The organism is Streptomyces sp. NPDC050549, from assembly GCF_040655035.1.
Lineage (GTDB): Bacteria > Actinomycetota > Actinomycetes > Streptomycetales > Streptomycetaceae > Streptomyces.
This window is the reverse complement of the sequence record NZ_JBFAJD010000004.1, coordinates 225,927-280,760: the sequence shown is the minus strand read 5'-3', so window position 1 is coordinate 280,760 and position 54,834 is coordinate 225,927. Positions and strand designations below refer to the sequence as shown.

At 69.6% G+C, this 54,834-nt stretch carries 57 protein-coding genes (2 of these 57 running past the window's edge); 37 read left to right on the top strand and 20 right to left on the bottom strand.

The genetic code is table 11. From position 1 onward, the window contains the following. The 6 genes from AB0I51_RS09255 to ccsB all read left to right on the top strand — a co-directional run. Nucleotides 1-568, top strand: partial view of a histidine phosphatase family protein gene (locus AB0I51_RS09255; RefSeq protein ID WP_362972955.1) — the 3' portion only. The gene continues 122 nt to the left of window position 1, outside the view; the window shows 568 of its 690 coding nt (coding positions 123-690); the start codon falls outside the window, past its left edge; the stop codon is at nt 566-568. A gap of 157 nt (nt 569-725) precedes the next feature. Further along, nucleotides 726-2,030, top strand: coding sequence for a hypothetical protein (locus AB0I51_RS09250; protein WP_362972953.1), 1,305 nt, complete (start codon nt 726-728; stop codon nt 2,028-2,030). A 77-nt stretch (nt 2,031-2,107) separates the two neighbouring features. Further along, nucleotides 2,108-2,710: a TlpA disulfide reductase family protein gene (locus AB0I51_RS09245; protein WP_362972951.1), complete on the top strand. Its 603-nt coding sequence runs from the start codon at nt 2,108-2,110 to the stop codon at nt 2,708-2,710. Between the two features lie 6 nt (nt 2,711-2,716). Further along, nucleotides 2,717-3,478 (top strand): cytochrome c biogenesis protein CcdA, encoded by a 762-nt coding sequence (locus AB0I51_RS09240; RefSeq protein WP_362972949.1) that lies wholly within the window; start codon nt 2,717-2,719, stop codon nt 3,476-3,478. Nucleotides 3,479-3,481: 3 nt separating this feature from the next. After that, nucleotides 3,482-5,218, top strand: coding sequence for a cytochrome c biogenesis protein ResB (locus AB0I51_RS09235; RefSeq protein WP_362972947.1), 1,737 nt, complete (start codon nt 3,482-3,484; stop codon nt 5,216-5,218). Next, the gene (ccsB, locus tag AB0I51_RS09230) at nt 5,215-6,300 is read left to right on the top strand and encodes a c-type cytochrome biogenesis protein CcsB (RefSeq protein WP_362972945.1); all 1,086 of its coding nucleotides are present in this window, start codon (nt 5,215-5,217) and stop codon (nt 6,298-6,300) included. The genes AB0I51_RS09235 and ccsB overlap by 4 nt, the downstream gene beginning before the upstream one ends. 108 nt (nt 6,301-6,408) lie before the next feature. Here ccsB and AB0I51_RS09225 read toward each other — a convergent pair whose 3' ends face one another. The 5 genes from AB0I51_RS09225 to AB0I51_RS09205 form a co-directional block, all read right to left on the bottom strand. Beyond that, the gene (locus AB0I51_RS09225; protein WP_362972943.1) at nt 6,409-7,689 is read right to left on the bottom strand and encodes an RNA-guided endonuclease TnpB family protein; all 1,281 of its coding nucleotides are present in this window, start codon (nt 7,687-7,689) and stop codon (nt 6,409-6,411) included. Nucleotides 7,690-7,853: 164 nt separating this feature from the next. After that, nucleotides 7,854-9,395, bottom strand: a complete 1,542-nt coding sequence (locus tag AB0I51_RS09220) for a hypothetical protein (protein ID WP_362972941.1) — start codon at nt 9,393-9,395, stop codon at nt 7,854-7,856. Next, nucleotides 9,392-11,536, bottom strand: a complete 2,145-nt coding sequence (locus AB0I51_RS09215; protein WP_362972939.1) for a hypothetical protein — start codon at nt 11,534-11,536, stop codon at nt 9,392-9,394. Before AB0I51_RS09215 ends, AB0I51_RS09220 begins: the two co-directional genes overlap by 4 nt. A gap of 128 nt (nt 11,537-11,664) precedes the next feature. After that, nucleotides 11,665-12,630, bottom strand: coding sequence for a 2-oxoglutarate and iron-dependent oxygenase domain-containing protein (locus AB0I51_RS09210; RefSeq protein WP_362972937.1), 966 nt, complete (start codon nt 12,628-12,630; stop codon nt 11,665-11,667). Next, entirely contained in the window at nt 12,623-13,081 is a 459-nt protein-coding gene (locus AB0I51_RS09205) for a nucleoside deaminase (protein WP_362972935.1), read from the bottom strand. The genes AB0I51_RS09210 and AB0I51_RS09205 overlap by 8 nt, the downstream gene beginning before the upstream one ends. 100 nt (nt 13,082-13,181) lie before the next feature. Between AB0I51_RS09205 and AB0I51_RS09200 the strand changes: the two genes are divergently transcribed. Further along, the gene (locus AB0I51_RS09200; protein ID WP_362972933.1) at nt 13,182-14,447 is read left to right on the top strand and encodes a PucR family transcriptional regulator; all 1,266 of its coding nucleotides are present in this window, start codon (nt 13,182-13,184) and stop codon (nt 14,445-14,447) included. On the opposite strand, the gene AB0I51_RS09195 is transcribed toward AB0I51_RS09200, so the two are convergent. From AB0I51_RS09195 to AB0I51_RS09185, 3 genes are all read right to left on the bottom strand, one after another. Continuing rightward, nucleotides 14,444-15,373 carry a transglutaminase-like domain-containing protein gene (locus AB0I51_RS09195; RefSeq protein ID WP_362972931.1) on the bottom strand — a complete coding sequence of 310 codons (930 nt, stop codon included), beginning with the start codon at nt 15,371-15,373 and terminating at the stop codon, nt 14,444-14,446. The genes AB0I51_RS09200 and AB0I51_RS09195 overlap by 4 nt on opposite strands. A gap of 53 nt (nt 15,374-15,426) precedes the next feature. Next, a complete protein-coding gene (locus tag AB0I51_RS09190) occupies nt 15,427-16,041 on the bottom strand; it encodes a TetR/AcrR family transcriptional regulator (RefSeq protein ID WP_362972929.1) in 615 nt (204 codons plus the stop codon). Between the two features lie 266 nt (nt 16,042-16,307). Further along, nucleotides 16,308-17,282 (bottom strand): zinc-binding dehydrogenase, encoded by a 975-nt coding sequence (locus AB0I51_RS09185; protein WP_362972927.1) that lies wholly within the window; start codon nt 17,280-17,282, stop codon nt 16,308-16,310. 92 nt (nt 17,283-17,374) lie between these two features. On the opposite strand from AB0I51_RS09185, the gene AB0I51_RS09180 reads away from it, so the two are divergent. The 4 genes from AB0I51_RS09180 (at nt 17,375) to AB0I51_RS09165 (ending at nt 19,572) form a co-directional block, all read left to right on the top strand. After that, the gene (locus AB0I51_RS09180) at nt 17,375-17,716 is read left to right on the top strand and encodes a transcriptional regulator (RefSeq protein ID WP_362972925.1); all 342 of its coding nucleotides are present in this window, start codon (nt 17,375-17,377) and stop codon (nt 17,714-17,716) included. Nucleotides 17,717-17,770: 54 nt separating this feature from the next. Further along, nucleotides 17,771-18,616 (top strand): SDR family NAD(P)-dependent oxidoreductase, encoded by an 846-nt coding sequence (locus tag AB0I51_RS09175; protein WP_362972923.1) that lies wholly within the window; start codon nt 17,771-17,773, stop codon nt 18,614-18,616. Nucleotides 18,617-18,812: 196 nt separating this feature from the next. After that, nucleotides 18,813-18,956, top strand: coding sequence for a hypothetical protein (locus AB0I51_RS09170; RefSeq protein WP_362972921.1), 144 nt, complete (start codon nt 18,813-18,815; stop codon nt 18,954-18,956). A gap of 73 nt (nt 18,957-19,029) precedes the next feature. After that, nucleotides 19,030-19,572: a hypothetical protein gene (locus AB0I51_RS09165; RefSeq protein ID WP_362972919.1), complete on the top strand. Its 543-nt coding sequence runs from the start codon at nt 19,030-19,032 to the stop codon at nt 19,570-19,572. Here AB0I51_RS09165 and AB0I51_RS09160 read toward each other — a convergent pair. Continuing rightward, entirely contained in the window at nt 19,548-20,975 is a 1,428-nt protein-coding gene (locus AB0I51_RS09160; protein ID WP_362972917.1) for a cytosine permease, read from the bottom strand. The genes AB0I51_RS09165 and AB0I51_RS09160 overlap by 25 nt on opposite strands. 123 nt (nt 20,976-21,098) lie before the next feature. Continuing rightward, nucleotides 21,099-21,398 (bottom strand): PLD nuclease N-terminal domain-containing protein, encoded by a 300-nt coding sequence (locus AB0I51_RS09155; protein WP_362972915.1) that lies wholly within the window; start codon nt 21,396-21,398, stop codon nt 21,099-21,101. Nucleotides 21,399-21,727: 329 nt separating this feature from the next. On the opposite strand from AB0I51_RS09155, the gene AB0I51_RS09150 reads away from it, so the two are divergent. From AB0I51_RS09150 to AB0I51_RS09140, 3 genes are read left to right on the top strand one after another with little or no spacing between them, the layout of a single operon-like run. Further along, nucleotides 21,728-23,179, top strand: a complete 1,452-nt coding sequence (locus AB0I51_RS09150; RefSeq protein WP_362972913.1) for a menaquinone biosynthesis decarboxylase — start codon at nt 21,728-21,730, stop codon at nt 23,177-23,179. Next, nucleotides 23,176-24,078, top strand: coding sequence for a menaquinone biosynthesis prenyltransferase MqnP (gene mqnP / locus AB0I51_RS09145; protein WP_362972911.1), 903 nt, complete (start codon nt 23,176-23,178; stop codon nt 24,076-24,078). Before AB0I51_RS09150 ends, mqnP begins: the two co-directional genes overlap by 4 nt. 46 nt (nt 24,079-24,124) lie before the next feature. Continuing rightward, nucleotides 24,125-24,697, top strand: coding sequence for a Uma2 family endonuclease (locus AB0I51_RS09140; RefSeq protein ID WP_362972909.1), 573 nt, complete (start codon nt 24,125-24,127; stop codon nt 24,695-24,697). Here the strand turns inward: AB0I51_RS09140 and AB0I51_RS09135 are convergent. After that, a complete protein-coding gene (locus AB0I51_RS09135; protein WP_362972907.1) occupies nt 24,688-25,293 on the bottom strand; it encodes a rhomboid family intramembrane serine protease in 606 nt (201 codons plus the stop codon). The two genes, AB0I51_RS09140 and AB0I51_RS09135, sit on opposite strands and share 10 nt — an antisense overlap. A gap of 91 nt (nt 25,294-25,384) precedes the next feature. On the opposite strand from AB0I51_RS09135, the gene AB0I51_RS09130 reads away from it, so the two are divergent. The 6 genes from AB0I51_RS09130 to AB0I51_RS09105 all read left to right on the top strand — a co-directional run bounded on the left by AB0I51_RS09130 (nt 25,385) and on the right by AB0I51_RS09105 (nt 29,395). Continuing rightward, entirely contained in the window at nt 25,385-26,071 is a 687-nt protein-coding gene (locus AB0I51_RS09130) for a UbiX family flavin prenyltransferase (RefSeq protein ID WP_362972906.1), read from the top strand. Between the two features lie 49 nt (nt 26,072-26,120). Continuing rightward, on the top strand, nt 26,121-26,576 hold the full coding sequence (locus AB0I51_RS09125) for an Lrp/AsnC family transcriptional regulator (RefSeq protein WP_262063773.1): 456 nt from the start codon (nt 26,121-26,123) through the stop codon (nt 26,574-26,576). Nucleotides 26,577-26,617: 41 nt separating this feature from the next. Next, the gene (gene mqnE, locus AB0I51_RS09120) at nt 26,618-27,781 is read left to right on the top strand and encodes an aminofutalosine synthase MqnE (RefSeq protein ID WP_019074323.1); all 1,164 of its coding nucleotides are present in this window, start codon (nt 26,618-26,620) and stop codon (nt 27,779-27,781) included. 8 nt (nt 27,782-27,789) lie between these two features. Beyond that, nucleotides 27,790-28,314: a GNAT family N-acetyltransferase gene (locus AB0I51_RS09115; protein ID WP_362972904.1), complete on the top strand. Its 525-nt coding sequence runs from the start codon at nt 27,790-27,792 to the stop codon at nt 28,312-28,314. Between the two features lie 85 nt (nt 28,315-28,399). Further along, nucleotides 28,400-28,699: a DUF4229 domain-containing protein gene (locus tag AB0I51_RS09110; protein ID WP_019074321.1), complete on the top strand. Its 300-nt coding sequence runs from the start codon at nt 28,400-28,402 to the stop codon at nt 28,697-28,699. A gap of 30 nt (nt 28,700-28,729) precedes the next feature. Next, the gene (locus tag AB0I51_RS09105; protein ID WP_362972901.1) at nt 28,730-29,395 is read left to right on the top strand and encodes a TetR/AcrR family transcriptional regulator; all 666 of its coding nucleotides are present in this window, start codon (nt 28,730-28,732) and stop codon (nt 29,393-29,395) included. A 28-nt stretch (nt 29,396-29,423) separates the two neighbouring features. Here the strand turns inward: AB0I51_RS09105 and AB0I51_RS09100 are convergent, their stop codons facing one another. Both AB0I51_RS09100 and AB0I51_RS09095 read right to left on the bottom strand, forming a co-directional pair. Further along, nucleotides 29,424-30,716: a DUF6716 putative glycosyltransferase gene (locus tag AB0I51_RS09100; protein ID WP_362972899.1), complete on the bottom strand. Its 1,293-nt coding sequence runs from the start codon at nt 30,714-30,716 to the stop codon at nt 29,424-29,426. 207 nt (nt 30,717-30,923) lie between these two features. Beyond that, entirely contained in the window at nt 30,924-31,772 is an 849-nt protein-coding gene (locus tag AB0I51_RS09095; RefSeq protein ID WP_362972897.1) for a MaoC/PaaZ C-terminal domain-containing protein, read from the bottom strand. Between the two features lie 352 nt (nt 31,773-32,124). On the opposite strand from AB0I51_RS09095, the gene AB0I51_RS09090 reads away from it, so the two are divergent. The 6 genes from AB0I51_RS09090 to AB0I51_RS09065 all read left to right on the top strand — a co-directional run bounded on the left by AB0I51_RS09090 (nt 32,125) and on the right by AB0I51_RS09065 (nt 38,750). Further along, nucleotides 32,125-34,038 (top strand): AMP-dependent synthetase/ligase, encoded by a 1,914-nt coding sequence (locus tag AB0I51_RS09090; protein ID WP_362972895.1) that lies wholly within the window; start codon nt 32,125-32,127, stop codon nt 34,036-34,038. 105 nt (nt 34,039-34,143) lie between these two features. Beyond that, the gene (kstD, locus tag AB0I51_RS09085; RefSeq protein ID WP_362972893.1) at nt 34,144-35,916 is read left to right on the top strand and encodes a 3-oxosteroid 1-dehydrogenase; all 1,773 of its coding nucleotides are present in this window, start codon (nt 34,144-34,146) and stop codon (nt 35,914-35,916) included. 162 nt (nt 35,917-36,078) lie between these two features. Then, the gene (locus AB0I51_RS09080; protein ID WP_362972891.1) at nt 36,079-36,618 is read left to right on the top strand and encodes an SAV_915 family protein; all 540 of its coding nucleotides are present in this window, start codon (nt 36,079-36,081) and stop codon (nt 36,616-36,618) included. Continuing rightward, complete coding sequence (locus AB0I51_RS09075) at nt 36,618-36,920, top strand: DUF6317 family protein (protein ID WP_362972889.1); 303 nt, start codon at nt 36,618-36,620, stop codon at nt 36,918-36,920. The genes AB0I51_RS09080 and AB0I51_RS09075 overlap by 1 nt, the downstream gene beginning before the upstream one ends. Further along, nucleotides 36,920-38,215: a hypothetical protein gene (locus tag AB0I51_RS09070; protein WP_362972887.1), complete on the top strand. Its 1,296-nt coding sequence runs from the start codon at nt 36,920-36,922 to the stop codon at nt 38,213-38,215. The genes AB0I51_RS09075 and AB0I51_RS09070 overlap by 1 nt, the downstream gene beginning before the upstream one ends. Next, complete coding sequence (locus tag AB0I51_RS09065) at nt 38,193-38,750, top strand: hypothetical protein (RefSeq protein WP_362972885.1); 558 nt, start codon at nt 38,193-38,195, stop codon at nt 38,748-38,750. The genes AB0I51_RS09070 and AB0I51_RS09065 overlap by 23 nt, the downstream gene beginning before the upstream one ends. On the opposite strand, the gene AB0I51_RS09060 is transcribed toward AB0I51_RS09065, so the two are convergent. From AB0I51_RS09060 to AB0I51_RS09050, 3 genes are all read right to left on the bottom strand, one after another. Next, nucleotides 38,703-39,395: a methyltransferase domain-containing protein gene (locus AB0I51_RS09060; RefSeq protein WP_362972883.1), complete on the bottom strand. Its 693-nt coding sequence runs from the start codon at nt 39,393-39,395 to the stop codon at nt 38,703-38,705. The two genes, AB0I51_RS09065 and AB0I51_RS09060, sit on opposite strands and share 48 nt — an antisense overlap. Before the next feature lie 67 nt (nt 39,396-39,462). Next, nucleotides 39,463-39,777 (bottom strand): AzlD domain-containing protein, encoded by a 315-nt coding sequence (locus AB0I51_RS09055; RefSeq protein WP_362972881.1) that lies wholly within the window; start codon nt 39,775-39,777, stop codon nt 39,463-39,465. After that, nucleotides 39,774-40,469: an AzlC family ABC transporter permease gene (locus AB0I51_RS09050; protein ID WP_362972879.1), complete on the bottom strand. Its 696-nt coding sequence runs from the start codon at nt 40,467-40,469 to the stop codon at nt 39,774-39,776. Before AB0I51_RS09050 ends, AB0I51_RS09055 begins: the two co-directional genes overlap by 4 nt. Before the next feature lie 65 nt (nt 40,470-40,534). Here AB0I51_RS09050 and AB0I51_RS09045 point away from each other — a divergent pair, with 65 nt between their 5' ends. Next, nucleotides 40,535-41,110, top strand: a complete 576-nt coding sequence (locus AB0I51_RS09045; RefSeq protein ID WP_362972877.1) for an XRE family transcriptional regulator — start codon at nt 40,535-40,537, stop codon at nt 41,108-41,110. Nucleotides 41,111-41,232: 122 nt separating this feature from the next. Here AB0I51_RS09045 and AB0I51_RS09040 read toward each other — a convergent pair whose 3' ends face one another. After that, nucleotides 41,233-41,436: a cold-shock protein gene (locus tag AB0I51_RS09040; protein WP_003992177.1), complete on the bottom strand. Its 204-nt coding sequence runs from the start codon at nt 41,434-41,436 to the stop codon at nt 41,233-41,235. 286 nt (nt 41,437-41,722) lie between these two features. On the opposite strand from AB0I51_RS09040, the gene AB0I51_RS09035 reads away from it, so the two are divergent. The 5 genes from AB0I51_RS09035 (at nt 41,723) to AB0I51_RS09015 (ending at nt 46,714) form a co-directional block, all read left to right on the top strand. Next, nucleotides 41,723-42,571, top strand: a complete 849-nt coding sequence (locus AB0I51_RS09035; RefSeq protein ID WP_362972875.1) for a menaquinone biosynthesis protein — start codon at nt 41,723-41,725, stop codon at nt 42,569-42,571. Between the two features lie 60 nt (nt 42,572-42,631). Next, complete coding sequence (locus AB0I51_RS09030) at nt 42,632-44,419, top strand: serine/threonine-protein kinase (RefSeq protein ID WP_362972872.1); 1,788 nt, start codon at nt 42,632-42,634, stop codon at nt 44,417-44,419. A 7-nt stretch (nt 44,420-44,426) separates the two neighbouring features. Then, nucleotides 44,427-45,008: a hypothetical protein gene (locus tag AB0I51_RS09025; RefSeq protein WP_362972870.1), complete on the top strand. Its 582-nt coding sequence runs from the start codon at nt 44,427-44,429 to the stop codon at nt 45,006-45,008. 94 nt (nt 45,009-45,102) lie between these two features. Further along, nucleotides 45,103-46,302: a cyclic dehypoxanthinyl futalosine synthase gene (mqnC, locus tag AB0I51_RS09020; protein ID WP_362972868.1), complete on the top strand. Its 1,200-nt coding sequence runs from the start codon at nt 45,103-45,105 to the stop codon at nt 46,300-46,302. A 7-nt stretch (nt 46,303-46,309) separates the two neighbouring features. Continuing rightward, a complete protein-coding gene (locus AB0I51_RS09015; protein ID WP_362972866.1) occupies nt 46,310-46,714 on the top strand; it encodes a hypothetical protein in 405 nt (134 codons plus the stop codon). 64 nt (nt 46,715-46,778) lie between these two features. On the opposite strand, the gene AB0I51_RS09010 is transcribed toward AB0I51_RS09015, so the two are convergent. Beyond that, on the bottom strand, nt 46,779-47,816 hold the full coding sequence (locus tag AB0I51_RS09010) for a chitinase (RefSeq protein WP_362972864.1): 1,038 nt from the start codon (nt 47,814-47,816) through the stop codon (nt 46,779-46,781). 401 nt (nt 47,817-48,217) lie between these two features. Between AB0I51_RS09010 and AB0I51_RS09005 the strand changes: the two genes are divergently transcribed. The 4 genes from AB0I51_RS09005 (at nt 48,218) to AB0I51_RS08990 (ending at nt 53,044) form a co-directional block, all read left to right on the top strand. Next, on the top strand, nt 48,218-48,526 hold the full coding sequence (locus AB0I51_RS09005; RefSeq protein WP_362972862.1) for a hypothetical protein: 309 nt from the start codon (nt 48,218-48,220) through the stop codon (nt 48,524-48,526). An 18-nt stretch (nt 48,527-48,544) separates the two neighbouring features. Then, on the top strand, nt 48,545-50,944 hold the full coding sequence (locus AB0I51_RS09000) for a bifunctional polysaccharide deacetylase/glycosyltransferase family 2 protein (protein ID WP_362972860.1): 2,400 nt from the start codon (nt 48,545-48,547) through the stop codon (nt 50,942-50,944). Further along, on the top strand, nt 50,941-52,257 hold the full coding sequence (locus tag AB0I51_RS08995; protein WP_362972858.1) for an acyltransferase: 1,317 nt from the start codon (nt 50,941-50,943) through the stop codon (nt 52,255-52,257). The genes AB0I51_RS09000 and AB0I51_RS08995 overlap by 4 nt, the downstream gene beginning before the upstream one ends. 73 nt (nt 52,258-52,330) lie before the next feature. After that, the gene (locus AB0I51_RS08990; protein WP_362972856.1) at nt 52,331-53,044 is read left to right on the top strand and encodes a demethylmenaquinone methyltransferase; all 714 of its coding nucleotides are present in this window, start codon (nt 52,331-52,333) and stop codon (nt 53,042-53,044) included. Here AB0I51_RS08990 and AB0I51_RS08985 read toward each other — a convergent pair. Next, nucleotides 53,013-53,351, bottom strand: coding sequence for a PASTA domain-containing protein (locus AB0I51_RS08985; protein ID WP_362972854.1), 339 nt, complete (start codon nt 53,349-53,351; stop codon nt 53,013-53,015). The genes AB0I51_RS08990 and AB0I51_RS08985 overlap by 32 nt on opposite strands. A gap of 120 nt (nt 53,352-53,471) precedes the next feature. Then, nucleotides 53,472-53,978: a GNAT family N-acetyltransferase gene (locus tag AB0I51_RS08980; protein WP_362972852.1), complete on the bottom strand. Its 507-nt coding sequence runs from the start codon at nt 53,976-53,978 to the stop codon at nt 53,472-53,474. A 97-nt stretch (nt 53,979-54,075) separates the two neighbouring features. Between AB0I51_RS08980 and AB0I51_RS08975 the strand changes: the two genes are divergently transcribed. Then, nucleotides 54,076-54,834 carry the 5' portion of a geranylgeranyl reductase family protein gene (locus tag AB0I51_RS08975; protein ID WP_019074293.1) on the top strand. It continues 525 nt past the right edge of the window, so the window shows 759 of its 1,284 coding nt (coding positions 1-759); the start codon lies at nt 54,076-54,078; its stop codon lies off the right edge, out of view.

The window sequence follows — 54,834 nt, the reverse complement described above, 5'->3', positions numbered from 1 at the left end:
GCAGATGGCCGACCGGGTCGCCGAGCACCTCTCCTCCCGCGATGTCACGCATGTCGTCGCCTCCCCGCTGGAGCGGGCGCAGGAGACCGCCACGCCGATCGCCAAGGCGCACGGGCTCGACCTCGCGACCGACGGGCGGCTCATCGAGGCCGACAACGTCTTCCAGGGCAAGACCTTCGGGGTCGGCGACGGCGCGTTGAAGAATCCGGGGAACTGGAAGTACCTCGTCAACCCGTTCAAGCCGTCGTGGGGCGAGCCCTACGTCGACCAGGTCGTGCGGATGGTGGCTGCGCTGGACGCCGCCAAGGACGTGGCGCGCGGGCACGAGGCGGTGCTGGTCAGCCATCAGCTGCCGATCTGGATCGTGCGGTCCTACGTCGAGCGTCGGCGGCTGTGGCACGACCCGCGGAAGCGGCAGTGCACGCTCGCGTCCCTGACGAGCTTCACCTACCGCGGCGACAAGATCGTGTCCGTCGGCTACACCGAGCCGGCCCGTGATCTCGTCCCGGCGCATCTCCTCGCGGGCGCGAAGCCGGTGAAGGGGAAGGACAAGGCGTTCGGCGCCTGAAATGCCCGAATAGCGCAATCCGGGCGCTCGTCAGGACCAGTTGTCGGGACGGGCCTGTGACATTTGTTTCGGAACCCACACGGTTCCTGGCGAACTTTCTCGTCCGTCGCGTCCTCTCACAGGTAGACCACAGAGGAACGCGACGGATGGGGAAGCAATGCGGAGTCTCACTCGACGGGGAATGCTCGGAGTCGGTGCCGGCGCCGCTGCAGCCGTAGGACTCGCGGGGTGCGGCACGCTCGGCTCGAACGGATCCGGCTCGAACGGATCCGGCTCCTCCGGCGGTTCCGGGAAGGGCCACTCCGGCGGCCCCACCAAGTCCATGGAGCCCCGCGCCAAGCCCATCGGTGACGGCTCCACGTCCTTCACCGGCACCCAGCCCAAGCAGCCCACCAAGCCCGTGCCGCTGGAGGCCGGGCAGACCCCGCCGCAGTTCGTGATCTTCTCCTGGGACGGCGCGGGCGAGGTCGGCAACGGACTGTTCCCCCGCTTCCTCGACCTCGCCAAGCAGCACGGCGCGAGCATGACCTTCTTCCTCTCCGGCCTCTACCTGCTGCCCGAGTCGAAGAAGCGCCAGTACAACCCGCCGAACAACCCGCGCGGCGCCTCCGACATCGGCTACCTCACCGACGAACACGTCAAGGCGACCCTCACCAACGTCCGGCGCGCGTGGCTTGAGGGCCACGAGATAGGCACCCACTTCAACGGCCACTTCTGCTCCGGCTACGGCACCGTCGCCAACTGGACGCCCCAGCAGTGGCGCAGCGAGATCGACCAGGCCAAGTCCTTCGTGAAGGAGTGGCGCACCAACACCGGCTGGCACGACCTGCCGTCGCTGCCCTTCGACTACGACAAGGAGCTCGTCGGCGGCCGTACGCCCTGTCTCCTGGGCCAGAACCAGCTGCTGCCCACCGCCCGTTCGCTCGGCTGGCGCTACGACGCCTCCTCGCCCGGCGGCCGACAGGTCTGGCCCGACAAGAAGAACGGCGTGTGGGACTACCCCCTCCAGGCCGTCCCCTTCCCCGGGCACAGCTTCGAGGTCCTCTCGATGGACTACAACATGCTGGCCAACCAGTCGGTCAACTCCACCAAGGCGCCCGCCTACAACTACCCGGGCTGGCGTACCCAGGCCGCGCAGGCCTACATCTCCGGCTTCCAGCGGGCGTACGAGAGCAACCGCGCGCCCTTCTTCATCGGCAACCACTTCGAGCACTGGAACGGCGGCATCTACATGGACGCCGTCGAGCAGGCCTTCAAGCACATAGCCCGGGAGAAGGAGAAGGGCGCCGACGTCCGCATGGTCTCCTTCAAGCAGTTCACCGACTGGATCGACGTGCAGAAGCCCGAGGTGCTCGCCAAGCTGCGCGGCCTCGACGTCGGCCAGGCCCCGGCCGGCGGCTGGAAGTCGTACCTGGCGGCGAGCCCCAGCACTTCCTCAAGCCCCACCGGAGACGCTGCCTGAAATGCGGGTTTCCGCCCGCCGGGCGCCCTTGAGGGGGGCGCGCAAGATCCCCAGAACGGGCATGCGAAACTTTTCACATGAGTGCCGCCAGTCGCGCCCGTAGCCGCGCCGTCCTGTCGACCGCCGGCGTAGCCGTCGCCGCGTTGGTGCTTTCCGCCTGCAGCTCCGGAGGAACCTCCGGAGGCTCCGGCAACACCAACTTCATCACCGGCTCCGACGGCATTGCGACCGTCAAGAAGGGCGACCGCCAGGCCGCCCCCGACCTGTCCGGCAAGACCATCGACGGCAAGACGATCGACACCGCCGACTACAAGGGCAAGGTCGTCGTCGTCAACGTGTGGGGCTCCTGGTGCTCCCCGTGCCGCGCCGAGGCGGACAACCTCGTCCAGGTCGCCAAGGCCACCGCGGGCAAGGGCGTCCAGTTCGTCGGCCTCAACACCCGCGACACCAGCACCGAACCGGCCGTGGCCTTCGAGAAGAAGTACGCCGTCCCCTACCCCAGCCTGTACGACCCGACGGGCAAGCTGATGCTCCGGTTCAGGAAGGGCACCCTCAACCCGCAGGCCATCCCCTCCACGATCGTCATCGACCGGGACGGGAAGATCGCGGCGCGCGCACTCCAGGCACTCAGCGAGGAGAAGCTGCGCGAGATGCTCGACCCGGTCATCGCGGAGAAGTGAGCCGACGTGCTGCTCGCCGCCGTTACCGAGCCCAACACCACGGTCAGCCACGGGGCCTTGCTGCTCGCGCTGCCGATCGCCGTCCTCGGCGGACTCGTCTCCTTCTTCTCGCCGTGCGTCCTGCCGCTGGTCCCCGGCTACCTCTCCTACGTCACGGGAGTCACCGGCACCGACCTCGGTGACGCCCGGCGCGGGCGGATGGTCGCGGGTGCCTCTCTCTTCGTCCTCGGCTTCACCGTCGTGTTCGTGTCCGGCGGGGCCCTGTTCGGCTTCTTCGGGCAGACGCTCCAGGAGAACAAGGACGTCCTGAGCAAGATCCTCGGCGTGCTCATGATCCTCATGGGCGTGTTCTTCATGGGGATGATGCCCTGGCTCACCCAGCGCGAGTTCCGCTTCCACAAGCGGCCGACGACCGGGTTGATAGGGGCTCCGCTGCTGGGCGCCCTGTTCGGCATCGGCTGGACCCCGTGCATCGGTCCGACCCTGGCGTCGGTGCAGGCCCTCTCGATGGATCAGTCGAGTGCCGGTCGCGGCGCCATACTGACCGTCGCGTACTGTCTCGGCCTGGGTGTCCCCTTCGTCCTCACCGCGGTCGCCTTCCGCAAGGCCCTCGGTGCCTTCGGCTGGGTCAAGCGCCACTACGTCTGGGTGATGCGGGTCGGCGGCACCATGATGATCGTGACCGGCGTGCTGCTGCTCACCGGCGCGTGGGACGTGCTGGTGCAGGACATGCAGAGCTGGTCCGACGGCTTCACTGTAGGGATCTGATCGATGAGCAAGACGACCACCGACTCGTCCGCCGCTGAGGAACAGGACCTCGGCGCCGCCGGCTCCCAGCTCTCCACCGCCCCCGTCGAGACGGCCATGCCCGGCTCCTTCGGCGGCAACCGGAAGCCCGGTCTGGCCGGCTGGCTCGCCTGGACCGGCCGTGAGGCGCTCGGCTGGGCGCGCTGGATGTGGCGGCAGCTGACCTCGATGCGGGTCGCGCTGATGCTGCTGTTCCTGCTGTCGCTCGGCGCGGTCCCCGGTTCGCTGATCCCGCAGTCCGGCACCGACGCGCTGAAGGTGTCCGAGTTCCAGGCCGCACACAAGACGCTCGGCCCGATCTACCAGAAGCTCGGCCTCTTCCACGTCTACGGCTCCGCCTGGTTCGGCGCGATCTACGTCCTCCTCTTCGTCTCCCTCATCGGCTGTATCATCCCGCGCACCTGGCAGTTCGTCGGCCAGCTCCGCGGCCGTCCGCCGGGCGCCCCCAAGCGCCTCAACCGCCTTCCCGCCTACGCGACCTGGCGCACCGCCGCCGAACCGGAGCAGGTCCGCGAAGTCGCCCTCGCGGTCCTGAGGAAGCGCCGCTTCCGCGCCCACGTCGCCGGGGACGCCGTGGCCGCCGAGAAGGGCTATCTGCGCGAGACCGGCAACCTGCTCTTCCACCTCGCGCTGATCGTCATGCTGATCGCCTTCGCCTGGGGCCAGCTCTTCAAGTCCGAGGGCGACAAACTGATCGTCGAGGGCGACGGCTTCTCCAACACCCTCACCCAGTACGACGACTTCAAGTCCGGCAACCTCTTCAGCGACGACGACCTCGTCCCCTTCAGCTTCAACCTGAAGAACTTCGTCGGCACCTACGAGCGCACCGGCCCCAACCGCGGCACCCCGCGCACCTTCCAGGCCGACATCACCTACAGCCTCGGCGCCTACGGCAAGGCCAAGAAGCACACCATCAAGGTCAACGAGCCGCTGGAGATCGGCGACTCGAAGGTCTACCTGGTCAGCCACGGCTACGCCCCCGTCGTCACCGTCCGGGACGGCAAGGGCAACGTGGTCTTCCACCAGGCCGTGCCGATGCTGCCGCTCGACTCCAACGTCACCTCGCAGGGCGCCATCAAGGTCCTCGACGGCTACAAGAACGCCCAGGGCGTCACCGAACAGCTCGGCTTCGCCGCCGTGTTCGTGCCGACGTACGCCAAGAGCAGCGGCACGATGTTCTCCCAGTACCCCGGCCTCGACTACCCGGTGCTCAACGTCACCGGCTACCACGGCGACCTGGGCGTCAACTCGGGCATCCCGCAGAACGTGTACCAGCTGGAGACCAAGAACCTGAAGCAGTTCAAGGACTCCAAGGGCAACATCCTCAAGCAACAACTGCTGCCCGGCGAGACGATGACCCTGCCGAACGGCGCCGGGTCGATCACCTTCGACAAGCAGATCAAGGAATGGGCGGGCTTCCAGGTCGTCCAGCAGCCCGGCACCGACTGGGCGCTGGCCGGCGCGCTCACCGCGATCTTCGGTCTGGCCGGCTCCCTGTTCATCCAGCGCCGCCGCGTCTGGGTGCGCGCCACCACCGGCGACGACGGCAGCACCGTCGTCGAGATGGCCGGGCTCGGCCGCAGCGAGTCCGCGAAACTCCCCGAGGAACTCGGCGACCTGGCGGCACTCGTGCACGACCGGGCCCCGACGAAGACCGACGACGAACCCTCCGTACCCCCCGAAGGGGCTGAGCAGCAGTGAACATCGCCGCCGCCACCAACGAACACCTCGCCAACGTCAGCAACACGCTGATCTACTCCTCGATGGCCGTCTACACCCTGGCCTTCCTGGCGTACATCGCCGAGTGGACCTTCGGCAGCCGCAGCAAGATCGGCCGTACGGCCGCCGCGCTGACCGGTGCCGCCGCCGCGAAGAAGGCGGACGCGCCCGCCGTCACCGTGCAGAACGCGGGCGGGACCACCGTTCTGGAGCGGCCGAAGGTCGTCGTCCGGGCCGCGTCCGGCTCCCGCGACGTGCCGGACGGTCCCGGTGCGCACGGCGGGGACGAGCAGGGCGACCTCTACGGCCGTATCGCCGTGTCCCTCACGGTGCTCGCGTTCATCGTCGAGCTCAGCGGTGTCCTCGCCCGCGCGGCCTCGGTGGAGCGGGCGCCCTGGGGCAACATGTACGAGTTCAACATCACCTTCTCCACGGTCGCCGTCGGCGTGTACCTCACGCTGCTGCTGCTCAGGAAGAACGTGCGCTGGCTCGGCCTGTTCCTGGTCACCACGGTCCTCCTCGATCTCGGTATCGCCGTCACTGTCTTGTACACCGCCAGCGACCAGTTGGTTCCCGCCCTCCACTCGTACTGGCTGTACATCCACGTGTCGACGGCGATCATCTGCGGCGCGGTCTTCTACGTGGGCGCGGTGGGCACGCTGCTCTACCTCTTCAAGGACTCCTACGAGAACAAGCTCGCCACCGGCGGCAAGCCCGGCGCCTTCGCCACCTCCGTGATGGAGCGGCTGCCCGCCTCGGCGAACCTCGACAAGTTCTCCTACCGCGTCAACGCGGCCGTCTTCCCCCTCTGGACGTTCACGATCATCGCGGGCGCCATCTGGGCCGAGTCCGCGTGGGGCCGCTACTGGGGCTGGGACCCCAAGGAGACCTGGGCGTTCATCACCTGGGTCGCCTACGCCTGCTACCTGCACGCCCGCGCCACGGCCGGCTGGAAGGGCCGCAAGGCCGCCTACCTGGCCCTGATCGCCTTCGGCTGCTGGCTGTTCAACTACTACGGCGTCAACATCTTCGTCGGCGGCAAGCACTCCTACGCCGGCGTCTGAAGTCCCCTACGGCGAAGGCCGGTTCCGTGTGACGGGGGTCACCGGAACCGGCCTTCGCCGTATAGGACAGGCAAGGAGGCACGGGTCCGAATGTGCGAGGTCGTAAGGTCACGAACTCGCGTGTTGGTTGCGCTGTTGAAGCTTCTTTTCCTCAAGGAGCATCTGTTGACTTTCCCCCTTCTGAATCAGAGAGGTTCCACGGGTCGCCCCGTGGGTTTCCTGCTTCATCGCCGACTGCCCGCCCGGAATGCTCCGTTGAGGTCTTACACCGGCTCCACAGGCCGAGACCGCCAGCCCGGCGGCCAGAAGGTTGCGTGCCGCGTTCACGTCCCGGTCATGGGTCGTGCCGCAGTTCCCGCACGTCCAGGTGCGGACGTTGAGCGGCATGCGCTGGGAGAGCGCGCCGCAGTGGGAGCACAGCTTCGAGGAGGGGAACCAGCGGTCCACCGCGATCACCTCGCGGCCGTACCAATGGCCCTTGTACTCCAGCATGCTGCGGAATTCCGCCCACGCGGCATCGGAGATGGCGCGGGCCAGGCGACCGTTCTTCAGCAGGTTCCGAACGGCCAGGTCCTCGATCACGACCACTTGGTTGTCGCGGATGAGTCGAGTGGTGACCTTGTGGAGAGTGTCCCGCCTGCGATCGACGATCCGGGCATGGATACGGGCGACCTTCCGGCTGGCCTTGGCCCGGTTGGCCCCGTCGCCCTTGCGCGACAGCTCCCGTTGGGCCCGAGCCAGGCGAGCACGGTCTTTGCGTTCGTGCCTCGGGTTGGCGATCTTCTCACCGGTGGACAGCGTCAGCAGGTGGTCCAGCCCGGCATCCACGCCGATTGAGCTACCTCTTGCGGCAAGCGGCTGGATGGCCGGATCCTCCACCAGCAGGGACACGAACCAGCGCCCTGCTCTGTCCTGTGAAACGGTCACTGTCGAGGGCTGTACCCCTTCAGGTAGGGGACGGGACCACACGATGTCCAGCGGCTGGGCCATCTTCGCCAGCGTCAGCTTCCCGTCGCGGAAACGGAAAGCGCTGCTGGTGTACTCGGCGGATCTCCTGGACTTCTTCCGTGATTTGAAGCGGGGGTACTTCGCCTGCCTGGCGAAGAAGCGGGTGAACGCTGCCTGCAGGTGTCGCAGAGTCTGCTGCAGAGGGACCGAGGACACATCGTTGAGGAAGGACAATTCCTCGGTCTTCTTCCAGGCCGTCAGCATCGCCGAGGTGGTGTTGTAGTTGACCCGCTCCTGTCTCAGCGTCCATGCCTCGGTCCGGGCGGCCAGTGCCATGTTGTAGACCTTTCGCACGCACCCGAACGTCCGCGACAGCTCCGCTGCCTGCGCGTCGGTCGGGTTGAAGCGGTACTTGAACGCCCGCTTCACGTGAGTGATCATGTCTCACTAGTTAGCATGCCTTCTTGTGAAGCGGCTTTTCCTTGTGCTCCGGTATCTCAGCGGGTGGCTTCCGGGACAGGTTGGTGTCATGGCCGGTTCGCTCCTTCACTTCCTCGTCCGGCTGCCCCGGCTCGTCGAGCCTGCCTCGGGCGGGCGGAAGCCGGTCAGGCCGGAGGCAGGCACTCCTTCGACGGGGGCCTGCCCTCCGGCCAGGCGAGTTTCACGAAGCGGGCGGCGCCCTTCGGGGTGAGTTCCACGATCGGTACGGCCTTGTCGTACGGGTTGCCGTGGACGTCCAGGCAGATCCAGCCGCTCGCCCCGCTCACCCGCAACGAGCCCTTCACCTGCGGCCATTGAAGGCCGACGTCGGACAGCGGCGGGATCTTCTGCTGCGCCGGGGTGGCCTCGCGGACGCCGTGGACGGCGAGCTGCATCGCGTCGTAGGCGATGATCGACTGTCCGTCGGCGAGGGCGACCGTGCCGATCGGGCCGACCGGTGCGGTCTTCGCGGCGGCCAGCAGCCGGTCGAGTTCCTGCGAGTCCTGGGCTGAACCCCCGGTCGCCGGGGCGTCCTTGAGCCATGCGTCCGGGTGGGCGAGCGCGGTGTAGCGGACCGAGACCCCGTGCTGGAGGGCACTGGCGTCGAGTTGGCTGTCGCCGGTCAGGTACGAGCCCTCGTCACCGGTGAGCACCGTGAACTTCCGTGACTGGCAGCCGCGGCGGCCCAACGCGTTGATGAACTGCCGCAGTTGGGTGTGGCGCCCGGCGAAGAACACCGTGTCCAGCTTCGCGTCCGTGTCGCAGACCAGGTCGGTGATCTGCCGGAAGGTGTTGGGCGTACTGCCCTCCTGACTGCGGTCCGCGGGCGGCGTGAACGGCCAGGAGCCGTACGGCGATCCCTTCAGCAGCGTGGTGAAGGCCTGCTGGAGGGTCTTCGTGTACGGGTCGCCCGGCTTGTCGTAGACCAGCAGCGCCCGGTCCGCCGTCACCTTGGCGAAGGAGGCCAGCGCGCGGGCCTCGTCGGTGTTGGTGGGGGAGACCCGGGCAAGGCCGGGGTAAGGGTCCTTGCCCTGCTGCCCGTTGGCGAGGTCGTCGGCGGTGATGGAGGAGCCGACCACCGGGACGCCGAGCCGGGTCAGCTCCGCCACGGCCTTCTTGTTGTTGTCGGTGCTCGTCCCTATCCCGGTGACCGCCCGCAGCCGGTCCGACGACTTCGTCATCGCCACGATCCGGTCGACCGCCCGCTCCCAATGGGTGCCCGTGGCACCGGGGTTGGCGAGCACCAGCCGGATGTACGGGGTCTCGCCGTTGTCGTCGTGATTGGCCGCGTACTGCGCGAGATAGGCGCCCTGCAACTCGTGCAGCACATCGTTCATCGTGTCGGTGTCGGTCGCGGTGAACGGCTCGTAGAGCGCGACCGACACATACGTCCCCGCCTTCAGGGTGCCGTTCTCGCGGGCCACCGCCCTGATCGTGTCGGCGAGCCGGCGCTGCCCGAAGTCGAACGCCGACGTCGACACCCCCACGCACTCGTCGCTGCCCTCGGGACGGGCCACCCCGGCCGCGCAGGACCGGTCCTCGTGCAGGGCCGTGCGGATCAGCACGACCAGCCCGGCGACCAGGACGGCCGCCACCACCAGTGCCGTGTACCGGTAGACCGGGATGGTCCGGATCTCCTCGAACAGCTCGCGCAGCCGTCGCCTCACCGCAGGCCCCCGCTTCCGTCGTCGTCGCCGTCCGCACCCGCGGGCACCCGCAGCGGACGCCCCGCCAGCGCGTTCTCCGGCCACTGCCGCGCGGCCCGGTACAGCAGTTCACTGCCCGCGGGCCAGACCGTCGACAGCTGCTCCAGGTCGAAGTGCATCCGGTCCGCGACCTCCACGTCCGGCAGCACCAGCGGATCCGTCACCTGCCACACCGCGTGCAGCAGCCGCCGTACCGTCAGATGCAGGACCGGGTCCACGCCGTCCGGCGGCCGCTCCTCGGCGTCCGTGCGGGCCAGCGCGACAGCCTTGCGGTGGTCGCCGGCCGCGCCGATGTCCCGGCCGTGCGGATCGTGCGCGTGGTAGTAGGGCGCGGCGGTCACGAACAGCAGCGTCTCCAGCCACGCCCGCGGCGGGATCAGGCGGAAGTTGTCCCGCAGATACTCCACCGCGTCCGCCGTGTCGCCGAGCGCGAGTTCGTGGTGCAGCCGGTAGCGGGCGCGGGCCGGGGCGTCCGGGCTGCCGGGCAGCCCCTCGTAGTGCGAGAGCAGCGAACGGTGTACGGCCCGCCAGCGCCCGTGGTCCGCGTCGTCCAGATGCAGCCGGAGCAGAAGCAGGGTGCGCAGGAACGGATCGCCCACGAAGTAGCCCGCCGCCGGCGGCAGACCCTCCGAAGTGAGCTGGGTGCGCAGCCGGTTGACCCCGGACGCGCCGAAACTGTCCCGCAGCCGCCGCCCCTGGGCCAGCGCCCGCGCCGAGTCCCCGTCGTGCGCGGTGGCCAGCACGGCCAGCTCCTCCGCGATCCCGGGCGCCACCAGCCGGTCCAGCAACTCCCGGTACACGGGCCGCGGATCACTCGTCACGTCACCCTCCGGCTTCAGCCCGGCGGTCAGCAGTTCCCCCGGACTCACGGCCCCGGCCGGCCGGGTCTGCCGTACCGCCTCCCCGAGCAGCGCCGCACCCAGCGGACTGCCCGCCGTCAACCGGTGGATGGCGTACGGAAGTTGGGGCGGCACCTCGACCCGGATCTGCTCGGTCGCGCACACGTCCGCGATCACCCGCCGGGTCTCCTCCGGAGTCAGCGGCGGCAGCGTCACCAGCAGGGCCCGCGAGGACGGCGAAGCCCCCGGCACCCAGCCGCTCGCCCGCCCCACCTCCGGCAGCGGATGACGTACCGCGTCCGGCAGATCGGGGTGCCGGTCGCCGCGCAGCGCGGCGAAGAAGGCCACCTGGTCGCCGACACCGTCCGAACGCTCCTTCAGTACGGCCATCATCAGCCCCGGACCCGGCCCCGACTGCACATTGTCGATCAGCACGACCGGCCGCCCGACCCGGCGCATCCGCTCCCACCGGCGCCGGTAGGTGTCGCCCAGGTCGGCCAGCAGCGCGCGCAGCAGCCAGCGTTCGGCGTCCGTGCGGGAGGTGCCGTCGGCGCGGAAGTCCCGGGCGATCTCGATCAGCCCGCGCTTGGGGTCACCGCTCGCGCCCGGATAGTCGCGGTACCAGTCGGCGCCCGCCTTCAGCAGCCCGTTCGGCGTCCACACCAGGTCGAAGAGGGTGTCGAGGGTCGCCTCGATGAAGGCCTGGCCGACCGGACCGGTACCCGACACATTGGCGATCAGCCGGGAGGCGACCCTGGTCGCCCAGCCCTGCGCGATCACCGACCAGCGCCGGGCCGGATCGCTCAGCAGCAGGATCCGCCGGGCCTCCTCACGGGCACTGTCCTCGTCCCGCGCGTCCCAGCCGGTGGCGCACACCGCGAGCAGCCCGGCCTCGAGGCGCGGGAAGTCGATGGCGCCGGCGCCGTGCACCACCGGCTCCCTGAGCTGCTCCGCGATCGTGGTCAGCGCCTGCCACACCGGGGACCAGGTCGCGGCGGGCCGGCCGTCCGGCAGCCGGGTCAGCCGGTCGGCCTCGCAGTCGATCAGCGCGACCGGCGTGTGCCCGCGGTACGCGGTGCGCAACTCGGCCAGCACCGTGCTCTTGCCGAGCCCGCGCGCGCCCGCGAGCACCACGAAGGGCGGTTCCGGATGTTCGTACGGCGAGGTGAGCAGCTGGTAGGGGCGCAGCCCGGTCAGACGCGAGGCGAGACCGGGCGGCTGTGCCTCGAACAGTGCCCCGCGGCCGTGCAGCCCTCTACCCACCGCATCTCCCCCTGAGCGGTCGCCCTGCACACCGGAACCTGTCTATCAACACCAGGGTAAATAGGGGGAGTTGGTTCGGACTAGGTCACGTGGTGTCCGTTGGGTTACGAAAATGTCGGAACAGGGGCCTATTCGACGGTGATCGAGTCCAGCTTCTCCCGCAGATAGACATGCGAGTCGACGGCCTCGTACGCCACCCGCCCGACCGGCGCGGGCACCGACTCCACGAGCGTGCCCGGGGTGCACTCGCCGAAGTAGACCAGCGACATCAGCTCCTCGGCAGGCGCGTCGGCGGGCGGCGGCAGCACCCGGTGCCGCCCCGACCGCCACCGGTCACCGGTCCAACGGGCCATCAGATCACCGATGTTGATGGTGAAGGCGTCGGGATCGAACGGCGCGTCCTCCCATCCCCCCTCGTCGGTGAAGACCTGAAGGCCCCCCTTCCCGGCCTGCCGGTCGAGGATCGTCACCGTCCCGAAGTCGGTGTGCGGCCCGATCCGGAACTGCCCCGGCTCCGGCTCGCCGACGACCTCCACCCCCGGATACCAGTTGATGTTGAACCCGTACGTCGGATGGTCCATGTGCCGCGAGAAGAAGTCGGCTTCGAGCCCGAGCGCCTCCCCGAGCAGCGACAGCAACTGCTTCTCCAGCTCGCCCATCCGGTCGAGGTACTCCTCGCAGAGTTTTTGGAGCTCCGGGATCTCCGTCGGCCACACATTCGGCGCGTACCACTCGGCGTTGACCACCGGGTCCTCGAACGGCCGGTGCGTGGCGAAGGTCAGCGACTCCTTCAGATCGGGCGGCGTCTCGGTCCCCTCCGAATAGCCGTTGGCCTCGGCACCCGGCCCTAGCCACCCGCGCCCACCGACCTTCGCGGAGTACGGCTCCTTGAGGTTCGCCGGCAGCGCGAAGAAGGCACGCGCGGCCTCCCGGATCCGGGACCGCAGCGCCGGATCGACACCGTGCCCGGTGACCAGCAGGAACCCGGCCGTCTGCAGGGCGCTGTCGACGGTACGGGCGATGTCCTTGCGGATCTCCTCGTCCCCCTCGATCCAGGGACGCAGATCGATCGTGGGAATACGTGGCTCAGTCACCGATGTCCTCGTTCCAGAGTGCCGGGTTGTTCTTGATGAAGTCGCGCATCAGCGCGGTGCACTCGGCGTCGTCGAGCAGGACGATCTCCACACCGTGCTCGGCGAGCCAGTCGTGCCCGCCGTGGAAGGTGACGGCCTCACCGACCACGACCCGCGAAATACCGAACTGCCGCACCAGCCCGCTGCAGTACCAGCACGGGGAGAGCGTCGTCACCATCGTCGTACCGCTGTACGACCGCTGCCGCCCCGCCGCCCGGAAGGCGGCCGTCTCCGCGTGCATCGAGGGGTCGCCGTCCTGGACGCGCCGGTTGTGGCCGCGCCCCAGCAGGGTGCCGTCGGCGCCGTAGAGCGCGGCACCGATCGGGATGCCGCCCTCGGCGAGCCCGGCGCGGGCCTCCTCGACGGCGGTGGCGAGCCAGGCGCTCGCCCGTGCCTGATCCAAAGGCTTCATGTGCTCACTCTCCAGTGGCCGAAACACGAGGGCAACGTGCGGAAAGTACTCTCCCCGCAACCCGTACCCGGACGAACTGTCCGCGCCTCTGGAGGTTCCCGTGCCCGCACTCACCCTCCGTGAGGTCCTGGCCCTCGACCTGGTCCGCGCCTCCGAACCCGAACTCCTGGCCGGAGAGGCCGCCCTCGACCGCCCTGTGCGCTGGGTCCACTCCAGCGAGGTCTACGAGGGCGCGAACTTCCTCGACGGCGGCGAACTCCTCCTCACCAACGGCTTCGGTCTCACCGACACCGCGGCCGAGATCCGCCGCCGCTACGTCCGCGAACTCGCCGCGAGGGGCGCGTCCGGCCTGGCGGTGGAGATCGGCCGCTCCCTCCCGACGATGCCACCGGAGGTCACCGACGAGGCCCGCCGCCTCGGCCTTCCCCTCCTGGCCCTCCACCGGGTCGTCCCCTTCGTACGGATCGCCGAGGCCGCCAACCGGGCGATCGTCGCCCGCGGCCTCTCCGGCCGCTCCGTCGTACGACCCTGGGGCGACGACCACACTGCCGCCCTGCTGGCCGACCTCGCGGACCGGGCCGCGCTGAACCAGCCGGAGGTCGAAGCGCGGTCCGCACTCGCGGGTTTCCACCCCGGCCCGGGCGCCCGCCTGATCGGCGTCTCCGTCCACGGCACGCGCGAGGTTTCCTCCGTCGACCGGGCGGTACGGCTGCTGGGCGGGGCGAGCGTGCTGCGGGCGGCGTTTCCGGGGGACGTACTGGCGCTGCTGGCCCTCCCCGGCTCCGGCTCAGTTTCCGGTGACCCGATCCGCGCCGTCCAGGAGGCCTTCCGTACGGCCGCGGACCCCGGGCTGACCGTCGCGGTCGGGCATGTGGTCGAGGCGGCCAGCGGCTGGCTGCGCTGGAGCGACACACTGCGGGCGGCCCGTACGACGCTGGAACTCGCGCTGACGGTACCGGCGGCCGAACCCGCCGCACCGGAAGGCCCGTTGGTGACATCGGCGCGGGCGCTGGCACTGGAACGGGAGTTGACCCGCGGTGGCGTCGACGCGAACCGCGACCGCCTGGCCCGGCTCGTGCAGCACACGCTGGGCCCGCTGCTGGCCTGGGAGGCGGCCCACCCCAGCGACCTGGTGCGCACGCTGGAGGTACACCTGCGAAACGGCTGCTCACCCACCCGGACGGCGGCCCTGCTGCACATCGGCCGCCAGTCGCTCTACCAGCGCCTGGAACGCATCGAGTCGTTGCTCGGCCTGGAGATCGACGACCCCGATCTGCTGGGGGAGTTGCTGGCGGCGGTGTGCGCGCATCGGGTGGTGCGGGGGATGGGGGCGGCTCAGGTGCGCGGACTGCGGACCGTGGCCTAGACGATGGCGGGGCGCAGGGTGACTCGGCTGGGCCCGTTGAAGGGGGCGTAGCAGGTCACCGTCGTCGGGGTGCGCAGGATGTCGTCCTCGGCGAACAGCTTCCGTACGGCGTCGAAGGAGACCTCGCCGCTGACGACCGGGGCGACCCGGTCGTAGAAGAGGCGTGCGGACTCCGGCAACGGCTCCCCGGGCTTGCCCTCGTCCTCGCTCCAGACGTCCCAGAGCAGGGTCTCGACCTTGTTGAGGGCGGCGAGGTCGAGGCGGATGTTGCCGGCGACGAACCGCTCGCCCCAGAACGGCCCCTCCTCCGGCGGGTGCAGTCCGAAGGCCGCGGGGTCTGCGCCACCTGCGCGGATGGCCTGCCAGGCCTCGCCCGCGACGAGGAAACGGTCACGGGGCACGTCCGTCGGATCGAAGTCGAAGTTCCAGTGGTCCGCGACGACGGGGTCGGTGAGCTGGGAGTCGGCGAGGAGCCAGCCGCGGTCGTCGTGCCAGTACTCGGTGACGACGTGATCGCCGTGGAAGCGGTCGGAGCCGGGTTCGCCGAAGTAGTCGGCGAACCCGGAGCGGATACGGGCCGGGATGCCCAGGTGGCGCAGGAACGAGCAGTGCAGCAGCGAGAAGTCCCGGCAGGTCCCGACGAACCGGTCGCCCACTTCGCGCCGTCGAGTGAGCGGGGCGTCGTTCCGGTCGACGAGGACGCGGAGGATGTCGTCGATGTAGCGGGTCTCGGCGTCGTTGTGCAGCCGGTCGGTGGGGTGGACGTGGTCGTAGAAGCCGCCTTCGAGGCGGTGGACGATCAAGTCGCGGGTGATACGGGCGAGTTGAGCGGGATCGCGGGGGAGACCGGCGTAGTGGTCGGCGAGTGCGCCGGGGCCGGAGTACGTGCTCTGGGTGGCGTAGAAGGTGCGGAAGTCGAGGGCCATGACACGGCACCGTGTCAAAATTCGCCCCGGATTGTCCATAGTCCAGGGGCGCTTCACTTCGGATCGGCGGCGACGGAGCGCCAGATCCGATCCGGCAGGATGCGCGCGGCCAGGTCGAGATCGAGTGCGTCGTCGTCGACATCGATGTCGGACAGCCAGCGGCGGATCACGCCGATCAGCGGGCCCAGGACGAGTGACTCGATGAGAGCCGGGGGAAGCGGTGCCAACTCTCCTGAATCCACGTGGACTTGGATCCAGCGTGCGAACACCGAAAGCCTGGCCTCCTGGGAGTCGCGCAGTTCTCTGGCCCGGGTCATGTTGCGCTGGTCGGTTCTGGCGGAGTGCAACAGCAGGGCGGCGTCCCGGTGTTCGCGGACGAAGCTCAGATACGTCCGTACGATCGCGCGAATGCCGGTGCGGGCGGTACGGGTCGTCTGCAGCGCGGTGACCAACTCGCCCAGCATCCGGCTCAACCAGCGTTGCGTCAGGGCGTCGTGGAGCCCGTCGAGACTGCCGAAGTGGTGATACAGGCTGCCGAGGCTGACACCACTGGCCTTGGTCACGGCGTTGACGGTGAGGCCCTGTTCGCCCTGTTCCGCGAAGAGGCGCAGCGCGGCGTCGAGGAGGAGGTCTGCGGTGACCTCGCCGCGGTGTTGCTTGGGGCTCATGCGGGACAGCGTATTGGGGGCTCGGTTCTAGAGTGAATTTCTAGAGCAGATTTCTGGAACCCTCTTTCGGTGTGGTCATGGGGCGATCCAGACTTGGGGGTGTTGCCGGGCCCGCGTCCGTCTGTCTCGGGGGATACAGACGGGCGTGGGTTCGGTGAAGGTCGGCTGGGATGGTGGCCCACCAGCACCTATCGGCAGGCGCTCACAACCCCCACCCTCCGCGGTCGCAGGGTCGGCACCTGAAAGGGTCGGCACCTGAAAGGTACTTACTCCGCCACCCTGAGCAGCAGCTTCCCCGTACTCGTCCGCGCCCCCATGAGTCGGTGTGCCTCCGCCACCTCCGACAACCCGAATTCCGCCGTCACGGGGAGGGACACCGTGCCGTCGGCCACCGTTGCGAACGCCCGTTCGGTCAGGGCTCGCAGGGCTGCGGGGTCGGTCTGGGCCAGGGTCAGGATCGAGAAGCCGGAGACGGAGAGGGCGCCGGGGTACAGGTCGGGCTGGCCCACCTGCCACGGCGGCGCCGAGCTCGCGTTGCCGAAGGAGACCAGACGGCCGTAGGTCGCGAGGGAGGCCAGGGTGGCGCGGAGGGTGTCGCCGCCCACCGGGTCCAGGGCCAGGTCGACCCCGCGCCCGGACGTCGCCGCCCGCAGCGGCGCCTCGAACTCGCCGACGAACACCTCGTCGTAGCCGTGTCCCCGCGCGAACTCCGCCTTCGCCGCGCTCGATACGACCCCGTACACCGTCCCGGCCCCCGCCGCCCGCGCCAACTGCCCCACCACCGTGCCGATTCCGCCCGCCGCACCCTGCACGAGCAGTGTCTCGCCGGGCTGGAGGCGGCCGACGGTGTGGACGAGGGCGTACGCGGTCGGGAGGACCGTGGGGAGGGTCGCGGCCGTGCGCAGGTCCATGTCCTCGGGGAGGGGGAAGGTCGTCACCGCGTCGGTTACGACCACCTCCGCATACGCGCCTCCCGCCGTCAGGGCCGCCACCTCCTGGCCCGTGGTGAGGCCCGCGACGCCGGCGCCGACCTCCCGTATGCGGCCCGAGACCTCAAGTCCCGGTACGAACGGGAGACTTGGCACCCGGTATCCCTCGCCCCGCGCCTTGAGGTCGGCGAAGTTCACCCCGGTGTACGCCACGTCGACGCTCACCTGACCGGGGCCGGGGCGCGGTATCTCCGTCTCCACGACCTTCAGGACCTCGGGACCGCCGTACTCCTGGAACTCGACTGCGCGCATGCCCGACACGCTCCCCGCTCGGCTGTTCAATGAAAAGCGAACACTCGCGAGTGTATGGTTTTCATCGAACACTCGGCAAGCGGGAGGCGGACATGGCGGCACAACGGACCGGCGGCGGCACCAGTCACCGCTCCGCCCCCGAGCACACCCACCCCGACGGCGTTCCCGTACAGACGGCCCTCGCTGCCCTCGCGGATCCCGTACGCATCACCCTGGTGAGGGAGTTGGCCGGTTCGGCTGACTGGTCCCGCAGCTGCGGCAGCTTCGACGTGCCGGTGGGCAAGGCCGCCCTGAGCCACCACTTCGCCGTGCTGCGGGGCGCGGGGATCGTGGAACAGCGGGACGAGGGGCCCAAGCGGGTCAACCGGCTGCGGAGGGAAGAGTTCGGTGCCCGGTTCCCGGGGCTGCTGGAACTCGTACTGCGTGCAGAATGAGTCGGGTCACGTGCTGAACGCGGGCCCGGCGTACCTCCAGGCAAGGAAGACCTCATGACCTCCCCGAAGACGGTTCTGATCACCGGTACCTCCTCCGGCATCGGCCTGGCCACGGCCGTCGGCACCGCCCGGGCGGGCTGGACGACCATCGCCACCATGCGCGACACCGGCAAGGCGGACGCCCTGCTCAAGGCCGCCGCCGAGGCGGGCGTCGCGAACCGGATCCAGGTCAGGCGCCTGGACGTGACCGACACCGCCGGCCTCACCGCCTGCCTGGACGAGGTCGTCGCCGAGCACGGCCGCCTGGACGCACTGGTCAACAACGCCGGCGCCGCCCAGGTCGGCACCATCGAGCAGAGCAGCGTCGAGGACGTCCGCGCGGCCATGGAGGTCAACTTCTTCGGCGTGGTCGCGATGACCCGGGCCGCCCTGCCGCACCTCCGTGCGTCGAAGGGCCGGGTCGTCACCGTCAGCAGCGTCGGCGGCGCCGTCGGCCAGCCCTTCAACGAGGCCTACTGCGCGGCCAAGTTCGCCGTCGAGGGCTTCATGCAGTCGCTCGCGCCGGTCGCCGCGACCGTCGGCGTCGGTGTCACCGTGGTCGAACCGGGCGCGGTGGCAAGCGAGTTCGTCGCCAACCTCGGTCTGGACGTCCCGGCCCTGCTCGCCGCCGCCGGTCCCTACGGCCCGGCGCTCCAGGCCTACATCGCCCGCACCCAGCAGTCGTTCGGCAACGCCCAGACGCCGGCCGAGGCGGCCGCGCCGATCATCGACGCCCTGACCGCCGCCCACCCGCCCTTCCGCGTCCAGACCTCGCAGTGGGCCCGCGACTTCGTCGCCACCACCCTCGCCGACCCCGACGGCTCCGCCGTCCAGGCACTCACCGGCACCTGGGTCCGCTGACAGCTCCGCGTACCGCCCGGCCTCACGCGTCATGCGCTCCAGGTCGGCCTTGGGCAGTGCGGAGCGGGCGGTGACCACCAGGCGCCGCTCCCTGCCACTGCCGAGGTCCTTGGCAGAGACGCCCAGGACGCCGTTGGCCTCGACGACTGGGGACAACGGGGTGACGTCGACCAGCATGAGGCCCAAGATCTCGTGCTTGAGGATGCTCGCCCGGAGGGCGGCAGCGGCGGCGACCGGGTCGTCCGAACTGACGGCGGCCCTCGGCGGAGGCCGTGATGCAGGGAGGGCGATCGTGGTCCCGGTGGTCGAGGACGGCATCGTCCAGTCGGTGCCCATGTGACGCTTGACCGAACTGATGGCGCGGTCCGCGGTGATCATCGCCGGTCCTGGTCGCGCTGGCCGCGCACGGGCTCATGCATCCGGGTGCCGACGACGGGACCTGGAGCGGTGCCCGGCCGAAGGCCGGCACCGGCGTCGACCGCGCCTGCGTCGGCACCCGACCCGTCGGCGGCGTCCCCGCCCTCGACGACAGCAGCCCCATGTACCGCGTCGCCGATCACATCGACAAGCCGGCGGAGGGCGGCTACGCGGCCGTCTGTACCGGCATGGCCGCGCACAACGAGACGCAGACTCTCGACGTCTGGCGCATCCCCTTCGCCCGCTTCGACGCCGCCGTCTGCGGATCGGCGCTGAAGGGCGTGACCGTCCGGCTGCGCGACACCGACGTCAGCCGGAAGACCCTCGACAAGCTCTTCGACCGTATCGGCGACGACATGAGTCGCTGGGACGGCACCTTCCGGATGCGCGAAGTCGGCGTGGCCGAGCGGTGGTTCGTCCAGGTCGCGGTCGTCGACCCCGACAAGGCCGAGTCGATCATCAAGAAGGCGTACGGGGCGAAGAACGCCCCGTACGTCGAGGTCGAGTACGTGGATCAGGCGTCGGCCCTGGCCGGCTGAGCCCCAACCCGTTCCTTCGGCCCGAGAACCGACCGCAGCACCACATACAGCACCGCGCTCAGCACGAACCCCACGATCGGTGTGCTGTCGCCGAACGACGGCCAGTGCTTCGGGACGTAGCCGACGTAGTCCTCCTGGTTGGAGAAGAGCGGGACCGAGACCGCGATGCCGATCAACAGGGCTGCCAGGCCGGGCCAGTTGGTGAAGGTGGGGTCGGTCAGGCGGGGCGCCAGTTCCTCGGTGGGGGTGCGGGACTGGAACCAGCGTTCCACCAGGACCACGCCGAGCCAGGGCGCCACCCAGTACGCGATGACCAGCAGGAACGCCTCGTAGGCCGAGCCCGCGTCGGACAGTGACGCCCACGCCGCCGCCGTACCGGCCACGCCCGAGACCACTACCAGGACGCTGCGGTTGAGCCATGCGGGGAGCTTCAGGCCCAGCGCGGTGAGGGAGATCGCGCCGGAGTAGACGTTCAGCGCGTTCGCCGAGACCGCGCCGAGGATGATCGCGATCAGCACCAAGTCGCCCAGCCAGCCGGGGAGATGGCCGGTGAAGGCGGCCGTCGGGGTGGCGTCCTTGGGGGCGACGAGGGTTGCCGAGGCCGCGCCCATGACGGCGACGAGCGTCACCGACACGAACAGGCCGACCGCCGGGTAGAGGATGGTCCTGAACTTGTTCGCCGTGCGCGGGAGGTAGCGCGAGTAGTCCGTCGCGTACGGGTTCCAGCCCGCCGCGTAGCCCCAGGCCGCGCTGAACGCGAGCAGGAAGCCTCCTACGCCGCCGCCCGTGCCGCCTCCGCCGAGGTGTGCGTCCTTGAAGGTCCACACGCCGGCCAGCAGGAAGATCACCGCGAGCGCCGGGAACGCGTACTTCTCGAAGGCGTGCACGAAGTTGTGGCCGATGAAGCCGATGAGGATTTCGGCCACCACCACCAGCAACAGCGACGGGAGGGGGCGTAGACCCGTCAGCGTGTTCAGCGCGAAGGCCGCGCTCACGCTGTTCACCGCGAACCAACCGACGCCCGCGACAAGGCCGTTGGCCGCCGACGGGAGGATGTTGCCGCGGAAGCCGAAGGAGAGGCGGCCGATCACCATCTGCGGGACGCCGAAGCGCGGGCCGTCGAGGGAGAGGAAGCCCTGTGTGATCGCGCCGAGGCCGGTGCCCAGGACGATCGCGGCGGTCGCCTGCCAGAAGCTCAGGCCGAAGAAGAGGACCGAGATCACGCCGATGTAGACGGTCGCGAACTCGATGTTCGGGGAGGCCCAGGTCCAGAGGAGCTGGAGCGGGCTGCCGTGGCGTTCGGCGTCGGGGATGGGCTCGGCACCGGCCGTCTCGACGGCGATGACCTTGTCACCGTATTCGGGGGCGAGGGTGCCGGTTGAGTCGGCGGGAGCAGTCGTCATGCGAGGTAAGTGTCCGGTTCCTGCCGGTCCGGGCCCAGAGGCGCATTGTCCGTACCGGGCCGCTCACCGGCGTACAACCTGCACGTACTACTCGGTCTACTCGGTCTACTCGGTCTACTCGGTCTACTCGGTCTTCGGGTCCGGCTTGGGGTCGTCCTTGTTCAGGGACTTCAGGAACTCGGGGTTGTCGTCCGGCGCGATCCACCGGCCCTGCGCGGCCGTCGTCCCGTCCGGGGCGCGCCGCGCCCGGCCCGCGATCAGCCAGGCGACCGGACCGACGAGGACCTCGCCGAAGAGCAGGATCACAAACACCCACGCCAGCTTCGGCATGCCCCGCACGTCCTCCTCGGGCGTGTTCAGGCAGTCCACGAAGGCGTAGATCCACAGGGCCAGGACCAGCAGGAAGGGCAGATACCTGAGCATGGCGGCGAGATTCTCCTGAATGATGGGACGGCCCCGGTCGGGGCCAGGTTAGCGGGTGGGTAAGAATCACGGCCCCGGCTTGTCCTGTTCGGTATCGCGCGCAGGATGGAGGGACGGCGCGCGTGGTCGTGCAGTGCAGTCAGGGGCATCGCTTCTCTACGGTGTGGGTGCCTTTCGCCTCGTTCAAAGCCGTACGGCTGGGACGCTCGCGCTATCAGAGATGTCCCGAATGCGGACGTTTCCGGCTGGTGCGGCAGACATCCGACCGCGCGACCCGCAACGGCGACCCGTGAGCCGGGTCGCCGGGCCCGTGCCGGATACTGGGACACATGGCTTACGACGATCTTCGCTCCCTGCTCAGGGCACTGGAGCGCGAGGGAGACCTCAAGCGCATCAAGGCCGAGGTGGACCCCTATCTGGAGGTCGGGGAGATCGTCGACCGGGTCCAGAAGGCCGGTGGGCCCGCGCTTCTCTTCGAGAACGTCCGCGGATCGAGCATGCCCCTCGCCATGAACGTCTTCGGGACCGACCGGCGACTGCTGAAGGCGCTCGGGCTGAAGTCGTACGGCGACATCTCCGAGAAGATCGGCGGGCTGCTGCGGCCCGAGCTGCCGCAGGGGTTCGTGGGGGTGCGGGACGCGTTCGGGAAGCTCGGCGCGATGACGCACGTACCGCCGAAGAAGGTCAAGGACGCGCCCGTGCAGGAGGTCGTGCTGACGGGCGACGACGTCGATCTCGACGCGCTGCCCGCGCTCTTCACCTGGCCGCAGGACGGCGGGTCCTTCTTCAATCTCGGGCTCACGCACACGAAGGACCCGGAGAGCGGGATCCGCAACCTCGGGCTCTACCGGCTCCAGCGGCACGACAAGCGCACCATCGGCATGCACTGGCAGATCCACAAGGACAGCCGCAACCACTACCAGGTCGCGGCCCGGAGGGGCGAGCGTCTGCCGGTCGCGATCGCCTTCGGGTGCCCGCCCGCCGTGACCTACGCGTCCACCGCGCCGCTGCCCGGTGACATCGACGAGTACCTCTTCGCCGGGTTCATCGCGGGCAAGCGGATCGAGATGGTCGACTGCAAGACCGTGCCGTTGCAGGTGCCGGCGCAGGCCGAGGTCGTCATCGAGGGGTGGCTGGAGCCCGGCGAGATGCTGCCGGAGGGGCCGTTCGGCGACCACACCGGGTTCTACACGCCCCAGGAGCCCTTCCCCGCCCTCACCATCGACTGCGTCACGATGCGGAAGCGGCCGTTGCTTCAGTCGATCGTCGTAGGCCGGCCTCCGACGGAGGACGGACCGCTGGGCCGGGCGACCGAGCGCTTCTTCCTCCCCCTCCTGAAGATCATCGTGCCGGACATCGTGGACTACCACCTGCCCGAAGCGGGCGGATTCCACAACTGCGCGATCGTCTCCATCGACAAGAAGTACCCGAAGCATGCCCAGAAGGTGATGCACGCGGTCTGGGGTGCGCACATGATGTCCCTGACCAAGCTGATCGTGGTCGTCGACTCCGACTGCGACGTCCACGATCTGCACGAGGTCGCCTGGCGGGCGCTGGGCAACACGGACTACGCCCGTGACCTTTCGGTTGTGGAAGGACCCGTCGATCACCTCGACCATGCCTCCTACCAGCAGTTCTGGGGCGGCAAGGCGGGGATCGACGCGACGAGGAAGTGGCCCGAGGAGGGCTACACGCGGGACGGCGGCTGGCCCGAGATGGTGCTGTCCGACCCGGAGACGGCGGCGAAGGTCGACCGCCGGTGGAAGGAGTACGGCCTGTGAGCAGCGCGTCAGCCGCGATCCCGCAGCCGGGGCGCACCAAGGCGTTCCTGCGCCTCGTCATGATCGAGCACTCCGTCTTCGCCCTGCCCTTCGCCTACATCGCGGCGCTGACCGCGATGTTCCAGTGGGACAGGAACATCCACTGGGGGCGGCTGCTGCTGGTCACCATCTGCATGGTGGGGCTGCGCACGTTCGCGATGGCGGTGAACCGGATCATCGACCGGGAGATCGACGCCCGTAACCCGCGCACGGCACACCGTGAGCTGGTGACCGGCGCGATGACGGTCAAGCACGCGTGGACGGGCGCGCTGGTCGCGCTCGTCGTCTTCCTGGGCTCGGCGGCGCTCCTCAACCCCCTCTGTCTGGCGCTGGCCCCCATCGCGGTGATCCCGATGGTGGTCTACCCGTACGGCAAGCGGTTCACGAACTTCCCGCAGGCCATCCTCGGTCTCGCCCAGGCGATGGGACCGGTCGGCGGCTGGCTGGCGATCACCGGCGAGTGGTCCTGGGACGCGGTGATCCTCGGTCTCGCCGTCGGCATCTGGATCGGCGGCTTCGACCTGATCTACGCCTGCCAGGACATCGAGACCGACCGCGAGATCGGTGTGATGTCGGTCCCGGCCCGGTTCGGCATCCCGGCGTCCATCTGGGGCGCGCGTGTCTGCCACGCGATCACCACGGCCCTGCTCGCCTGGTACGGCGCGGCGACCGGCGCGGGTGCCTTCTTCTGGTTCGGCCTGCTGATCGTCGCGGGCGCGTTCCTCTACGAGCACTCGATCGTGCGGCCACATGATCTTTCGCGGCTGAACAGGGCGTTCTTCAGCGTCAACGGGTTCATCGGGATCGCGCTGTTCGTGTGTGCGCTGCTGGATCTGCTGGTCCGGGGTCTGACCGTGTGAGTAGCGTGCGGCTTACCATCGAGGGCAGGACCCCAGGGAGGCCAGCGTGACCGTCTCGGGCATCGACCGCCTGCACTCGCAGCTCAGCAAGCTGGAGGGCATGTTCCCCGGCTATCTGACGGAGATTGTCGAGGGCAGCATCGTGATGAACCCGGTCAGGGCGTTCCACGGACGAACCATCCAGCGTCTATGGGCGATTGTCGAGGATCAACTGCCCCAGGGCTGGGCCGTGGTGAGCGATGTGGCTTTCCCCTTCGACGACGCCAATGAGTTCTGTCCCGACCTCGCTGTCATTCCCGCCGAGGCGGAGGCCGAGAACCTGAGTGCTTACCCGTTCGATCTGATCGAGTTCGTCGCCGAGGTCGTGTCCCCGGAAAGCATCCGCCGCGACTACGAAATCAAGGCCCAGTGGTATGCCTCCCGAGGCATTGCCAACTACCTTGTCCTCGACCCTCTCAAGGGCCACGCCGTCACGATGTGGAACCCCGGCCCAGACGGCTATCGAGGTCGCGACACCCTCCCCTACGGCCCCGACCTCACCGTCGACTCCCCCCTGGGCAAGCTGACGATCCCGACCGCGCACCTTCCGGTCGACCCGAAAGCCCGCCCTCAGGCCTGAAGCGCCGGCCTCTGTTGGGCGGGGCGCCGGAACGCGAACGCCGCCCCCACCCCTGCGGCCAGTCCGACCAGATGCGCCTGCCAGCTCACCCCCGACTGCGTGGGCGCGAGCCCGAGCAGGATCGACGTGCCCCAGACGGCGCCGATCAGCAGGCCGACGGCTATGCCCAGCGGGCGGCGCTCGACGAAGCCGGTGATCAGGAGGAAGCCGAAGAGGCCGAAGATCAGGCCGGAGGCGCCCGCCGTGTTGGTGTGGGCCGGGGATATGAGCCACACGCCGAGACCGTCCGCGACGATGATCAGGGCGCAGACCGCGGCGAAGCGGCGGATGCCGCCCAGCGCGGCGAGGAAGCCGAACACCAGCAGCGGCACACTGTTCGCGGCCACATGGGCGAAGCCGAAGTGGATGAACGCGGCCGGCACGATGTCGATCAGCTGGGAGGGCTCACGCGGCACGATCCCGAGGCTGTCCAGCGCGTGGCCGGACACCACGTCCACCGCTTCGAGCAGCCACAACAGCGCGACCCAGCCCACCATCAGCTTGGCCGCCGCCTTCGCGCGGTCGCCCCGCGACCACGCCAACTCCGTACCGGACATGGCACCCCCCACGGTCCACTCGTCCCCACAGAAGAACGCCCCGGCACCCTTGGCCGGTTCCCGCTTCGCGACGCCAGCTAGGCTCGGTGTCGTGAACCCAGTCAAGCCAGGAGAGACGCCGCGTACGCCTTGGATCGTAGGGGTGTCCGGCGCTTCCGGCACCCCATACGCGGCTGCGGTGCTGCGCGGGCTCCTCGACGCAGGCGAGAGTGTCGACCTCGTCGTGTCCCGGGCGTCCCGGCTCACCCTCCTCGACGAGACGGGGATCTCCTTCAGGGACGCGCACTGGCAGGACGACCTGCGCGAATGGCTGGCCCGCGGCGCCGACGGCAAGCCCGGCACCTTCGAGCCCGACATCGATGCCGTACGGCACTGGAGCGCGGGCGACCTCGCGGCGGGGCCGTCCTCGGGGTCGTACCCCGCGAAGGGGATGCTGATCGTGCCCGCGTCGACCGCCTGTGTCGCCGGGGTCGCCCTCGGGCTGAGCAAGGACCTGCTGCAGCGGGCGGCGAGCGTGACTCTCAAGGAGCGGCGCAGGCTGGTGGTGTCCGTACGCGAGACCCCGTTGAACGGGCAGACGCTGCGGCACCTGGTGACCCTGGACGATCTGGGCGCGGCCGTGGTGCCGGCCTCGCCCGGTTTCTACGCCGGCGCCACCCACATCCAGGACCTGGTGGACTTCGTCGCCGGGCGGGTTCTGGACGCGGCGGGCGTCGAGCACGATCTGTACCGCCGGTGGAAGGGCGACCTCGGGGGTTCCCGCACCACCGACAACTGACGTACGGCACCCACGAATTCATCCTCATCACCGGAAGGCAATCGATCGCATGGACGCGGTGGACAGGCAGCTCATCCAGGCCCTGAGAGAGAACGGCCGGGCCTCCTACGCGGAGCTGGGGCGCCTCGTCGGCCTGTCGGGACCCAGCGTCACCGACCGCATCAACCGGCTGGAGGCGGCCGGTGTCATCACCGGTTACCGCGCGACCGTCGACTCGGCCTCGCTCGGCCTCGGCGTGATCGCCCTGATCGGCATCTCCCTCTCGGACGCCGCCGACCACGAGGACGTGGCGGCCCGGCTGAAGGACCTCAGTGAGATCGAGGACTGCTGGTTCATCGCGGGCGAGGACTCGTTCATGCTCAAGGTGCGGGCACCGGACGTGGACGGGCTGGAGAAGACCATCCGGCGGCTGTCCGGGACCAAGGGCGTGTCCCGTACTCGTACGACCATCGTGCTCTCCACGAAGTGGGAGAACCGGGTCGGAGAGCTGCCCGAAGAGGCGTAGGCGTACCGTTCAAGAAGGCTGTCTCAGGAAGAGGTATGGGCATGGATGTCGGGCTCAAGCGCGAGCTGGAGCAGAAGGTCCGCTCCGGTGAGCGGCTGTCCCGCGAGGACGGCGTCGCGCTGTACGAGTCGGACGACCTGGCCTGGCTGGGCGGGCTGGCGCACGAGGTGCGGACGCGGAAGAACGGCGATGTCGTCCACTTCAACGTCAACCGCCACCTCAACATGACCAATGTGTGCACCGCGTCGTGCGCCTACTGCTCGTTCCAGCGCAAGCCGGGCGAGAAGGACGCGTACACGATGCGCATCGAGGAGGCCGTCCGCCTCGCCAAGGCGATGGAGGGCGAGAACCTCACAGAGCTGCACATCGTCAACGGCCTGCACCCGAACCTCCCCTGGCGCTACTACCCGCGCTCCCTGAGCGAGCTGAAGAAGGCCCTCCCGAACGTCTCGCTGAAGGCCTTCACGGCGACGGAGATCCATCACTTCGAGACGATCTCGGGGCTCTCCGCCTCCGAGATCCTCGACGAGCTGATCGACGCCGGTCTCGAATCCCTCACCGGCGGCGGCGCGGAGATCTTCGACTGGGAGGTCCGCCAGCACATCGTGGACCACCGCACGCACTGGGAGGACTGGTCGCGCATCCACCGGCTGGCGCACGAGAAGGGTCTGAAGACCCCGTGCACCATGCTCTACGGCCACATCGAGGAGCCGCGTCACCGCGTGGACCACGTGCTGCGGCTGCGTGAACTCCAGGACGAGACCGGCGGCTTCCAGGTCTTCATCCCGCTGCGCTACCAGCACGACTTCGTGGACATGAAGGACGGCAAGGTCCGGAATCGTCTGCAGGCGCGCACGCAGATGGCGACCGGCGCGGAGGCCCTGAAGACCTTCGCGGTCTCCCGGCTCCTCTTCGACAACGTCCCGCACGTCAAGGTCTTCTGGGTGATGCACGGCGTCCAGACCGCGCAGCTCGCTCTCCAGCACGGCGCGGACGACATGGACGGCTCGGTCGTCGAGTACAAGATCACGCACGACGCCGACAACTACGGCACTCCGAACAAGCTCACCCGCGACGACCTCCTCGACCTGATCCGCGACGCCGGTTTCCAGCCGGTCGAGCGGAACACACGCTACGAGATCATCCGCGAGTACGACGGCCCGGACCCGGCGCGGCGCGAGTCCCCGCAGCCGATGCGAGTCTGAACGGAACGATGGCACTCACTTTCGAACTGGACCCCGCGATAACCCCTGCCCTGCGTGAGGAGATCCTCGCCCTCTGGGCGGACGTCTCCAACGCGGGCGGCTCGGTCGGCTTCGTCGCGCCGGTCACGGTGGACGAGATACGGCCCGAGCTGATCAAGCACTTCGTCTCCATGGCGGAGGGCCGCACCCGGCTGCTGGTCGGCCGGGACGAGACAGGCGCGGTCGCCGCGACCGTGTTCCTCGCGTTCAACACGCACCGGCTGATGCTGCACTGGCTGTGGCTCTACACGGTGATGGTCCACCCCCGCCACCAGGGCAAGGGCTACGGGCGGGATCTGCTGGCCGCCGCCGAGGAGGCCGCCCGCGGTCTCGACGGCATCGAGGCGATCCGCCTCACCTGCCGGGGCGGGAACGGCCTGGAGCGGTTCTACGGCTCCTGCGGCTACAAGGAGGTCGGCCGGGTGCCCGGCGCGATCCGCGTCGCCCCGGGGGACGACCGGGACGACGTCTTCATGCTGCTGCCCCTGCTGTGAGCCGCGCACCCCGCCCGAAGATCGGTGGGGGCGCGTGCTTCACTGGTTGGGCCTGTTCGTCACGGTTACGGAAGAGTGGATTGAGATGTTCCGCTACACACTGATGCGCCTCGGGGTCTTCGCGGGCTGCCTCGGAGTCGTCTGGGGCCTCGTCTACCTCGGCGTCTTCCCGCGCGGCTTCGGTGAGTCCAACGGCATGTGGATCGTGCTGCTGGCGCTGGTGATCTCGGCGCCGATCAGCTTCGTGGTGCTGCGCGGGGTGCGGGACCGGGCCTCGGTGCAGATTGTCGAGCGCGTCGACCGGATGAAGGCGAACCTGGACGCCAACCGCAACCAGGAGGACGAGGCGGTGGACGCCGCAGGTCCGCAGGGGCAGACTTCCTGACACCCGGGCCGGCCGAACTACCCTTGCCCCATGGGTGCCGTGAAGACCAAGCGGATGCCGCGTGCGGTCCGTGAGCAGCAGATGCTCGACGCCGCCGTGCGGACCTTCGGACAGCGCGGCTACATGGCCGCGTCGATGGACGAGATAGCCGAACTCGCGGGCGTGTCCAAGCCGTTGGTGTATCTCTATCTGAACTCGAAGGAAGACCTGTTCACCGCGTGCATCCGGCGCGAGGGCCAGGCGCTGACCGAGGCGGTACGGGCCGGGGTCGACACCCGTTTGCCCGCCGACCGCCAACTCTGGGACGGGCTGCGGGCGTTCTTCACCCACACCGCCCAGCATCCGGACGGCTGGTCCGTCCTGCATCTCCAGGCACGCACCCACGGCGAGCCCTTCGCGGCCGAGGTGGCCGCGCTGCGCGCCGAACTCGTCGCGTTCGTCACCGAGTTGATCGCGGTCACCGCCCGCGAGGCACACCGCGACCGTGACCCCGACCTCGCCGAGCGCGAGGTGGCCGGGCTCGCGGAGGCACTGGTCGGTGCCGCCGAGTCCCTCGCCGCCTGGTCCAACGCGACCCCGGGCGTCAGCGCCAGGCAGACGGCGGCGACCCTGATGAACTTCGCGTGGGCCGGCCTCGGCAACCTGATGGAGGGGCGGCCCTGGTCACCGCCGACCGCCGCCGAGGACCGGTCCTAGGAACGACGGCCGGAGGGTGCCGTATGCCTCACACGGCTCCCCACTTGCGCAGCGTCGGCGCCACCCGCTGATATCCCACCCGGTACACGGCCTTGGCGCCGCGCCTGGCCACTCCTCGTACGGCCCTCTTCACCCGGCCCGAGCCGCCCGCGCCCAGCGGGGTGTTCAGTGGGCGGCCCTTCTCGTCGAAGCCGTTGCGGGTGAGCAGGCCGCTCAGGTAGATGCCGGCGCGCTCCGGCGTGTAGTAGGGGCGCAGCGTCGGCAGCGGTCCCGCGGCGCGCAGCGCGGCCACGCGGGTGCGGGCGGCGGCGTAGGGGTCGCTCTTGCCGATGCCCTGGGCGTCGGCCCAGGCGGGGTCGGGCAACGGCAGGGCGCCGGCGTCGAGTTCGTCCCAGGAGGCCAGGCAGCCGGAGTGGATGAAGTAGTGGTTGCCGTGTGCCTCGCGGACGCCGAAGTCGGTGAGGATCGCGGTGGGTATGCCCCGCTGCATCGATTCCAGCGCGGCGGTGGAGCTGACGGTGACCAGCAGGTCGGTGCGGTCGAGGACCTCGCCCATGTTGCCGTAGACCAACTGGAGGTTGGCGGGGGCGGGTTCGGCCAGGTTCTGGACGAGGAGCTGGTAGGGGTCGGCCTCGACGTGGGTGGTGTGTTCGCCGGGGAGGCTGCGCAGCTTCATGAGGACCTGGCGGTCGGGGTGGCGCCGGGCGTGCGCGGCGGCCCGCTCCAGGAGCCGCAGCCGGTCCTGCTTGCTCTTGGGCACGGAGGGCTGGACGGCGAAGGTGAGGGTGAACGGCCGCTCGGTGGACGGCCGGTAGGGTTCGCCGCCGAGGAAGGGCAGCGCGCACTCCACGACCGAGTCCGGGTCGACCCCGACGCTCGCGAACGCGGCGCCGAACCGGCGGGCGTCGTAGGTGGAGTTGGCGAGGACGATGTCGGTGCCGCCGCGGGTGAGCAGTCCGTCGATCATCTTCTCGTAGACGACGCCGACGTATCCGGTGACGGTGATGGGCCGGTGTTCGCGGCCCGCCCAGGCGAGGCCGAGGCTGTGGGTGAGGGCGAGGACCGTGCCGCCGGAGACGGCCATGACGACGATGTCCGCGTCGGCCAGTTCCGCGTCGTCGACCAGTTCGGCGGTGGGGAGTTCGCGCCGGCTGTCGGGTTCGATGCCGATCTCGGCGAGCTGCCGCTCGGTGGGGGTCGACCGGCCGCGCAGGAAGTACGCGTCGAGGGCGTGCCCCGGGGCGATCTGCTGTGCCACGGACGCGCCCCACTTCCAGCGGGTGTCCGAGTCGGCGAGTACGGCGATGCGTCTGGGGGGCATGGCTCAGGGGCCCTTCCTGGCGGGTCCGGCGAAGTGAGCCGAGGGTAAGAAGGAACCCTGAGGAACGTATGAGCGATCGCTTGAAAGTGCCTTGGGCGGGCTGGGGTTTTCCTGTGCGGGATCCTCAAGGGCCCTTTGTTCGCCCGGGGTTTCGCGATGCACCGACAGGAGCCGGACGTCTTTTGTTCGCCCAGTGTTCATGCGGGTTCAGGCAACGGCCCGGCGCACGAACCCCTCCACGTGGATCCGGCCGGTCGCGTCACGCAGGGCGAAGCGGTCGCCGAGGGCCGCGTACTCCACGGTTCCCGGCAGTAGCACCGGGGCCCTGAACTCGGCCCGGACCAGCGCGCGTTCGGGGGTCCCGTGGGCGGCGAGGCAGCGGGCCGCCGTCCACATGCCGTGCGCGATGGCGCGGGGGAAGCCGAACAGGCGGGCGGTGAGCGGGTAGAGGTGGATGGGGTTGCGGTCGCCGGACGCGGCACCGTAGCGCCGGCCCACGTCCTCGCCGAGCCGCCACTCGGCGACGGTGGGCAACGGCTTCGGCTCCTCGGTCGTGCCGGGTGCCTGCGCCTCGGTGCGGTGCCGGGCGAGATAGGTGCTCCGTGACTCCCACACGAGTGCGCCGTCGGCCCGCATCTCCGTCGTGACGGTCGCTTCGGTGCCGCGTCTGTGCGGGGCCAATTCATTGATGTAGACAGTGAGTTCGTACTCCCCGGTGGCCGGTGTCGCCGTGTGCCGGGTGATCTCCACCGAGGTGTGGACCAGGCCGAGCAGTGGCAGCGGGAAGGCCCGGCAGCTCATCAGGCGCATGGCGAGCGGGAAGCCGAGGATGTGCGGATAGGTGACGGGCAGGGCGTCGTCGCCGGTGGGGAAGCCGCACACCCGCTCGTAGGCGGCCAGCTTGGCCAGGTCGACGCGGACGCCGGGCAGGACGAGCCGGGTGCGGGGGAACTCGGCGTCGGCGCGGGGCCGTTTGAAGGGGGAGAGGAGGGCGCCGCGGAGAAGGAGCGGGGTGAGCGCTGGGGTGTCGGTGAGGGGTGGATAGGGGTTGGCCATGTCCCACTCCCGGGTGGTGTCCTGGGCGGCTCTTTTCGGCTTACTTCGGAGTAAGGTTACCGTAGGTAAGGCCAAGTGGGGCGAGCCGGGCGGCTCATGGCGGGTGCATGGACGACGCACCGGCGGCGCGCGGCCGGCCCATGGCCGACAAAACGCTGCGAACCCGCCGAGGTTGCACAGGCCCGGCTCCGTACCATCCCCGAACCCGCACAAAGTCCCCACGAGGGACCCGTACGATCTTCGACCTGACCCGAGGTAACACCCGGCCGTCGGTCGTGGATGAACACCTCGGTACGCCTCACGCGTACCTAATGCAGCAGAGCGGTACAAGCTGCGCGCCTCAGGAGCTGCCATGTCCCTCGCCTACCCGTCCGGCTACGACTACGACGGCGCGCCCGTACTCGTCGAGCCCGAGATACGGCGGCTGGACGGCGTGGTCCGCGAAGTCTCCGTGCCGCCGCTCGTGCCGCCGGCCACGCACGGCTCGCTCGCCGACGTGCCGTTCGAGAACGCGGCGGCGGCCCCCGACCACCTGGTCCTCAGCAGACAGGCGGAGGACGGGAGTTGGGTGGATGTCACGGCGGCCGAGTTCGCCGAGCAGGTGCAGGCCGTCGCCAAGGGGCTGATCGCGGAGGGCCTCGCGCCGGGCGACCGGATCGCGGTCATGGCGCGCACCTCGTACGAGTGGACACTCCTCGACTTCGCCGCATGGGCCGCCGGTCTGGTCACCGTCCCCATCTACCCGACCTCCTCCCTCTTCCAGATCCGCTGGATCCTCCAGGACACGGGTGCGGTGGCGATGGCCGCCGAGACGGTCGCGCAGGCGTCGGCGCTCGGCCCGGAGACGCCCCGGCTGCCCGACCTGCGCCACATGTGGATCTTCGAGAAGGGCCACCTGGACCGGCTGGCCGAGCTGGGCCGGACCGTCCCGGACCAGGAAGTCGCCGTACGGCGCGGGGTGTTGCTGCCCGACACGCTCGCCACCGTCATCTACACCTCCGGCACCACCGGCCGCCCCAAGGGCTGCGCGATCACCCACGGCAACTTCCTCGCCGAGGTCGACAACGCGATCGAACTCCTCTACGGCGTCTTCAAGAACAAGCAGAACGAGGAACCCTCCACGCTCCTCTTCCTCCCCTACTCCCATGTCTTCGGCCGGATGGTCGCGGTCGCCTGCATCCGCGCCCGGGTCCGCCTCGGCCACGCCGCGAGCCTCAAGTCCGAGGACCTGCTCGCCGATCTCGCCAGCTTCCAGCCCACCTTCCTGCTGGCCATCCCGTACATGCTGGAGAAGGTCTTCAACAACGCCCGGGCCAAGGCGGAGAAGGGCGGCCGCGGCAAGGTCTTCGACCGCGCGACCAACGCGGCCGTCCGCTACGGCGAGGCCGTGGAGACCCGCCAGTCGGGCAAGGGCTCGGGCCCCAGCGGCCCGCTGAGAACGGCCCGCGCCTTCTACGACCCGCTCGTCTACCGCAAGATCCGCAACGCGCTGGGAGGCAAGCTCCGTTACGTCATCTGCGGCGGCTCGCCGCTGGGCCGCCGGCTCGCCGCGTTCTACGCCGGCGCGGGCATCGAGATCTTCGAGGGCTACGGCCTCACCGAGACCACGGCGGCGGCGACCTGCACGCCGCCCCTCAAGCCCCGCCTGGGGACAGTGGGTTGGCCGATGCCCGGCACCAAGGTCCGGATCGCCTCCGACGGCGAGATCCTGCTCGCCGGCGGCCAGGTCTTCCGCGGCTACTGGGACCCCCACGGCGACGGGGTCGCCCCCGCCTCCCAGGACGGCTGGCTCGCCACCGGTGACATCGGCCACCTCGACGACGACGGCTATCTGACCATCACCGGCCGCAAGAAGGAGATCCTGATCACCGCGGGCGGCAAGAACGTGGCGCCGGCCCCGCTGGAGAACTGGCTGCGCGCCCACCCCCTGATCGCCCAGTGCATCGTCGTCGGCGACCGCCGCCCCTACGTCGCCGCCCTCATCACCCTCGACCTCGAAGGCATCACCCACTGGCGCCAGATGAACGGCAAACACCCGGTCCCCGCCGAACTCCTGGTCGACGACGAGGAGTTGAGAGCGGTCCTGCAACGCGCCGTCGACGACGCCAACAAGCTGGTCTCCCGTCCCGAGTCCATCCGCCGCTTCAGCGTCCTCCCGGTGGACTTCACCGAGGCGGCGGGACATCTGACGCCGTCGATGAAGCTGCGGAGGGAGTTCGTGATGCGGGACTTCGAGCGGGACATCGAGGCGCTGTACGCGAACTAAGCGCCGTTCGGGGCGATTTGGTGATGTGGTGCAGACCTGGTTATTGACTTCACAAGACCCCCGCGCGACATTCCCAGCCCATTTCCCCGTCGGGCTGGAGCGGCCATGACCCCGAGCACGGACGCACATGTGGAACTCCCGGGCAGAAGAAGCGTGTTGGCCGGTGGTGCGGTCGCCGCGCTCGCCGTCGCCGGAGTCTCCTCCTCGGCCCACGCGGCCGACCTTCCCCTCCTCGGCACCTACGACGTCGTGGTGATCGGGTCGGGAGCGGCCGGGATGACCGCCGCGCTGACCGCCGCCAAGCAGGGCCTGAGCTGTGTCGTGGTCGAGAAGGCGCCGACCTTCGGGGGCTCGGCCGCCCGCTCGGGGGCCGGGATCTGGATCCCCAACAACCCCGTGATCCTGGCCGCCGGAGTCCCGGACACTCCCGCCAAGGCCGCCGCCTACCTCTCCGCCGTCGTCGGCGCCGACGTTCCCGCCGACCGCCAGCAGTCCTTCCTCGCCCACGGCCCCGCCATGATCTCCTTCGTGATGGCGAACAGCCCGCTGCGCTTCCGCTGGATGGAGGGATACAGCGACTACTACCCGGAGTTGCCGGGCGGCCTCCCGGGCGGCCGTTCCATAGAACCCGATCAGCTCGACGGCAACATCCTCGGCACCGAACTCGCCCACCTCAACCCGCCGTACCTCACCGTCCCGGCCGGCATGGTCGTCTTCAGCGCCGACTACAAGTGGCTCGCCCTGTCCGCGGTCGACGTCAAGGGCGCCGCCGTAGCGACCGAATGCCTGGCCCGGGGCACGCAGGCGGCGCTGCTCGGGCAGAAGCCGCTCACCATGGGGCAGTCCCTCGCCGCCGGACTGCGCGCCGGACTCCAGTCCGCGCAGGTGCCGGTGTGGCTCAACACCCCTTTGAGCGACCTGTACTTGGAGAGCGGCGGCGTCACCGGAGCCGTCGTCACCCGCAACGGAACCGCCGGACTGGTCCGCGCCCGGCGCGGGGTCGTGGTCGGCTCCGGCGGCTTCGAGCACAACGCGGCCATGCGCGCCCAGTACCAGCGCCGGCCCATCGGCACGGACTGGACCGTGGGCGCGAAGGAGAACACCGGCGACGGCATCCAGGCGGGCCAGAGGGCCGGTGCTTCGCTCGCGCTGATGGACGACGCCTGGTGGGGCCCCACCATCCCGCTCCCCGCCGACCCCTACTTCTGCCTCGCCGAACGCACCCTCCCCGGCGGCCTGTTGATCAACCAGGCCGGTTCCCGCTTCGTCAACGAGGCCGCCCCCTACAGCGACGTCGTCCACACGATGTACGACCGCAACGCCGCCGCCCCCGACATCCCGGCCTGGCTGATCGTCGACCAGAACTACCGCAACCGCTACCTCTTCAGGGACGTGCTGCCGACGTTCGCCTTCCCCGACGACTGGTACAGCTCGGGCGCGGCCTGCAAGGCGTGGACGCTGGATTCCCTGGCCACCTCCATCGGGGTCCCGGCCGCCGCCCTCCGCTCCACCGTCAGCCGCTTCAACTCCCTTGCGGCGAGCGGCAAGGACACGGACTTCGGGCGCGGCGACAGCGCCTACGACCACTACTACACGGACCCCTCCATCCTCCCCAACTCCTGCCTCGCCCCGCTCTGGCTGCCCCCGTACTACGCCCTCCGCATCGTCCCCGGCGACCTCGGCACCAAGGGCGGCATGCGCACGGACGCACGGGCGCGGGTGCTGCGGGCGGACGGTTCGGTGATCCCGGGCCTGTACGCGGCGGGCAACGCGAGCGCGGCGGTGATGGGCCACAGCTACGCGGGCGCGGGCTCGACGATCGGCCCGGCGATGACGTTCGGGTATGTGGCGGCGCTGGATCTGGCGGGGGCGCTGTAGCGGCCGCAGGGCTGGCGGCACGGCCTGGTCATCACCGGGTCAAGTGATGGCCAGGCTGCGCCCAAGCGGCCGTATGCATTGCGCATGCAACGGGCCGGTAGGCCTGACATAGCCGGATTTGGGCCCTCGGTCGGTGGCTACTGTGATGGCGCGAACACGTCCATGGCGACGATCACGACCTACGGGGATGAGGAGACGGCGGTGGGGGAGCCGAACCGGTCACGCCTTCTTGAGTACGTCCAGGCCGAACCACCGGGCGCGGAGGGGCCGCCCGAGCCCCACCGCTCCAGTCTGCTCGACTACGCCGAGGCGGAGCCGCGGGTTCGCGCGGCGGCGGACGGGCGGCCGGGGCCCAAGCCCGGTGTGCCGCCGTACGAGACGGCCGTATTCGTACCTGCCCATCCCCGGTACGTCGACACGACGTACGACGACGGCCGGCCGGTCCGCGTGCCGTTCATCGCGTACGAACTCTTCGCGAACCCCGCCGACGCGACCGGGACCGTGGCCTTCGCCTTCACGACCCTGGAGAAGCTGGTCACCGCGCTCGGTGAGGCCCAGCCGTGGGTCGCCACCTCCCTCGGGCCGCTGGCCGAAGGAGTGGGCGAGCAGGGAGTCACCGTGCTGCTCGATCCGCGGGTGGTTCCCGGACAACGCAACTGGCAGTTGGCCGATCTGGCCGCCTACGCGCGAGAGGTGCGCTGATGTCGGCCGACTTCAAAGCGGTCATGAGCGACCTGACCTCGATGGCCACGACGTTCCACGACCAGGCCACGGACTATCGGAAGCTGCACGACCAGGTGGCCCCGCCCGTGGTGAGCGGTGGGGACTCCGCCCTCGACCACGCCATCAAGGAGGTCGCCGATCTCATCGTCGCCCTCCACATCGGTTTCGCCGACCGGCTCGACGAGCGGGGCGACAAGATCGCATACGCCCGCGACTCCTTCCACCGGCACGACATCGACGTCCACGGCGTGTTCGACGACCTGATGGTGGGAGAGGGCTGATGGGCGACAGCTGGGTCGGCGGCGACATCGGCGGACTCCGCACGATGGCCACGACGTACAAGAACGCCAAGGACAAGCTCGACGACGTCATCACTCCCCTCACCCGTGCTGTGGAAGCCCTGGCCGACGACGCGGGCTGGAAGGGCGAGTCGGCGGAGTCCTTCCGCGCCACGTACACCGAGGACGCCGTCACCGCCGGTGCCTTCGCCGCCCTCGTCCACGAGGCGGGCGACATCCTGGACACGCTCGCCGACGCGCTCTCCACCTGCGAGACGGCCCTGCAGAACGCCGAGCACGTGGCGACGAAGAAGGGCGTGTCGATGGGGGACAAGGGCGTCCCGCTGCCGACAGTCACCGCGAATCCGCCCAGTGCGGACGAGCAGAAGACGCTCTCCGCGATGAGCGAGTACGACACCGTCCGCAAGGAGGTCCTGCACACGGCGCAGAAGGCGCGGCTGGCGGCGGCGGACCAGTTGCAGGCGCTGTACGGGGAGGTGACCGGCAAGGCGGAGGTGACCTCCGGCGACAAGATCACCGTCGTCGACTATCTGCGCGGTCTGTACGCCTTCGACGCCGAGGACGCGCGGGTCGACGGCGCCAAGGCCCGCACGGAGATCGACGACGCCAAGTCCGAGGCGCAGGCGGCCAAGAAGGAACTCCGCTCCGAACGCAAGGCGTTCCAGAAGGCCGGCCGCTCGCTCCCCAAGGACTTTCCCGCCAAGGGCGCCTACGCCGACGCCGTCGCCAAGGTCCAGTCGCTGGAAGAGGACATGGCCCGCGCCGACTACGGCAGCACCAAACTTCCCTACGACCGCGCCCTGAACGTCAAGCTGGCCGATGCCGCGGACGCGCTGCGCGCGGGCGAGAGCCTGGACAAGCTGCCGGACTTCCTCAAGGAGGTCCCTGTACTGGACGTCGCCGCGGCCGGTGCCTGCGGGTTGCTGGAGGCCTCCGAGGACCATGACAAGGGCTGGTCGTGGCAGCATTCCGTGGCGGTGGACGGGGGTGCCAACGTCGGCGGTCTATTGGTCGGTGCGGCGGCCACTGGCGCCGTGGTGGCCGCACTGCCCTTCGAGGTCCCCGCGCTCGCGGTCGCCGCAGGCGGTGGCCTTGTGGTGATCGGAGCGACCGGCCTCATCGACCACTCCCTGCACGAGCACTGGAGTGAGGACATCCACGACCACGGGGTGGTCGGCGGTGTGCTGCATGGCACCGGCAACGTCCTGTCCAACACGGGGCAGGACTTCGAACGACTGGGAAAGGACGTGTGGCATGGGGTCACAAGCCTCTTCTGACGTCCCCGCTTCCCGGACACCCGCCAAGATCCCGGCCCTGCCGGGGCTCGGCACGACCTGGTACGAGCGTGGGTCGCGCTACTGGCTGCGGCGAGTGCGCACAGCCGTACTCCTGCTGATCGTCATGGCCTTCCTGTGCTTCGCCGCGATCAGCCTCTATCGGGGCTTCCGGACGGTGCTGCCACCGAGCGTGCGCACGGTATGGGACTGGGCGCAGGTGATCGCTTCGTGCGGGGCACCGATCTGGGGGTGGGTGGTGCAGCGTCGGAATCATCACCGGGACCTCCAGGACCCGCCCGCCCCCGACGAGTTCCGCAGCCGTAAGCGCGACGAGACCCGCCGTTCCACGGGCCTGGCCCTCGCAGGCCGCGTGGGAGTACTCCTCGCAGCCCCTGTCCTGCCGGCGCTCGCCGCGTGGGGCGTCGGCTGGTGCGCCGCCATGCTCACCGTCCGCGAATACCCCAGCGAGGTCGGCGCCCGCCGAGCCCTAGAGCACAGCCGCACCCCTGCGGCCGGTCAGAAACGCCTGCGCTGACGACTCGCCGAGCTCGGTGTTCGCCTCCCGTACGGTCCGCGACCCCACCGCGAATCCCGCCGCCTCCAGCAGCCCGGCCATCGCCTCCGGTCGCCGCCGTTCGAAGTCCAGTCGGACCGGGTGGCCGAAGGGCCGGTCGAGGGTGAGGGGCTGGTCGCCCGCCTGGAAGGCGACGAGCAGATACCCGCCGGGGGCCAGGACGCGGTGGAACTCCGCGAACAGGGACGGAAGCCGGTCCACAGGGGTGTGGACGGACGAGTACCAGGAGACCGCCCCCGCGAGCGTCCCGTCGGGGATGTCCAGCTCCAGCATCGAACCCTGCCGGAAGCTCAGGCCCGGGTTCTCGCGGCGCGCGATCGCGAGCATCGAACCGGACAGGTCGAGGCCGAAGACGTCCAGGCCGAGGGAGGCGAGATACGCGGTCGTACGACCCGGACCGCAGCCGAGGTCGGCCACCTGCCCGCCCCCGCCCCGGCCCACCAGCTCGGCGAAGCCGGCCAGCACCGCCCCGTCCCGCGGCTCGGTGAGCTCCCCGGCGAACATCTCCGCGTAGTCCTCGGCGACCGCGTCGTAGAAGATCCGGGTGGTGGTCACGAAGTCGGCTTCGGCGGATGGCGTCGGGGGCGTCGGGGATGTCGATGTCATGGCCGGGGACCCTATCGACCCTCACTGACAACGCCCGCTGACAACGCCCGTTCGACGCCCCCCCGGTTCAGGCCACCCCGGCCACCCGGAGCACCGCCGTCACCCCGGCCGCCCCCAGCACCACCACCACGAACGGCGCCCGCCGCCAAGCCAGCACACCACCCGCCAGCACCCCGGCCGGCCGGGCCCACCCCGCGAACCCGCCCCCTTCCGTCAGCGCCCCGGTCGCCAGCAGCGCGACCAGCAGCACCACTGCCCCGGCGGACAGCAACTCCTGTACGCGGGCGGAGAGTTCGACCCGCCCGTGCAGCACCGGCCCGACCAGCCGGAAGGTGTACGTCCCGACCGCCAGCGCCAGGATCACGGCCACCGGCGGGCTCATGCCGCCGCCCTCCGCCGGTACAGCACGAGTCCCGCCAGGGCCGGCAGCACCGGGACCCCCGCCGGTACGCCCGGAGCCACCGTCACCGCGACCGCCACGACCGCACCGAGCAGTGCGGGCCGCCGTACCCCCGCGTCCTTCCGCACCGAGGGCAGAGTGAGGGCCACGAGGACGGCGGGGAAGGCCGCGTCCAGGCCGTAGGCGTCGGTGTCGCCGAGTGCGCCGCCGGCGAGCGCGCCGATCAGCACCCCGGTGTTCCAGGCCGCGAAGAGGCCGAGCCCGGAGACCCAGAACGCGATCCGGCGTCGTGGCGGATCCTGCTGTGCGAGGGCGAAGGCCACCGTTTCGTCGGTCACGAGGTGCGCGCCGACCAGCCGGGCGAGGCGGCTGCTGCCCAGGATGTCGGCCACGGCCAGGCTGTACGCGGCCGTGCGGGTGTTGAGGAGCAGGCCGGTGGCCGTCGCGGCGAGCGGGCCGCCGCCGGCGAGGAGTACGCCGACCGCGCTGAACTGGGCCGAGCCCGCGTAGACCAGCAGGGACATGGTCACCGGGACCCAGACCGGCAGCCCGCCGGCCACCGCGATCGCGCCGAAGGAGACGCCCACGATGCCGCCGGCCAGCCAGACGAGGGAGGCGTCCCGGACCGTTTCCGGGAGCACCGCGAGAGCGGGTGTTCGCTGTGCCGTACGCATGTTCTCTAGAATGAACAGCAGTGGATATGTTCGTCAAGGCGAACGATCGTACCGATGGAGCGAACATGGCGTCCGACATCTCCGACGTGCCGGCCCGGCTTCCCCTGGACTGGATCGCCGCCGCACTGCGCCGCGAGCGCACCCGTGCGGGGCTCTCCCTCTCCGAGTTGGCCAAGCGGGCCGGCATCGCGAAGTCCACGCTGTCGCAGTTGGAGGCGGCCGGCGGGAATCCGAGCATGGAGACGATCTGGGCGCTGGCCGTCGCGCTCGGGGTGCCGTTCAGCGTGCTGGTGGAGCCGCCGACGCCGTCCGTGCAGGTGATCCGCGCGGGGGACGGGCCGACCGTCCACTCCGAGCAGTCCAGCTATACGGCCACGCTGCTCTCGGCGAGCCTGCCGGGGGCGCGCCGGGACATCTACTACGTGCGGCTGGAGCCCGGGACCGTGCGGGACTCCGAGCCGCACATCCCGGGGACGGTGGAGCACATCGTCGTCGGCGCGGGGCGGGTGAAGGCCGGGCCGGGCGGGGAGACGGTGGAGCTCGGGCCCGGGGACTACATGGCGTATCGGGGTGATGTGCCGCACACCTATGAGGCGCTGGCGGCCGGGACCATGTTCGTGCTGGTGATGCAGCACGTATGAGGCCTTCGTACGGGGAAAGGCAGGAGCCCCGTTGCCTTGCGGCACGGGGCTCCTTGGGTACTGCTTATCTGTTCCGGATCAAAGCACCAGGCTCCGAGACCGAATAACTACGATCGTGTGACTCAGACGGGGGTGACGTTCTCCGCCTGCGGGCCCTTCGGGCCCTGGGTCACGTCGAAGGAGACCTGCTGGTTCTCCTCCAGCGAACGGAAACCGCTCGCGTTGATCGCGGAGTAGTGAACGAAGACGTCGGGGCCGCCGCCTTCTTGGGCGATGAAGCCAAAGCCCTTTTCGGCGTTGAACCACTTCACGGTTCCGGTAGCCATAAGCCCTCCTTGGGCCCAAAGGGTTGCCCTGCTCCAGAACCCTGCAAGTGTGAAAACAAGTCCCGCACTACTGCATACGTCTGAAAACGACTAGAGCCTGCGGTTACATGCTCCGCAGGCTCTGTACTGCAAGGGAAACCAAACTGCAACTTGCGGCGAGCCTAGCACGCGGGCAGCCGAAAGCAATAGAGGCCAAGATCACATCACCCGGACGTTTGAAGATCGCCAAAGGCTTGACTGTGGGGCCGAAGTATGGAGCGTACCTCATGAGGTCTAGCCTCGCGTTGTGGACAATTCTCGCACCCGGCCGCGCGTCGGCCACATCCAGTTCCTGAACTGCCTGCCCCTGTACTGGGGGCTCGCGAGGACAGGCACGCTTCTCGACTTCGAGCTCACCAAGGACACCCCGGAGAAGCTCAGCGAGCAGCTGGTGCGCGGGGACCTCGACATCGGGCCCATCACGCTCGTCGAGTTCCTCCGCAACGCCGACGACCTGGTCGCCTTCCCGGACATCGCCGTCGGCTGCGACGGCCCGGTGATGTCCTGCGTGATCGTCTCGCAGGTCCCGCTGGACCAGCTCGACGGCCGCCGGGTCGCCCTCGGCTCCACCTCGCGCACCTCGGTCCGCCTCGCCCAGCTCCTGCTGGCCGAGCGCTACGGCGTGCGCCCCGACTACTACACCTGCCCGCCCGACCTGAGCCTGATGATGCAGGAGGCCGAGGCCGCCGTACTCATCGGTGACGCGGCGCTGCGCGCCAACCTGCTCGACGGGCCCCGCTTCGGGCTGGAGGTGCACGACCTCGGCACGCTCTGGAAGGAGTGGACCGGGCTGCCGTTCGTCTTCGCCGTGTGGGCCGCCCGCCGCGACTACCTGGAACGCGAACCGGGCATCACCCGCAAGGTGCACGAGGCCTTCCTCGCGTCCCGCAACCTCTCCCTGGAAGAGGTTGGCAAGGTCGCCGAACAGGCCGCCCGCTGGGAGGACTTCGACGAAGAGGTCCTGGAGCGCTACTTCACCACCCTCGACTTCCGCTTCGGCGCGCCCCAGCTGGCCGCCGTCGCCGAGTTCGCCCGCCGGGTGGGGGCGACCACCGGCTTCCCGGCCGACGTGAAGGTGGATCTGCTCCAGCCCTAGGAACCGGAGGGGCGCGGCGCACTACCCTGCTGGAAGTCGTACGGGGGAGGGGTGGACGGCATGCAACCGCTCGGCAGCGACGAACCCACGGTCGTGGGGCCCTACCGGCTGCTCGGACGGCTCGGCTCCGGCGGGATGGGGCGGGTCTATCTCGGGCGCAGCGCGGGCGGTCGCACGGTTGCGGTCAAGATCGTGCATCCGCACTTCGCGCTCGACGAGGAGTTCCGCGCCCGCTTCCGCCGCGAGGTCGACGCCGCGCGCCGGGTGGGCGGCGCCTGGACCGCGCCCGTCCTGGACGCGGACCCGGAGGCCGCCGTGCCGTGGGTCGCCACCGCGTACGCGGCCGGTCCGTCGCTCTCCGCCGCCGTCGCGGACGGCGGACCACTGCCCACCGCTTCGGTACGGGCCCTGGGCGCGGGGCTCGCCGAGGCGCTGACGGCCGTCCACGAACTGGGGCTCGTGCACCGGGACGTCAAACCGTCCAACGTGCTCCTCACCCTCGACGGCCCCCTCCTCATCGACTTCGGGATCGCCCGCGCCACGGACGGCACGGCCTCCCTCACCTCCACCGGGGTCTCCGTCGGCTCACCGGGCTACATGGCCCCCGAGCAGATCCTCGGGAAGGGCGCGACGGGGGCGTCCGATGTCTTCTCTCTGGGGGCCGTGCTGGTGTACGCGGCCACCGGCGAGTCCCCCTTCCCCGGTGACTCCTCCGCCGCGCTGCTCTACAAGGTCGTCCACGAGGAACCCCGACTGGGGGAGATGGACGGGGACTTGCGGGAGCTGGCGAGTGCCTGTCTGGCCAAGGACCCCGCCTCGCGGCCGAGTCCGGGCGAGGTGTCCCGGCGGCTCGCTCCCGAAGGGGCCGCGCGGCTGGTCGCCGGCGGGTGGCTGCCGGGGGCGCTGGTCGAGCAGGTGAGCCGAAGTGCCGTACAGCTGCTGAATCTTGAGGCGGCGGGGGTGGCCGAGGTGATGCCCTCGGGGCCGGTGGGGTTCAGCAGCCCCTCGGTGGGGGCGGGGGTCGGTGTCGCCGGGGCGGGGGCGTTCGGGCCTGCGCCCGTGATGCCGAAGCAGCCCGCGGGGTCGGCCGTGGGGTCGCCCACCTTCGTGCCCGAACCCCGTGACACGCCTCCGCACGACGGCCTGCCCCTGAACGACACCGTCCCGCCGGACTCCGGCAGGCGGCCCGGGAAGTTCTCCGTGTCCGTCGCCGCCACGACGGCTCCGGGCGCGAACGGGCGGGGGCGCAGGGTCGGTTGCACCGTCGCCCTGGCCGTCGCCGGGGCGCTCGCGGTGGCGACCCTGGTACCGGTCTTCCTCTACTGGATCCACCCGGGCGACAAGGGCACGGACAACTCCGCGGGCTCCGCCCCCACCGCGACCTCGACCGGCGGGCCGGGCAGTGCGTCCAGCCGTGAGCCGAGCGGCGCGGCGACCACCGCGTCCAGCAAGGAGCCGAGCGGCGGGCCGAGTTCACCCGTCCCCACCCCGCTGCAATCAGTCCCTGCCTCCTACCTCGGCACCTGGGAGGGCGAGGGCACCGCACTCGGCGGCACCCTCCCGGACGGGAGCTTCCGGCTCACGATCGCCAAGGCGAGCGTCGGCCAGCGGCTGGGCGTCCTCCGGCAGACCGACCAGCTCGGCGGTGTCTGCGACGACGTACTGACCCTGAAGCAGGTGACCAAGACCCGGCTCCTCGCGAGCGCGGCGGGCGCGAAGACCAACCGCGACGTGTGCAACCAGGCCGTCCACACGGTCACCCTCACCCCCACCGGCGACGACCTCACCTACGCGTCGGACAGCTCCGCCGAGGGCTCCCCGACCGCACGGCTGTCCAAGGTCGGGTAGCGGTCCAATGGACTACGACCATCTGCTCATCGCCCTCGCGGGAGTGTGGGGCGCCGGTGCGGGCGCGGTGGTCGCGCGGGCCGGGCGGCGCGGGGCCGGTACCGCGCTCCTCGTGGTCCTGGTGTGCGTCGCCCTCGCCGTCGCCACCGGGATCAGGCCCGAGCTGGCGGTGTGGCTGCTGCTCGCGCCGGTCGCGCTCCTGCCGGCCGTCACCGAACTGGCGCTCCCCGCCACGGGCGTTGCTCTCGCCCTCCTCGGTGTCGTGCGTTTCCTGCCCGAGCACGCCGGCCACTGGACGACCGCACTGCTCGGGGCGCTCGCGCTGGGCGCCGGGTACTACAGGCTGTCGCGCCTCGACCCCGGTGGCGGTGGCCTTGGCGCCGGGGAGGTGAGACTCGCGGTCGGGGCGGGGGCCGTGCTCGGGTGGTACGGATGGCCGACGCTGATGCTGGGCGCGTTCGCGGGGTTTCTGCTCAGGGGGTTCTACGGGGCTTTCCCCGGCCGGAGACAGCGGCCCGATGTCCGTTTCGGGCCGTTTCTGCTCGCCGGTGCCTTCCTCGGGCTGCTGGTCGGGGCGTACACGGCCTGAGGCCGGGACGCGCGCGGCCTGAGGTCGGGGCAGGAAATCCGCTGGCGTAGGCTGGCAAGGTCCGTCCACAACCCTTGACGAAAGGGACCTCCCGGTGACCGAGAAGGCCGAGCTTCAGTCCGTCCTCGACCGTGCCGCCGAGGGCGGGCGCATCACCCCCGAAGAGGCGCTCGACCTCTACCGCGACGCCCCGCTGCACGCGCTCGGCGCCGCCGCCGACGCCGTACGCAAGCGGCGGTACGCGGGTACGGAGCACATCGCGACGTACATCATCGAGCGGAACATCAACTACACGAACGTGTGCGTCACGGCGTGCAAGTTCTGCGCCTTCTACGCCGCCCCGAAGGACACCGCCAAGGGCTGGACGCGTGACCTCGACGACATCCTGCGCCGCTGCGCGGAGACCGTCGAACTCGGCGGCACGCAGATCATGTTCCAGGGCGGGCACCACCCGGACTTCGGCGTCGAGTACTACGAGAAGCACTTCGCCGCGATCAAGGCCGCGTACCCCCAGCTGGTCATCCACTCCCTCGGCGCGTCCGAGGTGGAGCACATGGCCCGTATCTCGAAGGTCTCCGTCGAGGAGGCCATCTCGCGCATCCACGCGGCCGGTCTCGACTCCTTCGCCGGTGCTGGCGCCGAGCTGCTGCCCGCCCGCCCGCGCAAGGCGATCGCCCCGCTCAAGGAGTCCGGCGAGCGCTGGCTGGAGATCATGGAGGCGGCGCACAACCTGGGCGTCGAGTCCACGTCGACCATGCTCATGGGCACCGGCGAGACCAACGCCGAGCGCATCGAGCACCTGCGGATGATCCGTGACGTGCAGGACCGGACGGGCGGCTTCCGCGCCTTCATCCCGTACACCTACCAGCCCGAGAACAACCACCTCAAGGGCCGCACGCAGGCCACGCTCTTCGAGTACCTGCGCATGATCGCCATCGCGCGCCTCTTCATGGACAACGTCGCCCATATCCAGGGCAGTTGGCTCACCACCGGCAAGGAGGTCGGCCAACTCTCCCTGCACTACGGCGCGGACGACCTCGGCTCGATCATGCTGGAGGAGAACGTCGTCTCCTCGGCCGGCGCCAAGCACCGCTCCAACCGCCTGGAGATCATCGACCTGATCCGCAAGGCGGGCCGCGTCCCCGCCCAGCGGACCACGACGTACGAGCACATCGTCGTCCACGACGACCCGGCGAACGACCCCGTCGACGAGCGGGTCATGTCCCACATCTCGTCCACGGCGATCGAAGGCGGCACGGCCCACCCCGAGTTGAAGCTCCTGTCGGCCAACTGACCTGACCGTGCTGACCATTCACACAGCGGACGAGGGCGGGGCCGTCGCCGTCGAGGGCGCCCGAATCGTGGGTGTGGGGACGCGGGCGGAGATCCAGGACCGCTTTCCCGGCGCGAGGGTGCGGAGTTGGCCGGGCACCCTGGGTCCCGCCCGCATCCACGAGGGCCCGCTCCCGGCCGCCCCGAGCCCACGGGAGCGGATCCACGCCGTACTGAAGACGGGCGCGACGGCTGTCCTGGAGAAGTACGTCGACTCAGCCGAACTACGGTCGGCGGCGAGGCGGAACGACGTCCTGATCCTCGCTCAACCGACCGTTGCGGACCGGGGCCGAGCCGACCTCGCCGTATTCGACGAGTCCGGCGCTTGCGTCGCAACGGTGTGTGCGGGCCGGCTGGTTCACAGACTCCGCTGAGTTGTACAGGGGGGGGCGGGGTGCGCGCCCAGCCACAGCGCACCGTCACTCGGCAACGCACCGGTCACCCGGCAAACGCCTCCCCGAACGCCCCCGAACTCTGCGCCACCCCACTGCAATCGGTAGCCGCATCGTCGTCGGACGATCCGCTCTCACACTGCTGATCCCGAAATGTCGACCACATGGAAACCCACGCGATCTCCTTCTCCTCGGCAAACGTCCGGACCTGTGCCGCGTCCGACAGCGAAAACGTCTCCCCCGAGACATCGTTCACCCCGATCATCGAGGTGAGCGCCATCCCCTGCCACGCCCCGGCGTCCGAAAGGCCGAACACCTTCTTCAACTGGGTGTGCGTGGCCGTAGCAGATGTGATCGCGTAGTCGCCCATGTCCTTGGTGTACGACTCGCCGTAATTCATCGTCATGATGTTGACCGTCGAGACCTGGACCGCGTTGTCGTTCGCGGACTCCAGCAGCGCCAGGCTGTCGGAGTCGAGCCCCGACGGCATCACGGGCAGCGTGAAGGACACCTTGAGGTCGGTGCGCTCCTTCTGGAGCACGGCTATCGCCTTGGAACGCAGGGCGACCGACGCCGAGTCGGTGAGCGTGTCGCCCTCGATGTCGAAGTCGGCCTGTGTCGAACCGGCCGCGTCCAGCGTCTCGCCGTAGGCCTTCGCGAGCGCGGTCACACTCGTGCAGGTCTCCGCCAGCTCCTTGCCGGAGGCCCCGCCGAAGGAGACGCGGACGGTGGCGCCGGACGTCTTGAGCGCCGCGATCCTGGACTTCACGGCCGCGTTGCCGATCGCGGTCGTCCCGTTCCACTTCGGCGTGCAGCTGCTGCCGGAGGCGATCGCGAAGGCGAGGTTGTACGTCGTCGGGGACCCCGTGCCGTCCATGTCGGAGGCGGTGGTGACGCTGACGTACGGGGCGTAGGACGTGCTCGACGAAGGCGTTGAGGAGGGGCTTTCGGAGGGTGCCGTGCTCGCTTTCTGTGGAGCCGATGGGGCCGCGTCGGACGAGTCGTCGGAGCTCGAGGAGCAGCCGGTGACCGTCAGGGCAAACAAGCAGGTGAGCCCGGCCGCCGGTTTCAGGAAACTCCTCATTGAGCATGCACCCTTTCCGTCTCGGGACGGTGATTTCTGTCTCAGGATGGAAACAGAGTCGGTTTCCGAAGCCTAAATGAAGCACATGGGGCTGTGTCTTACGAAGACAGAGAAAACATAGGAAAACCACGGGTATCGTTGCTCGAATCGGTCAACTCGGGCGACGAATCGGAAGATTGAGGACACTACTGACACCGGCGGCTCATAAGGCATTTCCTGGGTTCTCTAAGGAAAGGCACAGGTTGCGCCGTTTTTCTTGGCGGGCTCACAAGGGAACCAGAGTTTTGGTCACATAAAGGCGACCTAATGTCTGGGGAATGCAATCCGAGTCCGCCATCGATAACCACGCTTCTGCGCGCGGTCGCCGCCGCAAAGCCGGCAACGGGGCCGCAGAAGGCCCCGTGTTCGTTGACAACTCCGGCCGCCGGTCAAAGGTGCTGCGCCGGATCGGCCTCCTCATGGGCACCGTCTGCCTGGGGTACGCGTTCGTACTCGGCATGGCGTTCATGGGCTGGGGCACATCCATGAACCCCTCCTCACTGCTGCCCTTCGGCGGCGGCCAGGCCGGTTCGGCCCCCGGGGGCGGCTACGGCCCCAACGGTGGCAGAGGCGGCGTAGCGCCCTCCGGTGTTCCGACCGGCGCTCCGACCGACATCCCTTCGGGCGCCCCCACGAGTGCGGCCCCGTCCTCCTCAGCCACCGCACACTGACCGGAGCGCCACCGAAACATGACTACGACGACTCCCTCGCGTGGGCGCCGACGCGCCCCCACTCGGATGGAGCGCGCGGCCGGCAAGGCCGCCGCGCTCCAACGGCCCCGAGTGATCCTCGCCCTGCTGCTTCTCCTCGGCCTCACCTGCGTGATGCTGCTCGACGGCTACCTGCGCGCGGAAGTCGGCGGCGACCAGCGCGTCCGGGACGGCGCGAGCGCCGGCAAGGTGCCCGACAAGGTGCTCAACGGCGGCCCGATCCTGACCTTCCGCAACGGCAAGCCGGTCACCCAGGCCATCCCGAAGAAGACCATCGTCCTCACCTTCGACGACGGCCCGAACCCCACCTACACGCCGACGGTCCTGAAGATCCTCAAGAAGTACGACGTGCCGGGCACGTTCTTCCTCGTGGGCTCGATGGTCTCGCGCTACCCGGACATCGTGAAGCAGATGGTCGCGCAGGGCAACGAGGTGGGCATCCACACCTTCACCCACGTCGACCTGTCCTACCAGAGCGACGCCCGCATCAAGCGGGAGATGGAACAGACGCAGCTCGCGCTCGCGGGCGCGGCCGGTATCACCACCACGCTGTTCCGCGCGCCGTACTCCTCGGAGACGGACGCCATCGACAACTACAGCTACCCCGTCTACAAGAAGCTCGGCGCCTCCGGCTACACCAGCGTCTTCGTCGACACCGACAGCGACGACTGGAAGCAGCCCGGTGTCGCGAAGATCATCAAGTGGGCGACGCCGTCCGGGACTTCGGGCTCCTCGGTGCTCTTCCACGACGCCGGTGGTGTGCGCACGCAGACCATGAAGGCGCTGCCGCAGTACATCGAGAAGATGAGGGCGAAGGGCTACACGTTCACCACCGTGAGCGGCGCCATCGCCAAGAACACCTCCGCCCAGCGGGCGGCGGGCGGCACCGGTGCGGGCGCGGGTGCCGCCGCCGGGACGAGCACCGGCACCGTCGAGGCCGGTGCGCAGCCCTCCGCGGCACCTTCCGGAGCGCCCGGCGGCACCACCCCCGGCGGCGGCCAGACGGTCGGTTCGGCTGTCGGCGGCAACACGGGCGGCACTCAGAACGGCACCCGCAGGATCTCGGTCCAGCAGGGCGCCCACCGCGAGGCCACCGGCATGACGCTCTACGAGGGCAAGGCGCTCATCTACGCCGTCATGGTCGCCGAGTGGGTGGTGCCGGGACTCGCGGCCGGCCTCACGGTCGTCGGTGTGGCCGTGATGAGCCGCTTCGGGATGATGCTGATCCTCGCCCGGCGCCACTACAGACAGCGCAACAAACGCCGGTTCAGCTGGGGTCCGACCGTCACCCGCCCGGTGACCGTCATCGTCCCGGCGTACAACGAGAAGGAGTGCATCGCCAACACGCTCGAATCACTGGCGAAGAGCACCCATCCGATCGAGATCATCGTCGTGGACGACGGCTCCTCGGACGGCACCTCGGAGATCGCCCGTGAGGCGGCCCGCTCGTTCGGCATGGACAACGTCCGCGTCATCCGCCAGGAGAACGCGGGCAAGCCCGCCGCCCTCAACAACGGTGTGCGCAGCGCGAGTTACGACATCGTCGTGATGATGGACGGCGACACCGTCTTCGAACCCGACACCGTACGACAGCTCGTGCAGCCCTTCGCCGACCCCGAGGTGGGCGCGGTCGCGGGCAACGCCAAGGTCGGCAACCGCAACACGGTCATCGGCGCCTGGCAGCACATCGAGTACGTGATGGGCTTCAACCTCGACCGCCGCATGTACGACCTGCTGCGCTGCATGCCCACCATCCCGGGCGCGATCGGCGCGTTCCGCCGCGACGCGGTGCTCCAGGTCGGCGGCATGAGCGAGGACACCCTCGCCGAGGACACCGACATCACCATCGCCATGCACCGCGAGGGCTGGCGGGTCGTCTACCAGGAGCACGCCAGGGCCTGGACCGAGGCCCCGGCCTCCCTCAAACAGCTCTGGTCGCAGCGCTACCGCTGGTCCTACGGCACCATGCAGGCGCTGTGGAAGCACCGCAAGTCCCTCACGGACAAGGGTCCTTCGGGCCGCTTCGGCCGGGTCGGCATGCCCCTGGTGGTCATCTTCCAGATCATCACGCCGGTCTTCGCCCCGCTGATCGACGTCTTCACCGTCTACTCGATGATCTTCGTGGACTTCTGGGCGTCCCTCGCGATGTGGTTCGCGGTCCTCGGCATCCAACTCCTCTGCGCGGCCTACGCGTTCAGGCTGGACCGGGAGAAGTACCGCTACCTGCTGATGATGCCGCTGCAGCAACTGGCCTACCGCCAGATGATGTACCTGGTCCTCATCCACTCCAGCATCACCGCCCTGACCGGCGGGCGGCTGCGCTGGCAGAAACTCAAGCGCACCGGCGAGGTCGGCACACCGGCGGGAGCGAACGGATGACCTGGGAGCAGCAACAGGGATACGGCGGTGGCTACGGCCCGCCCCAACAACCCCAGTACCCCCAACAGCCTTACGGCTACGACGGGTACGGCCAGCCGCAGCAGCCGTACCCGTATCAACAGCAGCAACAGCCTCCGCAGTACGTCGACTACGGGCAGCCGGTGTACGCCACGGCGCCTCTTCCTGTCGTGGAACCGGAGTTGGCGCCGGAGCCGGAGCCGGAGCCGGTGGCGGAGGAGGCCGCCGAGGAGGTCGTTGAGCAGCCCGCGCCCAAACCGGCGGGCCGCGACCGGTACTTCGACACCCTGCGGGCCGTCGCGCTGATCCGGGTGGTGACCTACCACACCTTCGGGTGGGCCTGGTGCGGGATGGTGTTCCCCTCGATGGGGATCATGTTCGGGCTGGCCGGGACGCTGATGGCGAAGTCGCTGGAGCGGCCCGCCTTCAAGGTGGTCAGGAGCCGGATGCGGAGGCTGCTGCCGCCGTTCTGGTTCTGGGGCTTCTTCGTGGTCGTGGCGATGATGATCCACGACTGGATGCCGGGCTGGCAGATCGTCTTCTGGGTGGTGCCGGTCGGGGATCCGCCTGGCAACACCTGGGGCCTTCAGGCCTGGGAGATCCTCTGGTACCTGCGGACGTATCTGTGGTTCGTGCTGCTCTCGCCGGCACTGCTGTGGGTCTTCCGCAAGGCGCCGATCCCGGTGCTGCTGCTGACCCTGGTACCGATCGTCGTCCTGAAGTACGTGTGGTCGGGGCCGGACAACCGCTTCGGCAACGCCCTCTGGGACCTGTCGACGTACCTCTTCTGCTGGATCCTCGGCTTCGCCCACCGCGACGGGGTGCTCCAGAAACTGAAGCCCTTCCTGGTGGTCACGCTCTCGATCGCGGCGATCGTCTTCGGCGGCTGGTACGCCTTCACACACCAGGCCGAGGCCGGCACCTACGACCTGGACGAGAACCCGCTCGCCCAGACCTACTGGTCCGCCGGTTACGTCATGCTGCTGATGTGGGCCAAGGCCTACTTCAACATCGACTTCGCCTGGCTGACCCGCTTCAAGCGGCTCGACCGGGTCGTCACGATCTTCAACGCGCGGGCCGTGACCATCTATCTCTGGCACGAGATCGCCCTCGTGCTGGCGGTGCCGCTGACCGACCAGTTCTGGAAGGTGCCCGCCTTCGAGAAGTGGCTGCCGCTGGGGAGCCAGTGGTTCATGTTCGGCATCGGCTGGATTCTCATCGCGGTCTTCATCGTGCTGTGCGGCTGGGTGGAGGACGTGGCCGCGAAGAAGAAACCGAGACTCCTGCCGTCGTGAGATTCCCTTTCGACGGGAGTGCTACGGGCCGGGCGCCTTCGGGGTGCCCGGCCCGTACTGCCACAATGGACCTGTGACCCGCGCATCCCTGGACAAGCAGCCGCACGAAGTCGCCTCGATGTTCGACGACGTGGCGGAACGGTACGACCTCACCAACGACGTGCTGTCGCTCGGCCAGGACCGCCGATGGCGCAAGGAGGTCACCAAGGCGGTCGACGCCCGCCCCGCGCAGAAGATCCTGGACCTGGCCGCCGGTACGGCCACCTCCTCGCTGCCCTTCGCCCAGAGCGGCGCCTATGTCGTCCCCTGCGACTTCTCCCTCGGCATGCTCCAGGTCGGCAAGAAGCGCCACCCCTGGCTGCCGCTCACGGCCGGCGACGCCACGAAGCTGCCGTTCAAGGACGACACGTTCGACGCTGTCACCATCTCCTTCGGGCTGCGCAATGTGCAGGACACGGACACCGCGCTGCGCGAGTTGTACCGGGTGACCAAGCCCGGCGGCCGGGTGGTGATCTGCGAGTTCTCGCACCCGACCTGGGCGCCCTTCCGCACGGTCTACACCGAGTACCTGATGCGCGCGCTGCCGCCGGTCGCCCGCGCCGTCTCCTCGAACCCGGACGCCTACGTCTACCTCGCCGAGTCCATCCGCGCCTGGCCCGACCAGCCCGCGCTGGCCGAGCGCCTGCGCAAGGCGGGCTGGTCGAAGGTCGCCCACCGCAACCTGAGCGGTGGAATCGTCGCCCTCCACCGCGGTTTCAAGGACCTGGCGGGCCCGGTCGGCTGCTGATCATCGTCGCGATGAACGCGTCGCCCGGCGGCTCGTCCAGCTCGCGCTGCATCCCGCCGCTCGGCGGCCGGGGTATGCGCGGCTCACGCATACCGCCCCCGCCGTCCCCCTCACCGAAGTCGAACCACACGTAGACCATGGAGTCCCGCGGCACCTCGGCATCGGGCTGCGGATACTGCCGTACGACGTAGTCGACGACGGCGAGATGGAAGTCGGGCCGGTCCGGCGCGTTGATGAACAGGCCGCGAGCCTGGGCTGTCTCGCGCGCGTCCACGGCCATCAGGCCGACGAGCCGCGGCACGCGCACTTCAGGTGTTTTGGGCGTTAAGCGCACAGATGTCACCCCCAGCGGTACCGGAAGGGTAACCCCGGTCCGGTCCCGACCGGAAGCGTCAAGTGTCGTTCTGTAGCTGTTGGTTACTTTCGGTTACAGTGCGAGTCGGTAGCAGTGTCCCTCCTCCGCGCGCGAGGGCGTGGTGAACACCTCGTCGAGGCTCATCCCCAGCCGCCGGGTCACCGCGATCGACCGGGTGTTGCGGGCCAGCACCATTGCCACCACGCTCGGCACACCCGCCGCGCGCACCCGCTCCAGGGTCATCTCCGCCGCCGCCGTGGCATAGCCCCGGCCCCAGAACTCCCGCCCCAGCCGCCAGCCGATCTCGATCTCGCCCTTCGGCCCCCAGTCCTGCGGCCAGGGCTGGGCGCCGGTGAAGCCGATGACGCGGTCCTCGTCGTCGAGCATCGTCCACAGGCAGAAACCGCGTTCCGCGTCGTGCCGGCGCTGGCGGGCGGTGAGCTCCTCGTAGACGGACAGCTCCGCGGGCCTGCCGCCGTGGAACTCCATGACGTCCGGGTGGTCGAAGACCCGGTGCCAGGCGACGGCGTCCTCGTCGGTGGGGACGCGCAACCGTACTGCGGGGAGAGCTAGGTTCACGGGGCAGCCCTTCAGCCTGGTGATCAGTGGCGCTGAATAGACTGCCCGTGTCCAGTGCCGGTCGGCACGCAGATTCCGAACTTGGGGAGATCCCGCCGTGACCGAGCCCCTCTCCGAAAACACCGCCGATGTGATCGTCGTCGGCGCGGGGCCAGCCGGCTCCGCCACCGCCTACCACCTCGCCAAGTCCGGACTCGACGTCCTCCTCCTGGAGAAGACCGAGTTCCCGCGCGAGAAGGTCTGCGGCGACGGCCTCACCCCGCGCGCCACCAAGCAGCTCGTGGCCATGGGCATCGACATCTCCGAGGAGGCCGGCTGGCTGCGCAACAAGGGCCTGCGCATCATCGGCGGCGGCGTCCGCCTCCAGCTGGACTGGCCGGAACTCGCCTCCTTCCCGGACTACGGCCTCGTCCGCAAGCGCGACGACTTCGACGAACAGCTCGCCCGCAACGCCCAGAAGGCGGGCGCCCGCCTCTACGAGCGCTGCAATGTCGGCGCCCCGATCATCGACGAGCGCACCGGCCACATCACCGGCGTCAACGCCAAGCTCGGCGAGGAGAAACGCGAAGTCACCTTCCATGCGCCCCTGGTGGTCGCCGCCGACGGCAACTCCACCCGCCTCTCCCTCGCGATGGGCCTGCACCGCCGCGAGGACCGCCCGATGGGTGTGGCGGTGCGGACCTATTTCGAGAGCCCCCGCCACAAGGACGACTACCTGGAGTCCTGGCTGGAACTGTGGGACCGCCGCGGCGCCGAGGACCGTCTCCTGCCCGGCTACGGCTGGATCTTCGGCATGGGCGACGGCACCTCGAACGTCGGTCTCGGCGTCCTCAACACCTCCGACTCCTTCAAGGAG

What these genes read in the sequence shown, in the direction of transcription:
- AB0I51_RS09250 (WP_362972953.1), top strand. Translation starts at nt 726, where the DNA reads ATGCGGAGTCTCACTCGACGGGGAATGCTCGGAGTCGGTGCCGGCGCC.
- AB0I51_RS09245 (WP_362972951.1), top strand. Translation starts at nt 2,108, where the DNA reads ATGAGTGCCGCCAGTCGCGCCCGTAGCCGCGCCGTCCTGTCGACCGCC.
- AB0I51_RS09235 (WP_362972947.1), top strand. Translation starts at nt 3,482, where the DNA reads ATGAGCAAGACGACCACCGACTCGTCCGCCGCTGAGGAACAGGACCTC.
- AB0I51_RS09225 (WP_362972943.1), bottom strand. Translation starts at nt 7,689, where the DNA reads ATGATCACTCACGTGAAGCGGGCGTTCAAGTACCGCTTCAACCCGACC.
- AB0I51_RS09205 (WP_362972935.1), bottom strand. Translation starts at nt 13,081, where the DNA reads ATGAAGCCTTTGGATCAGGCACGGGCGAGCGCCTGGCTCGCCACCGCC.
- AB0I51_RS09195 (WP_362972931.1), bottom strand. Translation starts at nt 15,373, where the DNA reads ATGGCCCTCGACTTCCGCACCTTCTACGCCACCCAGAGCACGTACTCC.
- AB0I51_RS09190 (WP_362972929.1), bottom strand. Translation starts at nt 16,041, where the DNA reads ATGAGCCCCAAGCAACACCGCGGCGAGGTCACCGCAGACCTCCTCCTC.
- AB0I51_RS09185 (WP_362972927.1), bottom strand. Translation starts at nt 17,282, where the DNA reads ATGCGCGCAGTCGAGTTCCAGGAGTACGGCGGTCCCGAGGTCCTGAAG.
- AB0I51_RS09180 (WP_362972925.1), top strand. Translation starts at nt 17,375, where the DNA reads ATGGCGGCACAACGGACCGGCGGCGGCACCAGTCACCGCTCCGCCCCC.
- AB0I51_RS09175 (WP_362972923.1), top strand. Translation starts at nt 17,771, where the DNA reads ATGACCTCCCCGAAGACGGTTCTGATCACCGGTACCTCCTCCGGCATC.
- AB0I51_RS09165 (WP_362972919.1), top strand. Translation starts at nt 19,030, where the DNA reads ATGCATCCGGGTGCCGACGACGGGACCTGGAGCGGTGCCCGGCCGAAG.
- AB0I51_RS09160 (WP_362972917.1), bottom strand. Translation starts at nt 20,975, where the DNA reads ATGACGACTGCTCCCGCCGACTCAACCGGCACCCTCGCCCCCGAATAC.
- AB0I51_RS09155 (WP_362972915.1), bottom strand. Translation starts at nt 21,398, where the DNA reads ATGCTCAGGTATCTGCCCTTCCTGCTGGTCCTGGCCCTGTGGATCTAC.
- AB0I51_RS09150 (WP_362972913.1), top strand. Translation starts at nt 21,728, where the DNA reads ATGGCTTACGACGATCTTCGCTCCCTGCTCAGGGCACTGGAGCGCGAG.
- AB0I51_RS09135 (WP_362972907.1), bottom strand. Translation starts at nt 25,293, where the DNA reads ATGTCCGGTACGGAGTTGGCGTGGTCGCGGGGCGACCGCGCGAAGGCG.
- AB0I51_RS09125 (WP_262063773.1), top strand. Translation starts at nt 26,121, where the DNA reads ATGGACGCGGTGGACAGGCAGCTCATCCAGGCCCTGAGAGAGAACGGC.
- mqnE (WP_019074323.1), top strand. Translation starts at nt 26,618, where the DNA reads ATGGATGTCGGGCTCAAGCGCGAGCTGGAGCAGAAGGTCCGCTCCGGT.
- AB0I51_RS09115 (WP_362972904.1), top strand. Translation starts at nt 27,790, where the DNA reads ATGGCACTCACTTTCGAACTGGACCCCGCGATAACCCCTGCCCTGCGT.
- AB0I51_RS09110 (WP_019074321.1), top strand. Translation starts at nt 28,400, where the DNA reads ATGTTCCGCTACACACTGATGCGCCTCGGGGTCTTCGCGGGCTGCCTC.
- AB0I51_RS09105 (WP_362972901.1), top strand. Translation starts at nt 28,730, where the DNA reads ATGGGTGCCGTGAAGACCAAGCGGATGCCGCGTGCGGTCCGTGAGCAG.
- AB0I51_RS09100 (WP_362972899.1), bottom strand. Translation starts at nt 30,716, where the DNA reads ATGCCCCCCAGACGCATCGCCGTACTCGCCGACTCGGACACCCGCTGG.
- AB0I51_RS09095 (WP_362972897.1), bottom strand. Translation starts at nt 31,772, where the DNA reads ATGGCCAACCCCTATCCACCCCTCACCGACACCCCAGCGCTCACCCCG.
- AB0I51_RS09090 (WP_362972895.1), top strand. Translation starts at nt 32,125, where the DNA reads ATGTCCCTCGCCTACCCGTCCGGCTACGACTACGACGGCGCGCCCGTA.
- kstD (WP_362972893.1), top strand. Translation starts at nt 34,144, where the DNA reads ATGACCCCGAGCACGGACGCACATGTGGAACTCCCGGGCAGAAGAAGC.
- AB0I51_RS09080 (WP_362972891.1), top strand. Translation starts at nt 36,079, where the DNA reads ATGGCGACGATCACGACCTACGGGGATGAGGAGACGGCGGTGGGGGAG.
- AB0I51_RS09075 (WP_362972889.1), top strand. Translation starts at nt 36,618, where the DNA reads ATGTCGGCCGACTTCAAAGCGGTCATGAGCGACCTGACCTCGATGGCC.
- AB0I51_RS09070 (WP_362972887.1), top strand. Translation starts at nt 36,920, where the DNA reads ATGGGCGACAGCTGGGTCGGCGGCGACATCGGCGGACTCCGCACGATG.
- AB0I51_RS09065 (WP_362972885.1), top strand. Translation starts at nt 38,193, where the DNA reads ATGGGGTCACAAGCCTCTTCTGACGTCCCCGCTTCCCGGACACCCGCC.
- AB0I51_RS09060 (WP_362972883.1), bottom strand. Translation starts at nt 39,395, where the DNA reads ATGACATCGACATCCCCGACGCCCCCGACGCCATCCGCCGAAGCCGAC.
- AB0I51_RS09055 (WP_362972881.1), bottom strand. Translation starts at nt 39,777, where the DNA reads ATGAGCCCGCCGGTGGCCGTGATCCTGGCGCTGGCGGTCGGGACGTAC.
- AB0I51_RS09050 (WP_362972879.1), bottom strand. Translation starts at nt 40,469, where the DNA reads ATGCGTACGGCACAGCGAACACCCGCTCTCGCGGTGCTCCCGGAAACG.
- AB0I51_RS09045 (WP_362972877.1), top strand. Translation starts at nt 40,535, where the DNA reads ATGGCGTCCGACATCTCCGACGTGCCGGCCCGGCTTCCCCTGGACTGG.
- AB0I51_RS09040 (WP_003992177.1), bottom strand. Translation starts at nt 41,436, where the DNA reads ATGGCTACCGGAACCGTGAAGTGGTTCAACGCCGAAAAGGGCTTTGGC.
- AB0I51_RS09030 (WP_362972872.1), top strand. Translation starts at nt 42,632, where the DNA reads ATGCAACCGCTCGGCAGCGACGAACCCACGGTCGTGGGGCCCTACCGG.
- AB0I51_RS09025 (WP_362972870.1), top strand. Translation starts at nt 44,427, where the DNA reads ATGGACTACGACCATCTGCTCATCGCCCTCGCGGGAGTGTGGGGCGCC.
- AB0I51_RS09010 (WP_362972864.1), bottom strand. Translation starts at nt 47,816, where the DNA reads ATGAGGAGTTTCCTGAAACCGGCGGCCGGGCTCACCTGCTTGTTTGCC.
- AB0I51_RS09000 (WP_362972860.1), top strand. Translation starts at nt 48,545, where the DNA reads ATGACTACGACGACTCCCTCGCGTGGGCGCCGACGCGCCCCCACTCGG.
- AB0I51_RS08995 (WP_362972858.1), top strand. Translation starts at nt 50,941, where the DNA reads ATGACCTGGGAGCAGCAACAGGGATACGGCGGTGGCTACGGCCCGCCC.